44 protein-coding genes and 1 tRNA gene (1 of these 45 running past the window's edge) are annotated in these 57,671 nt (G+C 63.8%); 25 read left to right on the top strand and 20 right to left on the bottom strand.

The features are described 5' to 3' along the window. From LB529_RS17835 to LB529_RS17860, 6 genes are all read right to left on the bottom strand, one after another. Positions 1-1,145, bottom strand: a 1,145-nt coding sequence (locus tag LB529_RS17835; RefSeq protein WP_318012570.1) for a glycogen debranching N-terminal domain-containing protein, incomplete at its 3' end; no start/stop codon positions are given. Between the two features lie 223 nt (positions 1,146-1,368). Continuing rightward, entirely contained in the window at positions 1,369-2,463 is a 1,095-nt protein-coding gene (locus LB529_RS17840; protein ID WP_224711833.1) for a glycosyltransferase family 4 protein, read from the bottom strand. A gap of 466 nt (positions 2,464-2,929) precedes the next feature. After that, positions 2,930-4,072: a DegT/DnrJ/EryC1/StrS family aminotransferase gene (locus tag LB529_RS17845; RefSeq protein WP_224711834.1), complete on the bottom strand. Its 1,143-nt coding sequence runs from the start codon at positions 4,070-4,072 to the stop codon at positions 2,930-2,932. 253 nt (positions 4,073-4,325) lie between these two features. Next, positions 4,326-5,249 carry a carbohydrate kinase family protein gene (locus tag LB529_RS17850; RefSeq protein WP_224711835.1) on the bottom strand — a complete coding sequence of 308 codons (924 nt, stop codon included), beginning with the start codon at positions 5,247-5,249 and terminating at the stop codon, positions 4,326-4,328. After that, complete coding sequence (locus LB529_RS17855; protein WP_095766828.1) at positions 5,246-5,692, bottom strand: RbsD/FucU family protein; 447 nt, start codon at positions 5,690-5,692, stop codon at positions 5,246-5,248. Before LB529_RS17855 ends, LB529_RS17850 begins: the two co-directional genes overlap by 4 nt. 1 nt (position 5,693) lies before the next feature. Next, a complete protein-coding gene (locus LB529_RS17860) occupies positions 5,694-6,917 on the bottom strand; it encodes an ROK family transcriptional regulator (RefSeq protein ID WP_140845712.1) in 1,224 nt (407 codons plus the stop codon). 212 nt (positions 6,918-7,129) lie between these two features. Here LB529_RS17860 and LB529_RS17865 point away from each other — a divergent pair, with 212 nt between their 5' ends. The 10 genes from LB529_RS17865 (at position 7,130) to LB529_RS17910 (ending at position 23,573) form a co-directional block, all read left to right on the top strand. Continuing rightward, positions 7,130-8,164: a sugar ABC transporter substrate-binding protein gene (locus LB529_RS17865; protein ID WP_095767162.1), complete on the top strand. Its 1,035-nt coding sequence runs from the start codon at positions 7,130-7,132 to the stop codon at positions 8,162-8,164. Between the two features lie 162 nt (positions 8,165-8,326). Next, complete coding sequence (locus LB529_RS17870) at positions 8,327-9,388, top strand: ABC transporter permease (RefSeq protein ID WP_095766830.1); 1,062 nt, start codon at positions 8,327-8,329, stop codon at positions 9,386-9,388. A gap of 2 nt (positions 9,389-9,390) precedes the next feature. Then, entirely contained in the window at positions 9,391-10,173 is a 783-nt protein-coding gene (locus tag LB529_RS17875; RefSeq protein WP_176477005.1) for an ATP-binding cassette domain-containing protein, read from the top strand. Between the two features lie 142 nt (positions 10,174-10,315). After that, entirely contained in the window at positions 10,316-12,778 is a 2,463-nt protein-coding gene (locus tag LB529_RS17880; protein WP_224530019.1) for a glycogen/starch/alpha-glucan phosphorylase, read from the top strand. A 154-nt stretch (positions 12,779-12,932) separates the two neighbouring features. After that, positions 12,933-15,146, top strand: a complete 2,214-nt coding sequence (glgB, locus tag LB529_RS17885) for a 1,4-alpha-glucan branching protein GlgB (RefSeq protein ID WP_224711924.1) — start codon at positions 12,933-12,935, stop codon at positions 15,144-15,146. Between the two features lie 63 nt (positions 15,147-15,209). Further along, positions 15,210-16,478, top strand: coding sequence for a glucose-1-phosphate adenylyltransferase (glgC, locus tag LB529_RS17890; RefSeq protein WP_140635175.1), 1,269 nt, complete (start codon positions 15,210-15,212; stop codon positions 16,476-16,478). Positions 16,479-16,646: 168 nt separating this feature from the next. Beyond that, entirely contained in the window at positions 16,647-18,092 is a 1,446-nt protein-coding gene (gene glgA / locus LB529_RS17895; RefSeq protein ID WP_224711836.1) for a glycogen synthase GlgA, read from the top strand. 3 nt (positions 18,093-18,095) lie between these two features. Beyond that, positions 18,096-19,724: an alpha-D-glucose phosphate-specific phosphoglucomutase gene (locus tag LB529_RS17900; protein ID WP_224711837.1), complete on the top strand. Its 1,629-nt coding sequence runs from the start codon at positions 18,096-18,098 to the stop codon at positions 19,722-19,724. A 196-nt stretch (positions 19,725-19,920) separates the two neighbouring features. Then, a complete protein-coding gene (gene glgX / locus LB529_RS17905) occupies positions 19,921-21,918 on the top strand; it encodes a glycogen debranching protein GlgX (protein WP_224711838.1) in 1,998 nt (665 codons plus the stop codon). After that, a complete protein-coding gene (locus LB529_RS17910) occupies positions 21,918-23,573 on the top strand; it encodes an alpha-glucosidase family protein (protein ID WP_224711839.1) in 1,656 nt (551 codons plus the stop codon). Before glgX ends, LB529_RS17910 begins: the two co-directional genes overlap by 1 nt. 7 nt (positions 23,574-23,580) lie before the next feature. Here LB529_RS17910 and LB529_RS17915 read toward each other — a convergent pair whose 3' ends face one another. Both LB529_RS17915 and LB529_RS17920 read right to left on the bottom strand, forming a co-directional pair. Beyond that, entirely contained in the window at positions 23,581-25,311 is a 1,731-nt protein-coding gene (locus LB529_RS17915; protein WP_224711840.1) for a TadG family pilus assembly protein, read from the bottom strand. A 146-nt stretch (positions 25,312-25,457) separates the two neighbouring features. Continuing rightward, the gene (locus tag LB529_RS17920; RefSeq protein ID WP_245340453.1) at positions 25,458-25,823 is read right to left on the bottom strand and encodes a TadE family protein; all 366 of its coding nucleotides are present in this window, start codon (positions 25,821-25,823) and stop codon (positions 25,458-25,460) included. A 375-nt stretch (positions 25,824-26,198) separates the two neighbouring features. Between LB529_RS17920 and LB529_RS17925 the strand changes: the two genes are divergently transcribed. The 4 genes from LB529_RS17925 (at position 26,199) to LB529_RS17940 (ending at position 31,630) form a co-directional block, all read left to right on the top strand. Further along, positions 26,199-27,791 carry a peptide ABC transporter substrate-binding protein gene (locus LB529_RS17925; RefSeq protein ID WP_224711841.1) on the top strand — a complete coding sequence of 531 codons (1,593 nt, stop codon included), beginning with the start codon at positions 26,199-26,201 and terminating at the stop codon, positions 27,789-27,791. A gap of 177 nt (positions 27,792-27,968) precedes the next feature. Next, positions 27,969-28,892 carry an ABC transporter permease subunit gene (locus LB529_RS17930; protein WP_224711842.1) on the top strand — a complete coding sequence of 308 codons (924 nt, stop codon included), beginning with the start codon at positions 27,969-27,971 and terminating at the stop codon, positions 28,890-28,892. Next, complete coding sequence (locus tag LB529_RS17935; RefSeq protein WP_224711843.1) at positions 28,885-30,009, top strand: ABC transporter permease; 1,125 nt, start codon at positions 28,885-28,887, stop codon at positions 30,007-30,009. Before LB529_RS17930 ends, LB529_RS17935 begins: the two co-directional genes overlap by 8 nt. 1 nt (position 30,010) lies before the next feature. After that, positions 30,011-31,630: an ABC transporter ATP-binding protein gene (locus tag LB529_RS17940; protein WP_140845722.1), complete on the top strand. Its 1,620-nt coding sequence runs from the start codon at positions 30,011-30,013 to the stop codon at positions 31,628-31,630. Between the two features lie 28 nt (positions 31,631-31,658). On the opposite strand, the gene LB529_RS17945 is transcribed toward LB529_RS17940, so the two are convergent. Beyond that, the gene (locus LB529_RS17945) at positions 31,659-31,994 is read right to left on the bottom strand and encodes a hypothetical protein (protein ID WP_140845723.1); all 336 of its coding nucleotides are present in this window, start codon (positions 31,992-31,994) and stop codon (positions 31,659-31,661) included. 199 nt (positions 31,995-32,193) lie between these two features. Here LB529_RS17945 and LB529_RS17950 point away from each other — a divergent pair, with 199 nt between their 5' ends. Both LB529_RS17950 and LB529_RS17955 read left to right on the top strand, forming a co-directional pair. After that, a complete protein-coding gene (locus tag LB529_RS17950) occupies positions 32,194-32,487 on the top strand; it encodes a type II toxin-antitoxin system ParD family antitoxin (protein WP_224711844.1) in 294 nt (97 codons plus the stop codon). Between the two features lie 107 nt (positions 32,488-32,594). Further along, positions 32,595-32,849, top strand: coding sequence for a hypothetical protein (locus LB529_RS17955; RefSeq protein ID WP_224711845.1), 255 nt, complete (start codon positions 32,595-32,597; stop codon positions 32,847-32,849). A 59-nt stretch (positions 32,850-32,908) separates the two neighbouring features. Here LB529_RS17955 and LB529_RS17960 read toward each other — a convergent pair. Further along, positions 32,909-32,985, bottom strand: a tRNA-Pro gene (locus LB529_RS17960). A gap of 191 nt (positions 32,986-33,176) precedes the next feature. Here LB529_RS17960 and LB529_RS17965 point away from each other — a divergent pair. After that, entirely contained in the window at positions 33,177-35,417 is a 2,241-nt protein-coding gene (locus LB529_RS17965; protein ID WP_224711846.1) for an AGE family epimerase/isomerase, read from the top strand. Here LB529_RS17965 and betB read toward each other — a convergent pair. The 5 genes from betB to betI are packed head-to-tail and all read right to left on the bottom strand — an operon-like array spanning position 35,411 to position 41,686. After that, complete coding sequence (gene betB, locus LB529_RS17970) at positions 35,411-36,874, bottom strand: betaine-aldehyde dehydrogenase (protein ID WP_224711847.1); 1,464 nt, start codon at positions 36,872-36,874, stop codon at positions 35,411-35,413. The two genes, LB529_RS17965 and betB, sit on opposite strands and share 7 nt — an antisense overlap. 49 nt (positions 36,875-36,923) lie before the next feature. Then, entirely contained in the window at positions 36,924-38,576 is a 1,653-nt protein-coding gene (gene betA, locus LB529_RS17975; protein WP_224711848.1) for a choline dehydrogenase, read from the bottom strand. Beyond that, on the bottom strand, positions 38,569-39,570 hold the full coding sequence (locus tag LB529_RS17980) for a threonine/serine dehydratase (RefSeq protein WP_224711849.1): 1,002 nt from the start codon (positions 39,568-39,570) through the stop codon (positions 38,569-38,571). The genes betA and LB529_RS17980 overlap by 8 nt, the downstream gene beginning before the upstream one ends. Further along, positions 39,570-41,099 (bottom strand): choline-sulfatase, encoded by a 1,530-nt coding sequence (gene betC / locus LB529_RS17985; protein ID WP_224711850.1) that lies wholly within the window; start codon positions 41,097-41,099, stop codon positions 39,570-39,572. The genes LB529_RS17980 and betC overlap by 1 nt, the downstream gene beginning before the upstream one ends. Beyond that, positions 41,096-41,686: a transcriptional regulator BetI gene (gene betI, locus LB529_RS17990; RefSeq protein ID WP_224711851.1), complete on the bottom strand. Its 591-nt coding sequence runs from the start codon at positions 41,684-41,686 to the stop codon at positions 41,096-41,098. The genes betC and betI overlap by 4 nt, the downstream gene beginning before the upstream one ends. Positions 41,687-41,872: 186 nt before the next feature. Here betI and LB529_RS17995 point away from each other — a divergent pair, with 186 nt between their 5' ends. Further along, the gene (locus tag LB529_RS17995) at positions 41,873-43,039 is read left to right on the top strand and encodes an acetyl-CoA acetyltransferase (protein WP_224711852.1); all 1,167 of its coding nucleotides are present in this window, start codon (positions 41,873-41,875) and stop codon (positions 43,037-43,039) included. Positions 43,040-43,093: 54 nt separating this feature from the next. Then, a complete protein-coding gene (locus LB529_RS18000; RefSeq protein WP_224711853.1) occupies positions 43,094-44,098 on the top strand; it encodes an asparaginase in 1,005 nt (334 codons plus the stop codon). On the opposite strand, the gene LB529_RS18005 is transcribed toward LB529_RS18000, so the two are convergent. Further along, a complete protein-coding gene (locus LB529_RS18005) occupies positions 44,091-44,570 on the bottom strand; it encodes a GNAT family N-acetyltransferase (protein WP_224711854.1) in 480 nt (159 codons plus the stop codon). The genes LB529_RS18000 and LB529_RS18005 overlap by 8 nt on opposite strands. Continuing rightward, entirely contained in the window at positions 44,570-44,851 is a 282-nt protein-coding gene (locus LB529_RS18010) for a DUF1778 domain-containing protein (protein WP_140845735.1), read from the bottom strand. The genes LB529_RS18005 and LB529_RS18010 overlap by 1 nt, the downstream gene beginning before the upstream one ends. 179 nt (positions 44,852-45,030) lie before the next feature. On the opposite strand from LB529_RS18010, the gene LB529_RS18015 reads away from it, so the two are divergent. Then, positions 45,031-45,843, top strand: a complete 813-nt coding sequence (locus tag LB529_RS18015) for a class I SAM-dependent methyltransferase (RefSeq protein ID WP_224628703.1) — start codon at positions 45,031-45,033, stop codon at positions 45,841-45,843. Here the strand turns inward: LB529_RS18015 and LB529_RS18020 are convergent. Then, positions 45,840-47,216: a TIGR03808 family TAT-translocated repetitive protein gene (locus tag LB529_RS18020; protein WP_224711855.1), complete on the bottom strand. Its 1,377-nt coding sequence runs from the start codon at positions 47,214-47,216 to the stop codon at positions 45,840-45,842. The two genes, LB529_RS18015 and LB529_RS18020, sit on opposite strands and share 4 nt — an antisense overlap. Positions 47,217-47,322: 106 nt before the next feature. Here LB529_RS18020 and greA point away from each other — a divergent pair, with 106 nt between their 5' ends. Next, complete coding sequence (gene greA, locus LB529_RS18025) at positions 47,323-47,805, top strand: transcription elongation factor GreA (RefSeq protein ID WP_140845738.1); 483 nt, start codon at positions 47,323-47,325, stop codon at positions 47,803-47,805. 304 nt (positions 47,806-48,109) lie between these two features. Here greA and scpA read toward each other — a convergent pair whose 3' ends face one another. After that, entirely contained in the window at positions 48,110-50,230 is a 2,121-nt protein-coding gene (scpA, locus tag LB529_RS18030) for a methylmalonyl-CoA mutase (RefSeq protein WP_224711856.1), read from the bottom strand. Then, positions 50,227-51,669, bottom strand: a complete 1,443-nt coding sequence (locus LB529_RS18035) for a methylmalonyl-CoA mutase subunit beta (protein ID WP_224711857.1) — start codon at positions 51,667-51,669, stop codon at positions 50,227-50,229. Before LB529_RS18035 ends, scpA begins: the two co-directional genes overlap by 4 nt. Positions 51,670-51,914: 245 nt before the next feature. On the opposite strand from LB529_RS18035, the gene LB529_RS18040 reads away from it, so the two are divergent. The 4 genes from LB529_RS18040 to LB529_RS18055 all read left to right on the top strand — a co-directional run. Beyond that, positions 51,915-53,438, top strand: a complete 1,524-nt coding sequence (locus LB529_RS18040; protein WP_224711858.1) for a helicase HerA-like C-terminal domain-containing protein — start codon at positions 51,915-51,917, stop codon at positions 53,436-53,438. 394 nt (positions 53,439-53,832) lie between these two features. Then, entirely contained in the window at positions 53,833-54,261 is a 429-nt protein-coding gene (locus tag LB529_RS18045) for an AraC family transcriptional regulator (protein WP_224545686.1), read from the top strand. Between the two features lie 181 nt (positions 54,262-54,442). Further along, entirely contained in the window at positions 54,443-54,898 is a 456-nt protein-coding gene (locus tag LB529_RS18050; protein ID WP_224545685.1) for a hypothetical protein, read from the top strand. Next, positions 54,895-57,671 carry the 5' portion of a YadA-like family protein gene (locus tag LB529_RS18055; protein ID WP_224711859.1) on the top strand. 1,609 nt of this gene lie beyond the right edge of the window, so only the first 2,777 of its 4,386 coding nucleotides appear in the window; it begins with the start codon at positions 54,895-54,897; its stop codon lies off the right edge, out of view. The genes LB529_RS18050 and LB529_RS18055 overlap by 4 nt, the downstream gene beginning before the upstream one ends.

Below are 57,671 nucleotides of genomic sequence, written 5' to 3' on the forward strand. Positions count from 1 at the left end.
TAGGACCAAGCCAGGTAGACATAGAGCGGAGTGGTGTCGACGCCGCCATAATAGCGGCCGAACGGCAGCTCGCGCAGTATAGCCATTTCCCCTTTGCGCGTTTCATGCATGATCTTGCCGGGCTCGGCATCGTCGAACACAGAGGTCTCCGTCGATTGATAGCGGCCAAGGAACGCCAGCACGCCGCGGGCAAGCTCGGGGTTAAGCCACAGCATTTGCAAGGCGGAAATGACGCCGTCGCGGCCGAAGGCAGTCGAAAACCAGGGAATACCGGCATACGGATATGGCCCGGTCTCCAGATCGGTGGTCAGCAGGGCGATGTCGGCACGTGTGCGCGTGAGCCAGTCATTGAACACGCGGCCGGAGCTGAAAACAGTGGCGCCCTGTCGACGCTTTGAGCGCATTGCAAATCGCGCGCGCGCCGCGGCGGCGCGGAACCGATCACTGGACGGGATTTCTTCGTTCTGACCGACTTCCAGATACAGCGCCTTTCTGTCGTGCCTCCCCACCAGAATGAGAAACTCTGCATGATGGGGATGGATCTGGTCGGGCCTCATCGAAAACGCGATGACGGATTGGCGCGCCACATTATCGAGGCCCTCGTAGCAAAATGTCACGCCTGACTCGCCGACCAAGGCGTCATGTGCGCGACCGCGCCGGCTGCGCGTAGTGCCGCGCACCTCGAACATGTCACGGAAATCGGCATCGAAGTCGAACCGGACCGGCAGCAACACCTCACGCGCGGAGTAATTCGTGAAAGTGACTCGCTCGTACATGCGGTCGTGCCAGATGAATCTGGTCCGCTCGATGTGCACGACCCCAGGCAGCGTTTCACTGCCGTCGGGCCCGATGGTAGCCAAATTTGTGAGATTGGCGGTGAATAGGATGTTGTCCTGCGACAGCGACGCTCCGAGCAGCGACGGCATGCGGCCGCCTATGAACAGCCGGAAACGCGACAGCACTCGCGTATCATCGCGGAAAAGCCCGTCGCCGCTGCCGCGTATGTCGCCATAGCTGTCCGCGACGACGAAGCAGTCCTCATGCTTCAGCGCAAATTGCCTATGCGGCTCGCGCGGGGCCGATTCATCGAGTGCGGGGAGAGCGACCGCTGGATTAAGCTTGCGTTCTTCGACTTCGATGCTCATCTCAACCCTCCTGTTCAGACGGCCGATGCTGGCGCTCATCGCATATGCCTGCGCCCGACCATCTCCTATCAACAGTATCTCGCATCAATGCTGCGATGCCCATGATCCCGAGAGCGTCATTGAAATCTTGGCGGATATTCGGCGAAGCTTCCGCTGTTCGAGTCCGATCGAATGCGGCGGGAACCCGGCGATTCTAACCGCCAACTCGTCTCAAGCGGTGCTGTTAAAAAGTGCTGGCTATTTCAGCCGCGTTTTCGGCGAACCCGTTTCGCGAGCCGAGTGGAAATTGCTCGTCGCGCGCCAGCAGGCGGTAGATCCCCAAATAGTCGCTGCACATGCGCCCGACCGTGAATCGCCTTTCAAAAGTTTTCCGCACACGTGCGCGATCGAGACTGCCTATCCGCCGCACAGCTTCGACGCCTTCGTCAATGCTTTCCACTATCAGTCCGGACACGCCATGATCGATGACCTCCGGAACGGCTCCGCGGTTGAACGCAACCACCGGGGTACCGCAGGCCATCGCCTCGATCGTCACGAGGCCGAACGGCTCCGGCCAATCGATCGGAAACAGCAGCGCCGTCGCATTGCCCAAAAATTCCGCCTTCGCACGCTCATCAATTTCGCCGATGAACTCGACATTCGAATGCCGAAGCACCTGTGGTTCGACCCTGTCGCTCCAAAATGATTGGTCCACTGCGTCGATTTTGGCTGCGATCTTCAGCGGCATTCCGGCGCGCGCGGCGATTTCTATCGCGGCCTCCGGTCCCTTTTCGGGTGAGATGCGGCCGAGGAACGCGAGGTATCCAGCGGCTTTCGGCCGGAATGGCAGGAGATTGTTCGGCAGGCCGTGATAGATCGTTCCAAGCCAGTTGACCGGCGGCATGGGCCGGCGCTGGTCGTCCGAAATCGAGACCAGTGGAATGTCGTTGAACATCGCGTAAAGCTGCGCCAGGTCCGGAAGGTCGAGTCGGCCATGAAGCGTGGTAACGGTTCGCTGCGCGAACTCTCGAATTATCGGGAAATGGAGAACGTCGACGTGGAAATGCAGCACGTCGAATTCATTCGCCCGTCTGCGAACCTCTTCAAGCATCATGACATGGTAAGGAATGGGATTCTGTGCTTTCGGATTCAGGCGCAGTGCAACGTCGCAACATGCCACCAGTTCGGCCGAAGTACGTGAATCGCCGCTGGCGAACAAGGTCACGTCATGGCCCCTTCGAACCAACTCTTCCGTTAAATAGGAAACGATGCGCTCGGTCCCGCCATAGAACTTGGGTGGCACGGACTCAGTCAGGGGTGCGATCTGGGCAATCTTCATGTGCAGGGCATCCTGGAACGAAAGTCGGCCTTCAAGAACCGGGGACGGCAGTGGTTACTCCTTCTCCCGGTTCGCCGTTCTCGCGAACTTTCGGACTGCTAATTTGTTCCCGGCATCAATCACTTCGCCGTGGCATCGTATGCAAAAGGGAAAGGGCGGAATGTAAACTGCCGGACGGGCAAGCCCGTTGGCGAACATGGCGGCGATCGAGGCGCCGGTCAGGCTGACAAAGAAAGACCGCAGAGCATGTACGCTGCGGCTGATGCAGTGCGGCCGCATTCAGGCTTGGCCGTGCTAATCAATGAGGAACATCCGCCCGCTTGATCCGCGAGCATCCCCGATTCTGATAGCGCCACATTCGCATCCCGAGATATGCACCGGTACCCACATCTGAGCGTGAAGAAACCGCGGCTGTGAGTCCTATGCGATGGCGACCCTCTGTCGTCTTGAGCGACACTGAGGGAGATCAGGCCGCCGCTACATGCGCCGAGTTCGAGCCGATGTAATTCCTGATCGTCTCGATAATCCGATTCTGATCGGCCTCGCTCAGATAGGCATGCATCGGCAGGCAGAGAATCTGCTTCGGCAATTCCTCCGAGACCGCAAGGCCGGTCGGTGTCCGCGGATAGTGCTTGTAGGCGACCTGCTCGTGCAGCGGCTTCACATAATAGATCACCGACGGGATGCCCTTTTCGCCGAGATGGGCCTTGAGCCCGTCGCGCTTCGGCGTCTCGATGGCGTACTGCGCCCAGGCCGAGCGGCCGTGGCCGAGATTGCGTGAGGCCTTGACGATGTCGCCAAGGCCCTTGGCATAGCGGTCCGCGACCACCTGCCTGGCCACCATCTCATCCTCGAGGATGGCGAGCTTTTCGATCAGGATCGCCGCCTGCAGCGTGTCGAGGCGCGAATTGATGCCGACGCGGACATTGTCATATTGCGTCTCGCCCTTGCCGTGGAAGGCGAAGGAACGCAGCTTGTCGGCCAGCGCAGCATCATTGGTGAACATCGCGCCGCCATCGCCGTAGCAGCCAAGCGGCTTCGCCGGATAAAAGCTGGTCGAGCCGACATGGCCGAAGGCGCCGCACATGGTGCCGTCGGCGGAACCGCCCATCGACTGCGCAGCGTCCTCGATCACCAACAGGTTCTCGCGCTTGGCGATCGCCATGATCGCCTCGTAATTCGCGGAGAGCCCGAACAGGTCGACCGGGATGATCGCCTTCGGCTTCAGCCTTCCTTCCTTCTTGATCATCTCGATCGCCGCCTCGAGGCTGGCGATGTCGATGTTGTAGGTGTGGCGGTCGACGTCGACGAAGAGCGGCTCGGCCTTGGCGAGCGCCACCACCTCGGCGGTGGCTGCGAAGGTGAAGCTCGGCACGAACACGGCATCGCCCGGGCCGATGCCGGCGGCAAACAGCGGCAGGAGCAGCGCGTCGGTGCCGTTGGCGCAGGCGACCACATGCTTGACGCCGATATAGGCGGCGAGCTTGTTCTCGAATTCCGTGACCTGCGGCCCGAGGATATAACGGCCGTCCTCGACGACGTGGTCGATCGCGGCCTTCAGCCGGTCGCGGATACGTTCGCGCTGCGCGCCAAGATCGATGAACTGCATGTCGCCCTCGAAACTGCCTGTAAAACCGGCCCGCTGGTAACAGACTTGAACCGGCTGAGAAAGCCGGTGGCGGCCGGCGCAAATTGCTCAGGTGTCGCAGCCTGTTGCCGATTTTGCCGGCGCAATGCCTGAAAAAGCCGGAAATCCGAGCCGCGAGAGGCGTTTTCCGGCCCCTCTTATCGCGTCGTTCCACCGGTGGGAAACATAAAGTGATCGGCCGCGAAGGGCGGATTCGCATCCGCTCCACGCTGGATCAGGCGATTTCGTGCCGCCAGGGCGGGTTGGCGCCGGCCCGCGAAACCGTCACCGCCGCCGCCTTGGCGCCGAGCTCCAGCGCCTTGCGGATCGCATCTTCCGGCAGGTCGCCGATCGCCGCCTTGGTGAGCAGGCCCTGCTCGTGCAGGGAGGCGAGAATGCCGGCGTTGAAGGTGTCGCCCGCGCCGACCGTGTCGATGACCTTCACTTTCTGTGGCATGACGGTGACCTTGTGCGTCTTGCTGTAGCCGACGGCGCCTTCGCTGCCATGGGTGACGACGATCAGCTTCGGCCCGCGCTCCAGCCAGTTCCGCACCACATCCTCATGCGAGCCGGCCTCGTCGAACCATTTGAGATCCTCGTCGGACAGTTTAACGATGTCGGCCATCGCCATCATCTCGCGGATACGCCTCAGATGCTTCGCCTTGTCGGGGATGAAATTCGGCCGGATGTTGGGGTCGAGCATCATCACCCGACTCCGGTGCTCGCGCCGCATAAATTCCTCATAGGCCGATCCCGCCGGCTCGGAGATCAGGCTGATGGCGCCGAACAGCATCGCCTCGATCTCGGACCCGAGCTTCGGCAGGTCCTCGATGGTCAGCATGCGCCCGGCGGTGTTCTCGTCATAAAAGGTGTAGGTCGCCTGGCCGTTGGTGAGCCGCACGAAGGCGAGTGTCGTGGGACGCGGCGAGGTGTGCGCATAGGTGGAGCTCACCTTGCTTGCGCCGAGCGCCTCGCGGAACTGGCCGCCGAACAGGTCGGAGGAGAGGCCGGAGAAGAAGCCGGCCGGAGCGCCGAGCCGGCCGAGCGCGATCGCCGAGTTGAACACCGCGCCGCCGACATAGGGCGCGAAGGCCGCTTCGCCTTGCGTCGTGGTGCGCGGCAGCATGTCGATCAGGGCTTCGCCACAGCAAAGGATCATGTCGTCTTGGTCTCCGGCGGATGGATCACGCCCTTGCGAATGATGATGTTGGCAAAGAGCCTGGGTTCGCTGGTCGCAACGATGGCGTGCGCCGCCTTGACGCGTGCATAGAAGTCGGGCCCGGCCAGAGCAACCACCTTGTGGCCCGGCGCACGCCTGGCGCAAACCGATTCCATCTCATGATGCACGGCGTCGGCCAGCGCCGGGTCGCCCTTCACCGAGGCACGAAACAATGCCTCCGGCACAGCCTCGTCCACCGGCAGCACGCTGAGCACGGCGTCGAGGACGGCTATGACGTGGTGGCCGTCGGCGCGAATCAGCCGTCGCGCCTGTTCCTCGGCCGGATAATTGCCATCGACGATCGCGATCTCGTCGCCATGGCCCATTGCCCTGAGCGTCGCCAGGAACTGGGGCCCGAGCAGCGACGGGATGCCGATCAGCATGTCAGGCGCCTCCGGACGTGTGAGGCCCGATCAGGAAGCGCTCGGAGAGCGGCAGGCTGGCGCCGCCCATGGCGCGTGCGTGAATGCCGACCGTTCCCTCGCGCACGACAGGCAGTTTCAATCCTTCGGCATCGACCCGGGCGATCGCTTCCGTCACGGCATCGACCAGCCGGCGCCGCACATCGAGCGGCATCCAGCCGTCGATAACCGCCGCTTCGAAATCGATGACCGACGAGGCAGCGACAATGGCATAGGCCAGCGCCCGCGAGGCGCTGGCGATCCACTCGTCGAGATCGGCGCCGATCTCGCCCCATTCCTGCGGCGAGGTCCACAGATAGGAGCCGTCGATCCCCTTGGCCGAGAGCGCCTTTTCCAGCATCGCGATCGAGGCGACGTCGATGAGCTGCGTCGGCTTGCCGTCCGGTCCGGGCACCGGCATCGAGCCCAGCGCGCCGGCGTTGCCGTTCGGCCCGCTGTAGAGGCGGCCATTGAGCACGATGCCGCCGCCGGCGAAGGCGCCGATGTAGAAATAGACGAAATCGCGCGCTGCGCCCGCTCGTCCGAAGACGAGCTCCGCGCCGCAAGCCGAAGTCGCGTCGTTCTGCAGATAAACCGGGAACTCGCACTGCCCCTGGATGTCGGCGCGGATGTCGCGATGGCGCCATTCGTCCATGATCTCGCGCGGCGCGCCGGCGGTATCTGCCCAGTTCCATAGCTCGAACGGCATGGCGATGCCGAGCCCGGCAATGCGCTTGTCCTGCGCCGGCGTCAGTTCGCCGCGCATCGTCTTGATGCCGGCAGTGACGAATTCGACGGTCTCGCGCGGTGCGGGATAGCGGTAGGAATGCTGCAGCATGGCGCGCACATTGCCGAGGAAGTCGATCAGCACGAGCTCGGCCGAGCGCCTGCCGATCTTGAGGCCGATAAAAAAAGCGCCTTCCGGATTGAGCGCCATCGGAATCGACGGTTGGCCGATCTTGCCGCGCAGCGGCGCTTGGCGCACAAGCAGCTTGTCTTCCTCGAGCTCGCGCATGATCACCGACACCGTCTGGGCCGACAGCCCGGTCATGCGCGCAATGTCGGATTTGGCCAGGCTGCCATGCTGGCGCACCAGGGACAGCACGAGCCGCTCATTGTGGTCGCGCATGCCGCTCTGGTTGGTGCCACGGTGCAGCCGGCTCTCCAAAGCCTCGGGCGAACCGTGCCTCGCAATGCCGGTCTCCACCCTGTTTCCTCCCGTCTGTTTCCCCTCGCTGCTTTTCGTTCAGAATGGGTGAACAGCGCAAGGCTGTCAATAATAAATAAGAGTGATTTAATTATTGACAGCCGTTGCGGACTGGTGTCTTTTGATCTGGCGTCCACGCTGGGAGAAATGGTTGGATGCGTTTGAGGCGCCGGGTTGGCCGGCGTCCGGAATGGTTCCACTGGGAGGAAATCGTGACCAAGAAATCGCTGCTGAAATCCACCGTATTCGCGGCGGCCGGGCTGGGCCTGCTCGCGTTCGCCTCGTCCGCGTCGGCCGCGGGCGTCGGCGCCTGCCTGATCACCAAGACCGACACAAATCCCTTCTTCGTCAAGATGAAGGAGGGTGCGACCGCCAAGGCCAAGGAACTCGGCGTTGACCTCAAGACCTATGCCGGCAAGATCGACGGCGACAGCGAGAGCCAGGTCGCGGCGATCGAAAGCTGCATCGCCGACGGCGCCAAGGGTATCCTGATCACGGCTTCCGATACCAAGGGCATCGTGCCGACGGTGAAGAAGGCGCGTGACGCCGGCCTGCTGGTGATCGCTCTCGACACGCCGCTCGATCCGATCGACGCCGCCGACGCCACTTTCGCAACGGACAATCTCGAAGCCGGCAAGCTGATCGGCGCCTGGGCCGCCGCTACGCTCGGCGACAAGGCCAAGGACGCCAAGATCGGCTTCCTCGACCTAACCCCCTCGCAGCCGACCGTCGACGTCCTGCGCGACCAGGGCTTCATGATGGGCTACGGCATCGACGTGAAAGACCCCAACAAGATCGGAGACGAAACCGATCCGCGCATCGTCGGCCATGACGTGACGAACGGCAACGAAGAGGGCGGCCGCAAGGCGATGGAGAACCTTCTGCAGAAGGACAACACCATCAACGTCATCCACACCATCAACGAGCCGGCCGCTGTCGGCGCCTATCAGGCGCTCAAGGCCGTCGGCCTTGAGAAGCAGGTGCTGATCGTCTCGGTCGACGGTGGCTGCCCGGGCGTGAAGTCGGTCACCGAAGGCGTCATCGGCGCCACCTCGCAGCAATATCCGCTGCAGATGGCGGCGCTCGGCATCGAGGCGATCGCCGCCTTCGCCAAGGACGGCACCAAGCCCAAGCCGACCGAAGGCAAGAACTTCTTCGACACTGGCGTCAACCTTGTCACCGACAAGCCGGCCAATGGCGTCAAGTCGATCGACACCAAGGAAGGCCTGGCCAAGTGCTGGGGCTGATGCTCTGAGAGGTCCACGAACCGTGCGGCTGGGGGCTTGATCCCCGGCCGCATCGGGTGGACGATGCGCTTTCGTCAAAGCGCGACAATCCTGGCGACAAGACCGGAATAGGCGTTGACGGCGTGTGCGGCAATGAGAGGCCGTATGCAGACGGGAGGACATATGTCTCAGATACAGGAATTCGAGAAAGTACTTACGGGAAGCGACACCAGCGTCGCCGCCTTCGACGAGCACAAATCGGCCGTCAAGCGCGCCCAGCACTTCCTGCACTCCACGCCGGCGGCGGTGCCGCTAATCGTGCTGGTTCTGTCGGTCATCATCTTCGGCATCGCCATCGGCGGACGTTTCTTTTCGTCCTACACGCTGACGCTGATCCTGCAGCAGATCGCCATCGTCGGCATTCTCGGTGCCGCGCAGACATTGGTCATCCTGACCGCTGGCATCGATCTCTCGATCGGCGTCATCATGGTGATTTCGGCGGTGATCATGGGCAATTGCGCGGTGACCTATGGCATGCCGGCCATACTCGCCGTGGCGATTGGGCTTGCCGCCGGCGGCGCCTGCGGACTGCTCAATGGCCTCCTGGTCGCCTACATGAAGCTGCCGCCCTTCATCGTCACGCTCGGCACCTGGAACATCGTCATGGCCACGAATTTCATCTATTCGGCCAATGAGACGATCCGCGACACCGACGTCGACGTCCAGGCGCCGCTGCTGCATCTGTTCGCGGTGAGCTTCAGGGTCGGCTCTGCCGTGCTGACGCTTGGCGTCATTGCCATGGTCCTGCTGGTGATCCTGCTGTGGTATGTCCTCAACCACACCGCATGGGGCCGCCATGTCTACGCCGTCGGCGACGATCAGGAAGCTGCGAAACTGTCGGGCATTCAGACCAAGAAAGTGCTGATGATGGTCTATGCCCTTGCCGGGCTGATCGCCGCTTTCGCGGCTTGGGTCTCGATCGGCCGCAACGGCTCGGTCTCGCCGTCGGCCGCTGTCACCGACTACAATCTGCAGGCCATCACCGCGACGGTGATCGGCGGCATCTCGCTGTTCGGCGGGCGCGGCTCGATCCTCGGCACGCTGTTCGGCGCCATGATCGTCGGCGTCGTCTCGATGGGCCTCAACATGCTGGGCGCCGATCCGCAATGGAAGGTGCTGCTCACCGGCGTGCTGATCATCGGCGCCGTGGCGATCGATCAATGGATCAGAAAGGTTTCGGCATAGTCATGACCCAGGAGCCCATTCTCACAGCGCGCGGCCTGATCAAGCGCTATGGCCGCGTTACCGCCCTCGACAATGCCGATTTCGACCTCTATCCGGGCGAAATCCTCGCCGTCATCGGTGACAACGGCGCGGGCAAATCATCGCTGATCAAGGCGATCTCCGGCGCGGCCGTGCCCGACGAAGGCGAAATCCGGCTTGAGGGCAAGCCAGTTGCCTTCAAGTCGCCGATGGAGGCCCGGGAAGCCGGCATCGAAACCGTCTACCAGAACCTCGCCCTGTCGCCGGCGCTGTCGATCGCCGACAACATGTTTCTCGGTCGCGAGATCCGCAAGCCAGGTCCGCTTGGCAGCTGGCTGCGTATGCTCGACCGTCCGGCGATGGAGAAGCGTGCTCGCGACAAGCTCACGGAGCTCGGCCTGATGACCATCCAGAACATCAGCCAGGCGGTGGAAACGCTTTCGGGCGGCCAGCGCCAGGGCGTGGCGGTGGCGCGTGCTGCCGCTTTCGGCTCGAAAGTGGTGATCATGGACGAGCCGACGGCCGCCCTTGGCGTGAAGGAAAGCCGCCGCGTGCTTGAGCTGATCCTGGACGTCAAGAAGCGCGGCCTGCCGATCGTTTTGATCTCGCACAACATGCCGCATGTCTTCGAGGTGGCGGACCGAATCCACATCCACCGGCTTGGAAGGCGTCTCTGCGTCGTCGATCCTAAGCAGATTTCCATGTCGGATGCGGTGGCGCTGATGACCGGCGCCAAGAAGCCGCCGGAGGACGCGCTGGCGGCTTGATCCCCACGACATGTCCCTGTTGCCGCAGGCGGGCTGATGGGTCGGTTGGGTAAATCGATTGAACCTATGCTGCAACGCACTAAGATGGGCTGGGAGGAACGGTGAAAGCCGCTATGATCAGGCCAGTTGAACGAGAGGCAGCATGACATCCGCCATGACGATCGAAGTCCCTGTTCTCGACAATCCCGACCCCAAGACGCTCGCCGAAGAAGTCTTGATGTCGCTCAAATACCGGGTCGGCAAGGACACAACCGTCGCCACGCCCTATGACTGGCTGACCGCTTCGATCAAGGTGGTGCGCGACCGCATCGTCGATCAATGGATGCAGGCGACCAAGGAGGCTTACGACCAGCAGGAAAAGCGCGTCTATTACCTTTCGCTCGAATTCCTGATCGGGCGCCTGATGCGCGACGCCTTCTCCAATCTCGGCCTGATGGAGAACATGCGCGAAGCGCTGTCCTCGCTCGGCGTCGACCTCGACCTGATCGCGGGGCTCGAGCCGGACGCTGCACTCGGCAATGGCGGCCTCGGCCGTCTCGCCGCCTGCTTCATGGAAAGCATGGCGACCGTCGACATCCCCGCCCATGGCTACGGCATCCGCTACGCCAACGGCATGTTCCGCCAGGAAATCCATGGCGGCTGGCAGGTCGAGCTGCCGGAGACCTGGCTCGATCACGGCAATCCCTGGGAGTTCGAACGGCGCGAGCGTTCCTTCGAGGTCGGCTTCGGCGGCTCGGTGGAATCGATCACCTCGAAGGATGGCCGGCTCGAACGCCATGTCTGGAAGCCGACCGAGCATGTGTTGGCCGTCGCCTATGACACGCCGGTGGCCGGCTGGCGCGCCAGGCGCGTCAACACGCTGAGACTCTGGTCCGGCATGCCGATCGACCCGATCCTGCTCGACAAGTTCAATGCGGGCGACCACATCGGCGCGCTGGCCGAGAGCAACAAGGCCGACGCGCTGTCGCGCGTGCTTTATCCTGCCGATTCCCATATGGCCGGCCAGGAGCTCAGGCTGCGGCAGGAATATTTCTTCTCCACCGCCTCGCTGCAGGACATCGTGCAGCGGCATTTGAGCCAGTATGGCGACCTGAAATCGCTGCCCGACAAGGCGGCGATCCACTTGAACGACACCCATCCCGCGGTCGCCGTGCCGGAGCTGATGCGGCTCCTGATGGACGTCCACGGCATGGACTTCGACCAGGCCTGGGACATCACCAAGCGCACGTTCGGCTACACCAACCACACGTTGCTGCCCGAGGCGCTTGAAAGCTGGCCGGTGCCGCTGTTCGAGCGTCTGCTGCCTCGCCACATGCAGATCGTCTACGCCATTAATGCGCAGGTGCTGCTCGAGGCCCGCGCCACCAACCAGTTCTCGGGCGATCAGATCGCCCGCATCTCGCTGATCCAGGAAAATGGCGACCGCCGCGTGCGCATGGGCAATCTGGCCTTTGTCGGCTCGCATTCGATCAACGGCGTCTCGGCGCTGCACACCGAGCTGATGAAGGAGACGGTGTTCGCCGATCTCCACAAGCTCTATCCCGATCGCATCAACAACAAGACCAACGGCATCACGCCCAGGCGCTGGCTGATCCAGTGCAATCCCGGCCTGACCTCGCTTGCCCGCGAGGCGATCGGCGACCGCTTCATGGACGACATCGAGGCGATCAAGGATCTCGATCCGCTCGCCGATGATGCGGCTTTCCGTGAGAAATTCGCCGGTGTGAAGCGGCAGAACAAGGCGCGGCTCGCCAATCTCGTCGCCGACCGGCTCGGCATCAGGATCGATCCGTCGGCGCTGTTCGACATCCAGGTCAAGCGCATCCACGAATACAAGCGCCAGCTGCTCAACATACTGGAAGCGATCGCGCTGTACGATCAGATCCGCTCGCATCCGGAACGGGACTGGATGCCGCGCGTCAAGATCTTCGGCGGCAAGGCGGCGCCCAGCTATCACAACGCCAAGCTGATCATCAAGCTGGCCAACGACGTCGCGAAGGTCATCAATGGCGACCCGTCGGTGCGCGGCCTGCTGAAGGTGGTGTTCGTGCCGAACTACAATGTCAGCCTGGCCGAGGTGCTGATGCCGGCCGCCGATCTCTCCGAGCAGATTTCGACCGCCGGCATGGAAGCTTCGGGCACCGGCAACATGAAGTTCGCGCTGAACGGCGCCTTGACCATCGGCACACTCGACGGCGCCAATGTCGAGATCAAGGAACATGTCGGCGACGACAACATATTCATCTTCGGCCTCACCACCGCGGAGGTCGCCGAGCGGCGCAACAATGGCTACAATCCGCGCGGCGTGATCGAGACCTCGTCCGAGCTGTCGCAGGCGGTATCGGCCATTTCCTCCGGCGTCTTCTCACCCGACGATCCCGACCGCTATCGCGACCTGATGAACGGGCTCTACCAAAGCGACTGGTTCATGGTGGCGGCCGACTTCGATTCCTACGCCGCCTGCCAGCGCGAGGTCGACGCCGTGTGGCGCAACAGCCCCGACTGGTACGCGCGCGCCATCCGCAACGTCGCCCGCGTCGGCTGGTTCTCGTCCGATCGCACAATCCGCCAATATGCGAAAGACATCTGGAACGTGCCCGTCTGATATGATTGCATGAGCCACAAAGAATGTGGCCAGATGCATGTCGCCCAAAAGTGCGTAGCGGTTTTGGGACCACGACATGCACCAAGACAAAGAACAGCGCATGCCGGAGCGAGGCATGCGCCAGAACAAGGTGCCCGGGGAGGGCGACCGTTTGATGAGGAAGCCGCGCGCGACCGCTGCGACAAGCGGGCCGGACGGACTGGCGCCAGCCGGCGATGTCGCGGCGATTGTCGCCGGAACGCATGGCGATCCTTTCGCGGTCCTGGGCGTGCATGAAGCCGGCAAGGGCTTCATTGCCCGCTGCTTCGTGCCCAATGCCGAATTCGTCACCGCCTACACGCTGACCGGCAAGGAGGTCGGCGAGCTTTCCTGCAGCGACGATGCCGGCTTCTTCGAGGGCAAGGTCTCGATCCGCAAGCGCCAGCCACTGCGCTATCACGCCAGGAATACCGGCGGCGATTGGTGGCTGACCGATCCCTATTCCTTCGGCCCTGTGCTCGGTCCGATGGACGACTATTACATGGCCGAGGGTTCGCACTTACGGCTGTTCGACAAGCTCGGCGCCCACATCATCGATCATGAGGGCGCCACCGGCGTCCATTTCGCCGTCTGGGCGCCCAATGCGCGGCGCGTCTCCGTGGTCGGCGCCTTCAACGAATGGGACGGCCGCCGACATACCATGCGCGACCGCAAGGACACGGGCATCTGGGAGCTATTCATTCCCGATATCGGCGCTGGCAAGCCCTACAAATTCGAGATCATCGGGCCCGACGGCGTGCGCCTGCCGCTGAAAGCCGACCCGTTCGCCTTCGAATCGGAATTGCGGCCGGCGACCGCCTCGGTGACGGCGCCGCCCATGGCGCATCAATGGGGCGACGAGGCGCATCGCGGCTATTGGCGCAAGGCCGATCCCCGGCGCGAGGCGATCTCGATCTACGAGGTCCATGCCGGCTCCTGGCAGCGCCGCGACGACGGTACGTTTCTCTCCTGGGACGAACTCGCCGCGCGGCTGATCCCCTACGTGGTCGACACCGGCTTCACCCATATCGAGTTCCTGCCGATCTCGGAGCACCCCTACGACCCGTCCTGGGGCTACCAGACCACCGGGCTTTATGCGCCGACAGCCCGCTTCGGCGACCCCGACGGCTTCGCCCGTTTCGTCGATGGCGCGCATCGCGCCGGCGTCGGCGTCATCCTCGACTGGGTGCCGGCGCATTTCCCGGTCGACGAGCACGGGCTGGTGAAATTCGACGGCACCGCGCTCTACGAGCATGCCGACCCGCGCCAGGGTTTCCACCCGGACTGGAACACGGCCATCTACAATTTCGGCCGCCGCGAGGTGGTGTCGTTCCTGGTCAACAACGCGCTGTTCTGGGCCGAGAAATACCATGTCGACGGCTTGCGCGTCGACGCGGTCGCCTCGATGCTCTACCTCGATTATTCCCGCAAGGCCGGCGAGTGGATCCCCAACGAGAAGGGCGGGCGCGAGAACCTGCAGGCCGTCAGCTTCCTGCAGAAGATGAACAAGGAGGTCTACGGCCACCACCCCGGCGTGATGACGATCGCCGAGGAATCGACCTCATGGCCGAAAGTGTCGCATCCCGTGCATGAAGGCGGCCTCGGCTTCGGCTTCAAGTGGAACATGGGCTTCATGCACGACACGCTGGAGTATCTCTCCAAGGAGCCGATCTTCCGCAAGCACCATCACAACGACATCACCTTCGGCCTGGTCTACGCCTTCTCGGAAAATTTCGTGCTGCCGCTGTCGCATGACGAGGTCGTGCACGGCAAAGGCACGCTGCTCCACAAGATGGCAGGCGACGACTGGCAGAAGTTCGCCACGCTGCGCGCCTATTACGCCTTCATGTGGGGCTATCCCGGCAAGAAGCTCCTGTTCATGGGCCAGGAATTCGCCCAGCGCCGCGAGTGGAGCGAGGAACGCGCGCTCGACTGGGATCTGCTGGAATTCGCGCCGCATCGCGGCGTCTGGCAGACGGTGCGCGACCTGAACTATCTCTACCGTTCGCGCCCGGCGCTGCATGCGCGCGATTGCGAGCCGGAGGGCTTCTCCTGGCTGATCGTCGACGACCGCGACAATTCGGTCTTCGCCTGGCTGCGCAGCGCGCCGGACGGCAATTCGATAGCCGTCATCTCCAATTTCACGCCGGTGCCGCGCGAGAACTATCGCGTGCCGCTGCCAAAGGCAGGAAAATGGCGCGAGATCATCAATACCGACGCCGAGGTCTATGGCGGCTCCGGCATGGGCAATAGCGGCATGGTCGAGGCAAGCGGGGAAGGAGGCGGCGTATCGGCGACGATGCTTTTGCCGCCGCTGTCGACGATCATGCTGGAATTCGTCACGGATTGAAGCAGATGATGTCTCATCCTGCTCTTGCAACAGTCCGGGCAGCTTGTTTGGGAGGGTAACAGAATGGCAGAGATCAGAAGAACCCAGCCGCTGGCACGCGATGCCATGGCCTATGTGCTGGCCGGCGGCCGCGGCAGCCGCCTCAGGGAGCTGACCGACCGGCGCGCCAAGCCGGCGGTCTATTTCGGCGGCAAGACGCGCATCATCGATTTCGCCCTCTCCAATGCGCTCAACTCCGGCATCCGCCGCCTCGGCGTCGCCACCCAGTACAAGGCGCACTCGCTGATCCGCCACCTGCAGCGCGGCTGGAACTTCCTGCGGCCCGAGCGAAACGAAAGCTTCGACATCCTGCCTGCATCGCAGCGCGTCTCGGAAACGCAGTGGTATGAAGGCACGGCCGACGCCGTCTACCAGAACATCGACATCATCGAGGCCTACGGCCCCGAATACATGGTCATCCTCGCCGGCGACCACATCTACAAGATGGATTACGAGCTGATGCTGCGCCAGCATGTCGACGCCGGCGCCGACGTCACCGTGGGCTGCCTGGAAGTGCCGCGCATGGAGGCGACCGGCTTCGGCGTCATGCATGTCGACAAGAAGGACAATATCATCGCTTTCGTCGAAAAGCCGGCCGATCCGCCCGGCATCCCGGACAAGCCGGAATTCGCCCTGGCGTCGATGGGCATCTATGTCTTCAAGACCAAGTTCCTGATGGAACAACTGCGCCGCGACGCCGCCGAGCCCGGCTCCAGCCGGGACTTCGGCAAGGACATCATCCCTTACATCGTCCAGCACGGCAAGGCGATCGCCCACCGCTTCGCAAAGTCCTGCGTACGTTCCTCGCACGAGGCCGAACCCTATTGGCGCGACGTCGGAACGGTGGACGCCTATTGGGAAGCCAATATCGACCTCACCGACATCACGCCCGAGCTCGACCTCTACGACCGCGATTGGCCGATCTGGACCTATGCCGAGTTGAAGCCGCCGGCAAAGTTCGTGCATGACGAGGACGGCCGCCGCGGCGAGGCGATCTCCTCGCTGGTCTCCGGCGACTGCATCGTCTCCGGCGCCTCGCTGCGCCGCAGCCTGATCTTCACCGGCGCGCGCATCAATTCCTATTCCAAGCTCGAGGAAGTGGTGATGCTGCCCGACGTCCAGGTCGGCCGCAACGCGAGCCTCAAGCGCGTCGTCATCGATCACGGCGTCCACATCCCGGAAGGACTGGTTGTCGGCGAGGACCCGGCACTCGACGCCAAGCGTTTTCGCGTATCGGAGAAGGGCATCTGCCTGATCACGCAGGACATGATCAACAAGCTGTCGACCCCGTAGGGTCGGTCAACAAGTTGTCGGCCCGACAAGGTCGATCAGCAGACTGTCGGGTCTATCAGCGAGCTGACAGGGACGATCAGCGAGCTGACAGGGACGATCAGCAAGCTGACGACTGGATCAACAGGTTGTCACTTTGACCTGTCATCTTGAGATCGGAATGTGGAGCGTATGCAGGTTCTGTCGGTCACGCCCGAAATCTTCCCGCTGATCAAGACCGGCGGGCTTGCCGACGTCGCCGGCGCCTTGCCGATCGCGCTTGCCCGCAAGGGCGTGGCGATGCGCACGCTGGTTCCCGGCTATCCAGTGGTGATGGCGGCCTTTGCCAAGAAGAAGGCGGTCTACCAATATCCGCTGCTGCAGGGCGCCAAGGCTTCGATCCATGCCGCCAAGATCGGCGATCTCGATCTCTTCGTTTTGGACGCGCCGCATCTCTTCGATCGCCAGGGCGGCCCTTACGGCACCGCCTCCGGCGCCGACTGGCCGGACAACTGGCGCCGCTTCGCCGCGCTCAGCCAGGCCGGCGGCGACATTGCCGGTGGCGCGATCTCCGGTTACCAGCCCGACATCGTGCATGCCCATGACTGGCAGTCGGCGATGACGCTTGCCTATATGCGCTACGGCAAGGCGGTCGGCGTGCCGTCGCTGATCACCGTGCACAACCTCGCCTTCCAGGGTCAGTTCGGCGCCGGCATCTTCGGCGAGCTCGGCCTGCCGAGCGTGGCGATGCAGCTCGACGGCGTCGAATATTATGGCGGCGTCGGCTTTCTCAAGGCCGGCCTGCAAGCCGCCTGGGCCATCACTACGGTCAGCCCGACCTATGCGCAGGAAATCCGCTTGCCCGAATTCGGCATGGGTCTCGACGGGCTGATCAACATGCGCTCCACCGATCTCTACGGCATCGTCAACGGCATCGACGTCGACATCTGGAACCCGCAGACCGACAAGCATCTGGTCGCCAATTATTCGGCCGAGACGCTTGCGGCGCGCGGCAAGAACCGCAAGGCGGTCGAAGAGCGCTTCGGCCTGGAAGCGGATGGCAGCCCGATCGTCTGCGTCATCAGCCGGCTGACCTGGCAGAAGGGCATGGACATCCTGGCCGCGGTCGTCGACGGCATCGTCGCCGCCGGCGCGCGGCTGGCGATCCTCGGCTCCGGCGACGCCGGCCTCGAAGGCACGCTGCTTGCCGCCGCCGCCCGCCATCGCGGCCGCGTCGGCGTCGTCGTCGGTTACGACGAAGACCTTTCGCACGTCATGCAAGGCGGCTGCGACGCCATCATCATCCCCTCGCGCTTCGAGCCCTGCGGGCTGACCCAGCTCTATGGCCTGCGCTATGGCTGCGTGCCGGTCGTCGCCAGGACAGGCGGTCTGGCCGACACCATCATCGACGCCAACGAGGCCGCCTTGTCGGCCGGCGTCGCCACCGGCTTCCAGTTCGCGCCCAACAATGGTGCCGCGATGCTCCATGCCATCCAGCGGCTGGTCGAGCAGCATGCGCGGCCCGCGACCTGGGCCTCGATCCAGCGCCAGGGCATGAAGGCCGATGTCTCCTGGGACAAGAGCGCCGAAAAATACGTCGAACTCTATCGCTTGCTGCTTTCAAAAAGGGCTGCCTGAGGCATGATCAAAACCGTCCCCACCAAACCCTATACCGACCAGAAGCCAGGCACCTCCGGCCTGCGGAAAAAGGTGCCGGTGTTCCAGCAGGAGCACTACGCCGAGAACTTCATCCAGTCGATCTTCGATGCGCTGGACGGTTTTCAGGGCAAGACGCTGGTGATCGGCGGCGACGGCCGCTTCTACAATCGCGAGGTCATCCAGAAGGCCATCGCCATCGCCGCCGGCAACGGCTTCGGCAAGGTGATGGTCGGGCAGGGCGGGATTCTGTCGACGCCGGCAGCCTCCAACATCATCCGCAAATACAAGACCTTCGGCGGCATCATCCTGTCGGCCAGCCACAATCCGGGCGGCCCGCACGAGGATTTCGGCATCAAGTACAATGCCGGCAATGGCGGCCCGGCGCCGGAAAAGATCACCGACGCGATCTTTGCCAAGTCGAAGGAGATCAAGAGCTTCAAGATCGCCGATATCGGCGCCATCGACATCGACACCATCGGCACCGTCAAGGCCGGCGACATGACGGTCGAGATCTGCGACCCGGTCAAGGACTATGCCGAACTGATGGAAAGCCTGTTCGACTTCAACGCGCTGAGGAAGCTCTTCAAGTCGGGCTTCCGCATGCGCTTCGACGCCATGCATGCGGTAACCGGCCCCTATGCCAAGGAGATCCTCGAACGCCGGCTCGGCGCGCCGGACGGCACCTGCCGCAACTTCAAGCCGCTGCCCGATTTCGGCGGCCACCACCCGGACCCGAACCTGGTGCACGCAAAGCACCTCTATGACGAGATGATGGGGCCCGACGCGCCGGATTTCGGCGCGGCTTCCGATGGCGACGGCGACCGCAACCTGATCATCGGCAGAGGCATCTTCGTCACGCCGTCGGACTCGGTGGCGATGCTTGCCGCCAATGCCAAGCTGGCTCCGGGCTACAAGGACGGCCTTAAGGGCATCGCCCGCTCGATGCCGACCAGCGGCGCCGCCGACCGCGTCGCCGAAAAGCTCGGCATCGGCATTTACGAGACGCCGACCGGCTGGAAGTTCTTCGGCAACCTGCTCGATGCCGGCATGGCGACCATCTGCGGCGAGGAAAGCGCCGGCACAGGCTCCAGCCATGTGCGCGAGAAGGATGGGCTGTGGGCCGTGCTTCTGTGGCTCAACATCCTCGCTGCGCGCGGCGAGAGCTGCAAGGACATCGTGACCGGACACTGGGAGACCTATGGGCGCAACTATTATTCGCGCCACGACTATGAGGAGGTCGAGAGCGATCGCGCCAACGCGCTGGTCGACGAGCTACGCGCCAAGCTCGGCTCGCTGCCCGGCACGACCGTGCGCGGCCTCAAGATCGCCAAGGCCGACGATTTTGCCTATCGCGATCCGGTCGACGGCTCGGTGAGCGAGCACCAGGGCATCCGCATCCTGTTCGAGGGCGGCTCGCGCGTCGTGCTGCGCCTCTCCGGCACCGGCACCTCGGGTGCGACGCTGCGCGTCTATATCGAGCGCTACGAGCCGGACAAGGCAAGGCACGACCTCGACACGCAAGAAGCGCTCGCCGATTTGATCGCCGCCGCCGACGAAATCGCCGGCATCAAGAGCCACACCGGCCGCAACAAGCCGAGCGTGATTACTTGAGGGTGGCGTGGCGCGACTCCCCCTTCTCCCCTTGTGGGAGAAGGTGTCGCCGAAGGCGACGGATGAGGGGTGCTCCAGCTTGGCGCAAACCGGCGCTCGCATCGCCGGCGCCTCATTTCTTCCAACACCCCTCATCCGTCTCGGCGCTGCGCGCCGATCCACCTTCTCCCACAAGGGGAGAAGGGGAGGCGCTCGCATGACCCTCGGCGCCACCATCACCCCCGAAGGCATCCGCTTCGCCGCCTGGTCCTCATCCGCGAGACGTCTTTGGGTCTCGATCTTCGACGACACCGGCGCGCTTGAAACCGACCGGCTGGAGCTCAACCCCGAAGGCGGGGGCGGGCACGCGCTCCTTGTCTCCGGCCTTGGCGACGGCGCGCGTTACGGCTTCCGCGCCGACGGCGACTATGCTCCGGAGCGCGGCCTGTGGTTCGATCCGAACAAGCTTCTCGCCGACCCCTATGCCGTCGAGGTCGATCGTCCATACCAATATCATTGGCGGCTTGCCGCCAAACGCAACGAAGGCGCCGACACCGCTCCGCTGATGCCGAAGGCGATCGCGCGTTCGCTGCCCAAACCGGTGCCGCCCCAGCCGCCGCTGTTCCGGCCTGGCGGGCTGATCTACGAGCTCAATGTCCGCTCCTTCACCAAGCTGCATCCGGACGTGCCGGAAGCGCAGCGCGGCACCATCGCGGCACTCGCCCATCCGGCCATCGTCGAGCACCTGAAGCGTCTCGGTGTGTCGGCCGTCGAATTGATGCCGGTCACCGCGTCGATCGACGAGCGGCATCTGCCGCCATTGGGGCTGAGCAACGCCTGGGGCTACAATCCCGTCACCTTCATGGCGCTCGATCCGCGCCTCGCGCCCGGCGGTCTCAAGGAGTTGCGCAACACCATCGCCACGCTGCGCAAGGCCGGCATCGGCACCATCCTCGACCTCGTCTTCAACCACACCGGCGAGAGCGACCGGCTTGGGCCGACGCTGTCGCTGCGCGGCCTCGACGCGCTGGCTTACTACCGGCATCAGGCGGACGGCAGGCTGGTCAACGACACCGGCACCGGCAACACCGTCGCCTGCGACCATCCGGTTGTGCGCGAGATGGTGCTCGACACGCTGCGCCACTTCGTCCGCTTCGCCGGTGTCGACGGCTTCCGCTTCGATCTGGCGCCGGTGCTCGGCCGCGTCGACGGCGCCTTCGATCCGGAAGCGCCGCTGCTTCGGGCCATTGCCGGCGATCCCGTGCTCTGCGACCGCGTGCTGATCGCCGAGCCTTGGGATATCGGTCCGAGCGGCTACCAGCTCGGAAATTTCCGGCCGCCATATCTGGAATGGAACGATCGTTATCGCGATGATGTCAGGCGCTTCTGGCGCGGCGATGCCGACGCGGTAGGCGTCTTGGCCACAAGGCTTGCAGGTTCCTCCGACGTCTTCAGCAGGGAAGGCCAACCGGCGAGCCGTGCGGTCAATTTCATCGCTGCACATGACGGCATGACGCTGGCCGACATCGTCGCCTATGAGCGCAAGCACAACGACGCCAACGGCGAGCACAATCACGACGGCTACAACGAAAATTTGTCATGGAACAACGGCGCCGAGGGCGAGACGGACGACGCGGCGATTGTCAAGGCGCGCTTCGACGACCAGCGCGCGCTGCTGGCGACACTTTTCGCCTCGCGCGGCACCATCATGCTGACCGCCGGCGACGAGTTCGGCCGCACGCAAAAAGGCAACAACAACGCCTATGCACAGGACAACGCCATCACCTGGCTCGACTGGGCCGGCCGCGATCAGGCGTTGGAGCGATATGCCTCATCGCTCGCCACGCTGCGCCGGGCCTTTCCTGCGCTAACGGATACGCATTTCCTGACCGGAAAGCCGGCTGATGCTTCGGCCATTCCGGATGTCGAGTGGCTGATGGAGACGGGCGCGCCACTCAGCGAGACGGAGTGGAACGATCGCGATCGACATCGCCTTGTCATGATGCTCGGCGATAGCGGAGGCAGTCGCCTTGCCGTCATGGTCAATGGCGACCGCCGCCAATGCGTCTTCACGTTGCCGGTCCGGGACGGCTACGAGTGGGGCCCGGCGATCGAGGCGCAGCCGGTCGATCTTGCGCGGCCGCTGCCCAGCCGCAGCGTCAATTTCATGATCGAGCGGCGTGCCGCTCAATCGCGCAACGGGAAGGGCTTGTGATGGCTGCCGAAAATTTCGGGCAAGGGAGCGAATGGTGGCGGGGCTGCGTCATCTATCAGGTCTATCCGCGCTCCTTCCAGGACACGACCGGCGACGGCAGCGGCGACCTCAAGGGCATCACCGCGCGGCTCGCCCATGTCGCGTCGCTCGGCGTCGATGCCGTCTGGCTCTCGCCCTTCTTCAAGTCGCCGATGGCCGACATGGGCTACGATGTATCCGACTATCGCGACGTCGATCCGATGTTCGGCACATTGGAAGATTTCGACGCGCTGGTCGCCGAGGCTCACCGGCTCGGCCTGAAACTCATCATCGACCAGGTGATCTCGCATTCTTCCGACAAGCATGAATGGTTCATCGAGAGCCGCGCCAGCCGCGACAATGCCAAGGCGAACTGGTATGTCTGGGCTGACGCCAGGCCGGATGGCAGCGTGCCCAACAACTGGCAATCGCTGTTCGGCGGGCCGGCCTGGGAATGGGACGCCACCCGCCGGCAATACTACATGCACAATTTCCTCGCCGCTCAGCCGGATCTGAACTTCCACAATCCGGACGTTCAGGACGCGCTTTTGGACACCCTGCGCTTCTGGCTGGAGCGCGGCGTCGACGGCTTCCGGCTGGACACCGTCAACTACTATGTCCACGACCGCTGGCTGCGCGACAACCCGCCCTTGGCCGCGAGCGTCGCCGGCACCAATGGCGCCACCAGCACCTACGCCTTCCAGGAGCATCTTTTCGACAAGACGCGGCCCGAAAACCTCGACTTCTTGAAACGTTTCCGCGCGCTGCTCGACGAATATCCAGACCGCGCCGCGGTCGGCGAGGTGGGTGACGAGGAGCGCTCCTTGCAGACGCTCGCCGCCTACGTATCGGGCGGCGACAAATTGCAGATGTGCTACACATTCGACTTGCTCAGCCCGCAATTTTCCGCCGCCCATGTGCGCGGCTGCGTGGAGGCGTTCGAGACGACCGCCCCGGACGGCTGGGTCTGCTGGGCCTTTTCCAACCATGATGTCGTGCGCCATGTCAGCCGCTGGACGCGGCAAGGCGAGAGCCCGGACGCGGTGGCGAAGTTCTCGATCGCGCTGCTTGCCTGCCTGCGCGGTTCGATCTGCCTCTATCAGGGCGAGGAACTGGGGCTGCAGGAGGCGGAGCTAGCCTATGAGGATCTGCGCGATCCCGTCGGCATCCGCTTCTGGCCCGGCGTGAAGGGCAGGGACGGTTGCCGCACCCCGATGGTCTGGCAGGCGGAGGCGGACAATGCCGGCTTCTCCACGGCCAAGCCCTGGCTGCCGGTGCCACAAGCGCATCGCGCCCGGGCAGTCGACGTCCAGAATGGCGAGGAACGGTCGGTGCTTGCCGCCTATCGCTCGATCCTTGCCTTGCGCAAGAGCCATCCGGCACTGATCCAAGGCTCGATCCGCTTTCTCGAGGCCGAGGGCGATGTGCTTGCTTTCCTCCGTGAGCGCGACGGCGAAAGGCTGCTTTGCGTTTTCAATTTCTCGACCGAGGCAACAGGCTGGGCGCTGCCCACCGAGATCGGCGAGGCCGAGATAGCGGCATTTGACGTTGACGCCGCCGGCGTTCTTACAGGTGTTGTCGAGGACAGCGTGCTGGCGCTGCCGCCTCTGGGCAGTTTCGTCGGCAGGATTGGCTGACGGTTTCTTACTGAACCAGCACCGAGCGTCCGCAGGTCGCGCCGGTCACGCGCACGTCGGCCTCGCCGACATGGACGCCCAGAGCTCCAAGGACATTGTAGAGGAGGTCGTCGACCGGCGCGGTCACGCCGTTGAGCAGCGTCGTCACCGCCGGCTTCACCGTGCCGAGCAGGGCTGTCACGTCGAGGCCGAGCCCCAGCGCGTTGACCGAGAGCGACAGGTTATTGATCAGCGATGTCGTCAGCGATTGCGTCAGGTTCTTGGTCGACACCGTCTTGATCGCCTTGTTTGCGATGTCGGTCGCGTTGTAGATCAGGTTGGTCGGCGTCATGTTGGTGACCGAGAAGGCCGACGAGCCTGTCACCTGCAGCAGCGGGACGAGCAACAGCTTCAGGTCCGCGATATCGGCGTCGGAGAAGGACTGCGGCTTGGTGAAATCCGCGAAGCCGCTGGCGCTGCTCTTGGCCAGATGAGCCTCGACGACACCCGGCTGTGCGGCGATCGAAACCTTGATGCTGGAGGGACCGGTCGGGCAAGTGATGTCGGTCAGCTTGGCTTCCGCATAGGCGACTTCGACATTGAGCGGCAGGTTGACCGCGAGCAGATTGACGCCGCCGCCGAGATTGGAATTGCCAAGCGTGACGCTGGCATTGAGCTTGATGCGGGTCTGCGCCGTGCGCACCACGGTGCCCGCCTCGCCCACCGCCAGCCAGGCCGAGTTCTGCATCGGCTCGCCGATGGCGATCGCAAGCGTCGTCGATGCCAGCCCCGGTATGGTGGCGCCGAGATTGACCGCGACCTGATTCGTGCCATTGGCCAGAGCGGCAGCCGCGGTGAACATGCTGAGCGCGCTGGCTGTCACGTTAAGGCCGGCCGGCTTTTGCCCGATGCCGAGATCGCCGACCGAGCCGAGATCGATGAGGGTGCTGAGCGGAATCCTGACCGTATTGGTGGCGCTGGAGGCCATAGTCTGCAGAGCGAGTTTGGCTGTGCGGTCGAGCCCCGGCACATTGGCCATTGCCGTGGCGATCTGGCCGATCGTTGCTTTGGAAGCGAGCACGTCGCTGTAGGAGACGCCGGTCAGATGCAATTGCGTCGCCAGCGCATCGGTGAACGAAAGAACGTCGACATCGGCCGACACCAGTGAATTGTAGTCCATCACGCTGAGCGAGATGTTGCCGCCGAGAAGGCCGCCGAGAAGCGCGTTGAGAATGCCGCCATTGAGGCTGGCGAGCCGCGAGCCGACCGAAAAAGCCGCTTGCGGCTGCGCGCTGGCGATAGCGGTCGTGCCGAGAGTGGGCGGCGCCATGATTGAGCCGGCGAAATAAAGCGTACCCTGCTTCTTGAGCGTCACCTGGACCGCATTGTAGGGCAGCTTGCCCGCCTCGAACCGGCTGCCGGCGGCAATGGTGCTGACGCCCGTGTAGCGCCCTGGCACGACCTGGACGACCGCCTTGCTGGCAGTCGGCGCCACGGTCGCGCCCTGTTGCTGCACGGCGACCGAGGTGATGCCGTTGTCGCTGAGCGCGGTCAGCACCGCCTGCTGGGCGTTGGTGATGTTCGAGGCCGCGGTGATTGCGGCAAGGTCGACGATCGACTGCGCGGCGCGGCGCTCGTTGTAAAGGGAACCTTCGTCGATCGCGAAGGCGGTCAGCGCCAGCGCCACCGGCGTGCACAGCGCGGTCATGACGGCGAAATTCGCGCTCCGGTCGGCGAGCAGCCGTCGCGTCGCCGCCATGAAAGCAATTCCAGGAAAAGTGCGAGGCGGTTGAGTTCGGCGACCTCGCCGTAGCCTTCCGTCCGGAATTGCGTCACTGAAAACAGATGGAGCGGTCTGGCCATTTCGGGAAACGATAAGCCGCTCCAGCCCCCCCTTGATGGGCATCATATACCTCCGACGCGGATCGTCGATTGACGTTGGATCGTCGTGCCCGGCAGCGGCAGCGTCCGGAACAGGTTCCAGATCGGCAGGTTGCGCGCATCGTAGGTGACCGAGACGACGAACTGGCTGCCGTCGACGGCGCTGTCCTGCGCGTTGACGGTCAGCTTGTTGGCGTCGACGAACGGATAGCCCGAGACATCGTGAGTGATGAAATCGGTAACCAGCGCCTGCCGCTCGGTCTGGTTGAGGCCGGCAATCGCGGTGCGCGCCGCGTCGGCGGCGATCTGCTGCACCGAATGGCTGGCGCCGAAATAAATCCCATATGCAACCATGCCGAGCAGAAGCAGGATGAAGACCGGCGCCAGCATGGCAAATTCGATTGCCGACGTGCCCGTGGCGTCAGCCCGGAAACGACACCACGGAACAAGCAATTTTCGGTTCTTCAGCATGGCGCGGAGAATGCCAAAGGCCGCCTGCAAAAACAGAAAACAGCTGGAACAACCGGCAGGTGTGCCAAGTTGAAAGCAAGCTCTAAGCTTTAGGTTTCGCTGTTTTAGCGTTATCGCGCTCACTTTGCGTCAAGCAGGCAATGGTTGAAATAAGATTTCGCTCTGTCTAGTCTCCTGCCACCAGCCGCCGGAAGGAACCGGCGGCACGCCTGAAACGGGGCCGTTTCAACGGTTCCGAGGTGTCAAAACTTAAGAAGGCGCGGCTGAGGGGCTGCGCCGACAGGGAGAAACTTCATGCTGAAAGACATGCTGAAGGCGACGGTGTTCGCCACCACATTGGCCTTGGCCAGCGGCACATTCTACACGCCTGCCTTCGCCGAAACCGTCTACAACCGCGGCGCCGCCGCCGAGGCGGAGACGGTCGATCCGCACAAGACGTCGACTGTCTACGAAGCCGATATCATACGCGACCTGTTCCAGGGCCTCGTCATGCATGATCAGAAGACCAATCTCATTCCGGGCGCCGCCGAAAGCTGGACGGTATCGGATGACGGCACCGTCTACACCTTCAAGCTGCGCAAGGACGGGCTCTGGTCGGACGGCACCCCGGTGACGGCGGACGACTTCGTCTATTCGTTCCATCGACTGGAAGATCCGGCCACCGCTGCAGAATACGCCTCGATGCTCTATCCGGTGAAGGGCGCCGAGGACTTCAACACCAAGAAAGGCAAGGCCGAGGATATGGGCGTGAAGGCGATCGACGCCAACACGCTTGAAGTCACGCTCAAGGCTCCGACGCCCTACTTCCTGGAGATGCTGACCCACCAAGCGACCTATCCGGTCAACAAGGCTTCCATGGACAAGCTCGGCGCCGACTGGATCAAGCCGGGCAAGCTGGTCTCCAATGGCGCCTATACGCTGGCGGAGTGGGTTCCCAACGACCATATGAAATTGGTCAAGAACCCGAAATTCTGGGACGCCGCGAGCGTCAAGCTCGACGTGGTCAACTACATCCCGACCGAGGATCGCTCGTCGGCGATGAAGCGTTTCGAGGCGGGCGAGCTCGACAGCTATGGCGACCTGCCGACCGAGCAGCTCGCCGATCTCAAAACCAAATTCGGCGACCAGGTCCGTGTCGGGCCGTATCTCGGCACTTATTATTACGCGGTCAAGACCGACAAGGCGCCTTGGGACAATGTCGAGTTGCGCAACGCCATCTCGATGGCGATCGACCGCGACTTCCTCGCCGAGAAGGTCTGGCAGAACTCGATGCTGCCTGGATATTCGATGGTGCCCCCGGGCATCGAGGGCTACACGCCGGCACTGGCCAAATACGCCGACATGCCGCAGATCGACCGCGAGGATGCGGCCAAGAAAATCCTGGAAAAGCTAGGCTATACACCGGAGCATCCGTTGAAGATGGAGATCCGCTACAACACCTCGGAAAACCATAAGAACACGGCGGTCGCCATCCAGGAACAGCTGAAGCCGCTCGGCGTCGAGGTGACGCTGCTCAACACCGACACCAAGACCCATTACAGCTTCCTCGAGCAGAAGGGCAACTACGACGTCGCCCGAGCCGCCTGGATCGCCGACTACAAGGATCCCGAGACCTTCCTCGGCATCTCGCGCAAGGCGAGCGGCAACAACTACTCGAACTACAACAGTCCTGCCTATGAAGCCGCCATGGACAAGGCGGCTGCCGCAGGCGGCAAGCCCGAGGAGCGCATGAAGGACCTCGCCGCAGCCGAGCGTATCCTCGTCGACGACGTCGGCGAGATCCCGCTTCTCTACTACAGCTACCACGACATCGTTTCCTCGAAGCTGCATGGCTTCGACGACAATGTGATGGACATCCATCCGTCCCGCTTCATCTCCAAGGACTGACAAGAAACCTTGGCCGTGCCGCCGCTCTCTTTTTGGGAGCGGCGGTCGCGGTCTGTCGTCGTGCCGGGCCGAAAGTCGGATTGGATTTTCGGGCTGCCCGGTGCGAAGATCAGAGATGCCGGCGCGCCACGGATCTTCGACTGGAGAGCCTGTCGCCCTGGCTGAAGCGGGGCGCCGATGCTGCGTTATGTCTTCCGGCGGCTGTTGACCGCCATCCCGACGCTGTTCGTCATCGTGACGGTGGCGTTTTTCCTGATCCGCGTCGCGCCAGGCGGCCCGTTCAACCAGGAGCGGGGCCTGAGCCCCGAGATCAGGGCCAATCTCGAAGCCCAGTTCGGCCTCAACGATCCGCTCTGGCTGCAATATGTCCACTATCTCGGCAATCTTTTGCGCGGCAGTTTCGGCCCGAGCTACAATTTGCCGGATTTCACCGTCACCGAACTCTTCGCCAAGGGCCTGCCGATCTCGGTGCAGATCGGCACCTCGGCGCTGGTGCTGGCGCTGCTGTTGGGCTCGATTCTCGGCACCATCGCCGCGCTCAACCAGAACAAAATAGGCGATTATTCGGTAATCGCCTTAGCCACTGCCGGCAGCACCATCCCCACCTTCGTCACCGCGCCGGTGATCCAGCTCGTCTTCGGGTTGTCCTGGAAGCTGCTGCCGATCGGCGGCTGGGGCGACGGCGCCTTGATCAACAAGGTCGGTCCGGTGCTGACGCTGGCTCTTCCGCAGATCGCCATCGTCGCCCGCCTGATGCGCGGCTCCATGATCGAGAGCCTGCGTTCGCACCATATCCGCACCGCCCGCGCGCTCGGCCTGTCCGACTGGTCGGTGGTGGTCAAGCACGCGCTGCGCGGCGCCGTGCTGCCGATCGTCTCTTTCACCGGCCCGGCGGCGGCGGCGCTGTTGACCGGCTCGATCATCGTCGAGACGATTTTCTCCATACCCGGGGTCGGCCGCTACTTCGTCGATGCCGCCCTCAACCGGGACTACACGCTTGTCATGGGAACCGTGGTGGTGATCGCGCTCTTCACCATCGTCTTCAACCTGATCGTCGACCTGCTCTATGCGGTCGTCGATCCGAGGGTGCGCTATGACTGACCTCGCCGTCACCGTGCCCGAGCCGATTGTCGGCCGCTCGCTCTGGGGCAATGCTTGGGCGCGGCTCAAACGCAACCGCGCCGCGATGCTCAGCCTCTATTACCTGGCCTTCATCGCCGTCATCAGCATTTGCGGTCCGTGGGTCGTGCCGCATGCATACACCACCATCTATGGCGACTATGTGCGCATGCCGCCGAGCTTTTCGGCCTATCCGAAACCCGACATGATCCAGGGTGCGCTGGGCGACGCCATCAAGCGCATGCGCGCCGACATCAAGGAATGGCATCAGGACGGCAATCGCGTCATCGTCACCGTCACCTCGACCAAGCCGATCGACGACCGCAACATCCGCTATCTCGACCGCTCCGACGCCTTCGACGACACCAGGATCGAGAACAAGTCGCCCGACGGCCTCGAGGTGACGATGAGCTCGGCCGTGAAGCAGCAATATTTCTTCTTCGGCACCGACAACACCGGCCGCGACCTGCTTTCGCGCACGCTGATGGCCGGACGCATCTCTTTGGCCATCGGCCTGCTCGCCGGCGTCGTCGCCGGCGTAATCGGGGTCATCTACGGCGCGACCGCGGGCTTCTCCGGCGGCAAGGTCGACGAGGTGATGATGCGCATTGTCGACGTGCTCTATTCGCTGCCGTTCATCTTCTTCGTCATTATGCTGGTGGTGTTTTTCGGCCGCAACTTCGTGCTGATGTTCCTGGCCGTCGGCGCTGTGTTGTGGCTCGACATGGCGCGCATCGTGCGCGGCCAGGCGCTGTCGATCCGCAGGCAGGAATATGTCCAGGCGGCGGAGGCCATGGGCGTCGGCCAGCGCGGCATCCTGTTGCGCCATGTCATCCCCAACCTGCTTGGCCCGGTGGTCATCTACATGACGCTCTTGGTGCCGCAGGTCATCATCCTGGAGAGCTTCCTGTCCTTCCTCGGTCTAGGCGTGCAGGAACCGATGACCAGTTGGGGCGTGCTGATCTCGGTCGGCGCCAAGAACATCGGCTACGCCAACTGGCTGCTTTTGTTCCCGGCCTTCTTCCTCGTCTCGACGCTGTTTGCCCTGAATTTCGTCGGCGACGGCCTGCGCGACGCGCTCGATCCCAAGGACCGCTGAGATGACTGGTTCCGAAACGATCCTCAGCGTCAAGGACCTGCGCGTCCGCTTCCAGACCCTCGACGGCACGGTCGAGGCCGTGAAGGGCATCAACATCAAGGTCAACGCCGGCGAGACGGTCGCCGTCGTCGGGGAATCCGGATCCGGCAAAAGCCAGACGATGATGGCGGCGATGAGCCTGCTTTCTTCCAATGGCGAGGCGACCGGCCAGGTCGACTACCGCGGTCGCAATCTCCTGACGATGTCAAAGAGCGAGCTGAACCAGGTGCGCGGCCGCAAGATCAGCATGATCTTCCAGGAGCCGATGACCTCTCTCGATCCGCTCTACACCATCGGCAACCAGCTGATGGAACCGATCAGCCGACACCGCGGGCTGAACGCGGCCGCGGCGCGGGAAGAGGCGCTGAAATTGCTCAGGCTGGTGCACATTCCCGATCCCGAACGGCGGATGAAATCCTATCCGCACGAGATGTCGGGCGGCCAGCGCCAGCGCGTCATGATCGCCATGGCCTTGGCCAACGATCCGGACATCCTCATCGCCGACGAACCGACGACGGCGCTCGACGTCACCATCCAGGCGCAGATTCTGATGCTGCTGGCCGAACTGCAGCGCAAGCTCGGCATGGCCATCGTCTTCATCACCCACGACCTCGGCATCGTGCGCCGTTTCGCCGACCGCGTCTATGTCATGCGCCTGGGCGAGGTGGTGGAGGAGGGCGATGCGGAAGCACTCTTCGCCAATCCGCAGCATGCCTACACCAAGATGCTGCTCGCGGCCGAGCCGACGGGCACCAAGGTGGCGCCGCCCGCCAGTGCGCCGGTGTTGCTCGAAGGCCGCAATGTCGAAGTCGTCTTCAAGATCGGCGGCGGCTTCCTTGGCGGCGAGCCATTGATGCTGCGCGCGGTGGACAGGATCTCGATCCGGCTGAAGCGCAACCAAACGATCGGCATCGTCGGCGAGTCCGGTTCAGGCAAGTCGACGCTGGGCCGCGCGTTGCTCAGGCTCTTGCCCAGCGACGGCGTGATCCGCTTTGGCGACCGCGACATTTCGGACGCGGACCGCCAGGCGATGCGGCCGCTCAGGCGCGAATTGCAGTTGGTCTTCCAGGATCCGTTCGGCTCGCTTTCGCCGCGCATGACCGTCGGCCAGGTGATCACCGAGGGCCTTTTGGTGCACGAGCCCTCGCTGACCGGCAAGCAGCGCGACCAGCGCGCCGTCGAGGCGCTGCGCGAGGTCGGCCTCGACCCCAATGCGCGCAACCGCTACCCGCATGAATTCTCCGGCGGTCAGCGCCAGCGCATCGCCATTGCCCGCGCCATGATCCTGAAGCCGAAAGTGGTGGTGCTCGACGAGCCGACCTCGGCCCTCGACCGTTCCGTGCAGAAGCAGATCGTCGAGCTGTTGCGCAAGCTTCAGGCCGACCATGAGCTGTCCTACCTCTTCATCAGCCACGACCTCGCGGTGGTCCGCGCGATGGCCGACTACATCATCGTCATGAAGCAGGGAAAGATTGTCGAGGAAGGGCCGACGCAAGAAATCTTCGACAATCCGCGCGAAGCCTACACCCAGACGCTGATGAACGCCGCGATCGATACGGCACGGTTCAGGATGAGTGCTTGAAGCCGGGGCAAGCTTAACCTCGCTCGGCTTACGGCGAGGACGGGCACCTCCGGTTCCGCGTCGCGACGATCACCTGCTGCTGTTGCTGCAGCCGTTCGATCCGGGCGGTTTCGCGATTGGCTATCGCAGTCTTCACGCGCTCGCCGCCCAGCAACCATGTCGGCACGCTGGTGTTGGCGACCTTGCCGCGAGCGATTGCGGTGCGTGAAATATCGGTCGCGGTGTCGCCGACCGCATTGTTGAGCTCGGGGCAGTTCATTTTGTCGTAGTTCGCCGGGCTGATCGACGCGGTGGTCGATGAGCAGCCCGCCGCGAACAAGAGGACCGCAATTGTCGGTAGAATGGCCGTCGGCGTGAACTTCATACTCTCAACCCTGGTTCGCCGTCCTGCGGTCCCGCGCATCCAGGAGCATGGCGGGTTGCCATTAGGCCAAAGTGAGAAACCGTTGTCGAGCGTTGTCGCACGATTCTGTTTTCGAAGATCAGACGTCGTTCGAGCGACGGTATTGGCATAATATGCTATCCCCCTATATCATGCCTGTTGAATTAGAGCTGATACCGCGATGCCGACCCGCAATGTTGTCCTGACGGAACACCTCGAAGGGGTGATCGATCGGCTGGTGAAAACCGGGCGTTATCAGAACGCCAGCGAGGTATTGCGTGACGGCTTGCGGCTGATCGAGCAGCGCGAGGCGAGGGAGTCGGCAAAGCTGGCTGCGCTCAGGGAGGCAGCCAGCATCGGTTTCCACGACATCGAGCAAGGCCGTTTCGAGGATATTGCTGGAGACAGTCTCGAAAAATTTATGAATGGCCTGGGGCGGCAGGCAAGCTTACGCGCGAAAAAACCAGGCTTGTAACGCCATGGTCCTGTACCGGCTTTCAGCAGCCGAAGGAAGACATCGTTCAAATACTCGCCTACACGGAAGTCAATTTCGGCGAGATCGCGCGTGTCCGTTACGAAGGGTTGCTGATTGCGGCGCTGCGCGACATTGCTGCCGATCCCGAACGGGTGGGCAGCATCGCCCGCGCGGACCTGGGAAACCGCAGCTATCACTTGCGCTATAGTCGGGATCGAGCACGGACCGAACACGGCATTGTTCTGCGACCACGCCATTTCCTGCTCTACCGGATGACGCTTGAGGTCGTCGGAATTGGCCGCGTTCTCCACGACGCGATGGAACTCCGGCGCCATCTGCCGGAGAGCTACGGCGACGATTGACGGCAGTCCGGATTTCAGACGGATGGTGATTTCGGGAAAGGCCAAGTGCTTGTTTTTTCTGGTCGGAGTGGCAGGATTTGAACCTGCGACCCCCTCGTCCCGAACGAGGTGCGCTACCAGACTGCGCTACACTCCGTGACCAGACCGCGGGCTTATAGCTGCCACGTTCCGATCCTGCAAGCGGCAATGGCAGTCCTTCTGTCGCATTTCCTTTCTTTCGCGGAGCTTGCCCGAGTGGCATAGGATTTGGCTATCGGGTAAAGGTGGGCTTAAAGGCTTTTGTCGTAAGTCCGACCCATGGGAGCCGGACTTTTGACAGGGTCGTTCATGAGCCAGCGCATCGTCAGTTTCGTCATGAGCGGCGGCGTCGGGTCGCGGCTGTGGCCGCTATCGCGCGAGGACAACCCCAAGCAGTTCCACGACTTCTCCGGCGATGGCTCGATGCTGGCCAAGACCGTGCGCCGGCTAGCGGCGCGCACGCAAGGCGAGACGCCGATTTTCCTGATCGCCTCGGAGCGTCACGCCGACCGCGTCCATGCCGACCTTGCCGGCATCGATCTGGCCGGCGGCGGACCGCTGTTCGAGCCGACAGGCCGCAACACGGCCGCCGCCGTGGCGCTGGCCAGCCTGCGCACGCTCTCCGACTATGGCGACGAGCTGGTGCTGGTGGTGCCGTCGGATCACGAGATATCGACGCCTGGCCAGTTCTGGCAAAGCATCGAGGCGGGCGCTGCCGCGGCAAATGCCGGCCGGCTCGTGGTGTTCGGCCTGAAACCGACACAGCCCGAGACCGGCTATGGCTATATCGAGGTCGGGGCAGGCCAGGACGGTGTCTTCGACGTCTCGCGCTTCGTCGAGAAGCCCGATCTTGCCACCGCGCAGACCTATGTCGACGCCGGCAGCTTCTACTGGAACACCGGCATCTTCCTGTTTCGCGCCGGCGCCATGCGCGACGCCTTCGCGGCCTATGAGCCGAAAATCTGGCGGACGACGGAAGCCGCCTACGAGGCTGCGACCAGCGATCTGTCCGGCCTCTACATGCCGCTGGAACTCTATTCCGCCATCCCGTCGACCTCGATCGATTACGCCATCATGGAACGCGCGAAAGACATCGCCATGGTGCCCGCCGGCTTCCGGTGGAACGATCTCGGCTCCTGGCAGTCGCTGCTCGATGTCGGCCCGTCCGACAAGGGCGGCAACGTCATCGTTGGAGACGTTGTCGCCATCGATTGCGAGAACTCCTATATCCGCAGCGAGGGTCGGCTGCTGTCGGCCATCGGCATGAAGGACGTGGCGATCGTCTCCACGGCCGATGCCACATTCGTCGCGCCGGTCAGCCACAGCCAGCACGTCAAGAAGATCGTCGAGCAACTGGAGAAATCCGGCCGGCTCGAAACAAGGTTCACGCCGGCGCATGACCGCGTCATCGAGAGCGGCGCCTGGCGGCGCCGCGTGCGCCACTGGCTGTTCGAGGAGACGCTGCCGCTATGGTCGACGCTCGGCGTCGACGAACGCCATGGCGGCTTCCACGAGGCGCTGGGCTTCGACGCCGCGCCGCTGATGAAACCCAAGCGCATGCGCACCCAGGCGCGTCAGGTCTATGCTTTCGCGGTCGCCAAGGAGCGCGGCTGGGACGGCCCGGCCGACCGGCTGATTGCGCACGGCATCGACTTCATGGCGGGGCAGGGCCGCACCGATCGCGGCGGCTGGGTGCGCACGCTCAACATCGACGGCTCGGTCGCCGATCCGGTCGAGGATGCCTACGACCATTCCTGCGTGCTTCTGGCGCTGGCGCATGCCCATATGTCGGGCCATCCCGACGCGTTGCGGCTCGCAGAGGAGACATTCGCCTTCCTCGACGCGCATCTGGAGGATGCCCGCCTGACCGGCTTTCTGGAAACCTCCGACGGCGCGGAGGAACGGCGCTCCAATCCGCACATGCATCTGCTCGAGGCCTTTCTCGCCTGGCACAAGGCGACGGGCGAGCGCGCCTATCTGCGCCGCGCGGCACGCATCATCGATCTTTTCCGCAGCCATTTCTTCGATGCCGAAAGCTGGACACTGGGTGAATATTTCGACGACGGCTGGAAGCCGGCGGCGGGCGAGAAGCGGAGCTGGACCGAGCCTGGCCATCACTTCGAATGGGCCTCGCTGCTGGTCGATTTCGCCGCTCGCAGCGGCCAGGGCGAACTCACCGCTTTCGCGCGCAAGCTCTATGCCTCGGCCGTTGCCAACGGCCTCAACCGCGCCACCGGCCTCGCCTATGGCGCCGTCTCGCGCCAGGGACTGCCGCTCGACACGGTCTCGCGAAGCTGGCCGCAGGCCGAGGCGATCAAAGCGGCAATCGCGCTCGACAGCTCGGGCGGGCCGGACCTCAAGCCCGAGATCGAGGCGCGCGTCGGCCGCCTGTTCCGCTGGCACATAGATCCGGCGCCGCTCGGCCTGTGGATCGACCGCATCGACGAACGCGGCCGTTCGCTGGCGACCGACGTGCCGGCCAGCATCTTCTACCACCTAGTCTGTGCGCTGACGCAGTATCTGGACGGAACGACGGAGAAGTCTCAGTAGGGCGCTGCCACGTCCCCCGTCTCGACATAAACCGCCTTCAGCTGCGAATAATGCGCCAGCGCGGCCAGCGAATTCTCGCGGCCGATCCCGGACTGCTTGACTCCGCCGAAAGGCATTTCCACCGGCGTGAGATTGTAGGCGTTGATCCAGCAGGTGCCGGCCTGCAGCTCGGCGATGACGCGATGCGCGCGCGGCAGGTCGCGCGTGAACACGCCCGCCGCCAGCCCGAATTCGGTATTGTTGGCGCGCTCGATCACCTCGTCCTCGCTGCCGAATTTGAGCACGCTCATCACCGGTCCGAAAATCTCCTCGCGCGCGATCCGCATGGTGTCGGCGACATCGGTGAACACCGTAGGTTCGACGAAAAAACCGCCTTCGAAACCCTGCAGTGACGGCAAATTGCCGCCACAGGCTAGGCTGGCGCCATCCTGCTTGCCGGCTTCGATATAGGACACGACCTTGTCCTGCTGCGCCTTGCTAACCAGCGGACCCATCTGCGTTTCCGGATCGAGCGGGTCGCCGATGCGGATTTTCTTGGTGCGCTCGACAAGCCGCTCGACGAAGCGGTCGTGCAGGCCCTTCTGCACGAAGACGCGCGTGCCGTTCGAGCAGATCTGGCCGGTGGAATAAAAGTTGCCGAGCATGGCGCCGCCGATGGCGTTCTCGAGATCGGCGTCGTCGAAGATGATCAGCGGCGACTTGCCGCCGAGCTCCATCGTCGCGTGCTTCATTTTCGAGCCGGCAAGCGACAGCACCTTGCGACCGGTCGGCACCGAGCCGGTCACCGAAACTTTTGCCACGACATCATGGCCGACGAGACCTGCGCCGACATCGCCGTAACCCTGCACGACGTTGAACAATCCGTCGGGCAGCCCCGCTTCGCTGTATATTTCGGCCAGCGCCAGAGCCGAAAGCGGCGTGTTCTCCGACGGCTTGAACACCATGGCATTGCCCATGGCCAAAGCCGGCGCCGACTTCCAGCCGGCAATCTGGATGGGATAGTTCCAGGCGCCGATGCCGACGCAAACGCCGAGCGGCTCGCGTCGCGTGTAGGCGAAGGGTCCGCCGAGATCGATCATCTCGCCATTGAAGGCGGCGACCGCTCCGGCGAAATATTCCAGGCAGTCGGCTGCCGAAGGGGCGTCGGCCACCAGCGTCTCTTGGATAGCCTTGCCGGTGTCCAGCGTCTCGATGCGGGCCAGATCGGCATTGCGTGCGCGCAGGATGTCGGCTGCGCGGCGCAGGATGCGGCCGCGTTCGACAGGCTTCAACCGTGCCCAGGCCGGCTGCGCGGCCCGGGCGGCTTCGATGGCGAGCTCCAGAACGTTCGGCGTCGCTGAATGCAGCGTTGCGATGGTCTCGCCCGTCGCCGGATAGATCACCGGCAGCGGCGCACCGCCTTCGTCCTCGATGTAGCGGCCGTTGACGTAGTGCGATGCCGTCGGTTGGGCGCGCATGGCTTTCTCCAGAACTGTTGGCCGATCGGGCGGTCTGCCCGACAATGCCCTATCGGTCCGCCACCTGCCAGCGCGGATTGATCCACGGTTCCTGGTTGGATGGCGCCAGCGGCGTTCGGCCAAGGATGTGGTCGGACGCCTTCTCGCCGGTCATGATCGAGGGCGCGTTGAGGTTGCCGTTGGTCACCCGCGGGAAGATCGAGGAGTCGGCGACGCGCAGCCCCTCGACGCCGATCACCCGGCATTCCGGATCGACGACACTGGTCAGGTCGTCGGCGCGGCCCATCCTGCAGGTGCCGCAAGGATGGTAGGCGCTCTCGGCATGGTCGCGGATGAAGGCGTCGAGCTCGTCGTCCGACTGCACATGGCTGCCCGGTGAAATCTCTTTGCCGCGAAAGCCATCGAAGGCTTTCTGGCCGAAAATCTCGCGCGTAAGCCGGATGCAGTGGCGGAACTCGCTCCAGTCGTCCGGATGCGACATATAGTTGAAGCGGATCACCGGCTTGGCCTTCGGATCGGGCGAGCGTAAGCTCACCGAGCCGCGGGACTTCGAGCGCATCGGGCCGACATGCGCCTGGAAGCCGTGCGACTTCGCCGCCGACTTCCCGTCGTAGCGCACGGCCGCCGGGATGAAGTGGTACTGGATATCGGGGTAGTCGACGCCGGCCTGCGAACGCACGAAGGCTGCCGCCTCGAAATGATTGGTGGCGCCGAGGCCGGTCTTGAAGAACAGCCATTGTGCGCCGATCAGCGCCTTGGAGAAGGGATTGAGCACCGAGTTCAGCGTGATCGGCTTGGTCGATTCCTGCTGGATATAAAGCTCCAGGTGGTCCTGCAGATTGGCGCCGACGCCCGGCCGGTCGGCAACCACCTGGATGCCGTTTTCCTGGAGATGCGCACCCGGGCCGATGCCTGACAGCATCAGGATCTTCGGCGAATTGATCGACGACGCCGCGACGATCACCTCACGCCGCGCCTTAACGACCTGAATCCTTTTATCAGCTTCGATCTCGACGCCGATCGCGCGTTGATTCTCGATCACCACGCGCCGGGCGAAACCCTTGAGCAGCCTGACATTTCCGCGTCTGAGAGCCGGCTTGAGATAGGCGTTCGCCGCCGACCAGCGGCGGCCGCCCAGAATGGTCTGTTCCATCGGCCCGAAACCTTCTTGCTTCGAGCCGTTATAGTCGTCGGTCAGCTCGAACCCGGCCTGGCGGCCTGCCTCGACAAAGGCGCCGTAGAGCGGATTTTTCCGCGTGCCGCGCTGCACATGCAGTGGTCCGCCTTTGCCCCGCCAGCCGTCCTCGCCGCCGTCGCAGTCCTCCATGCGCTTGAAATAGGGAAGCACGTCGGCGAACGCCCAGCCTGCGGCGCCCTGTTCGGCCCAGTGGTCGAAGTCATGCGCATGTCCGCGCACATAGACCATGCCGTTGATCGAGGACGAGCCGCCGATCACCTTGCCGCGTGGGGTGGCAAGCACGCGCCCGCCGAGATGCGGCTCCGGCTCGCTGGCGAAACCCCAGTCGTAAAGGCTCATATTGAGCGGGATCGACAGCGCGGACGGCATCTGGATCAGCGGCCCCATATCGGTGCCGCCGAACTCGATGACGATCACCGAGTGCTTGCCGTCTTCCGACAGCCGATAGGCCATGGCCGAGCCGGCGGAGCCGGAGCCGATGATGACGAAATCCGCTTCAAGCATTGTTCATGTGCGCCATAAAGTCGGCGAGCGAGACATTGCCGCCGGTTGCAACCACAAGGACGGTCTTGTCCTTCACATCCACCTTGCCGCCGAGCAGCGCTGCGAGCGATGCCGCGCCCGAAGGTTCGAGCACCAGCTTCATCCGCTCGAACGCGATCTTCATCGCCCGCCGCACCGAGGCGTCGTCGACGGTGACACCGCGCACCCCGGCAGCGCTCACCGCCGCGAAGGGCGCGTCGCCGGGCTTGCGCGCCATCAGCCCGTCGCAGATCGATTTCGGCCCGATCGGCATGGTCTCGATCGCGCCATGCGCCAGCGACGAGCCCATGCCGTTGAAACCTTCCGGCTCGACGGCGATGATCTCGGTCTTGGGCGACAGATAGTGGAAGGCCAGGGAAACACCGCCGATCAGTCCGCCGCCGCCGACCGAGCAGAACACCAGGTCGGCCTGCGCCTTCTTCATTGCCAGCTGATCGAGCGCTTCAAGCCCCGCGCCGGCCTGGCCGGCCACGATCTCAGGATCGTCGAAGGGATGCAGCAAGGTGAGGTGCTCGCTCTCGGCGATCTCGCGCGCCTTTGCAGCCGCAACTTCCTCGCGGGCGCGCTCGCCATGGTCGGTCAGCACCACGCGCGCGCCATAGCCGGCGGTCGCGTCGCGCTTGGCGGCGGGCGCGTCGATCGGCATGACAATGGTGACGGGAATGCCCAGCGCCTGGCCGGCCGCCGCCAGCCCTTGCGCGAAATTGCCGGAGGAATAGGCGATGACCCCCTTTTTCGCTTCATCCGGCGAAAGCCGGTTCAACCGCCAATAGGCGCCGCGCACCTTGAAGGAGCCGGCCCATTGCAGCGACTCCGGCTTGACGAAGATCCGCGCTGCACCTGTCTCTTTTGCGAGCGCCGCCGACTCCAGAAGCGGCGTCACCTGCGTGGCCGTCGAGGTGATGGCATAGGCCTGTTTCAGATGGTCGAGGGTGGGAACGAGAACGTCAGCCATTATTCGTCTCTCGGATAGCGTTTGCTCTCTTCGAGATTGTCGAGGTTCATGTGGTTGCGCATGTAGCGTTCCGACGCCTTCTGCAGCGGCTGGAAATCCCACGGGTAGTAGGCGCCGTTGCGCAGCGCCGGATAGACGACCCAGCGGCGCGCCTGGCTTTCGCGCACGGCGGCGTCGAAGGCAGCCATGTCCCAGCGGGCCCTGACCTTGTCCATGAACATCGCCACCAGGGCTGCGTTCGCCGGATCGTCGGCGAGGTTGTCACGCTCGAGTGGATCGGTATCGAGATCGAACAGTTGCGGCGCGTCGAGCTCGCAATGGACGAATTTGTATTTGCCGTCGCGCAACGCGACCAGCGGCGCGTAGGAGCCTTCGGCCGCATACTCCATCAGCACCGGCCCGCTTCGCGCTTTGCCGTCGAGCAGCGGCAGCAGCGACTGACCGTCGGTCCACGGTGCGATTGCGGCGGTGTCAATGCCGGCGAGGTCGCAGAGCGTCGGCGTCACGTCGAGATTGGAAACCGGTGCCTTGATCAGCCCGGCCGGAACGCCCTTGCCGGAGATCATCAGCGGCACGCGGGCAGATCCCTCGAAAAAGCTCATCTTGAACCACAGGCCGCGCTCGCCCAGCATGTCGCCGTGGTCCGAGCAGAACAGGACGGTGGTGTCGTCGAGCATGCGGGTACGCTTGAGGACGTCCAGAATCTCGCCGAGCTTGTCGTCGACATAGGAGATGTTGGCGAAGTAGCCGCGCCGCGAGCGGCGCACCTGTTCCGGCGTGATCTCGAAGGCCTGATAGTCGCTGGCCCGGTAGAGCCGTTGCGAATGCGTGTCCTGCTCGTCATGCGGTATGAACGGCGTTTCAGGATCGAGCGCCTGGCAGTTCTCGTAGAGATCCCAATATTGCTTGCGCGCCACATAGGGGTCGTGCGGATGTGACAGCGAAACGGTAAGGCACCAGGGGCGGTGACCCGCATCGTCCTGCTCGCGCGACAGCTGGTAGAGTTTTTGCGTGGCCAGGAACACGACCTCGTCGTCATACTCCATCTGGTTGGTGATCTCGGCGACGCCGGCGCCGGTGACCGAACCCAGATTGTGATACCACCAGTCGATCCGCTCGCCGGGCTTGCGGTAGTCCGGCGTCCAACCGAAATCGGCGGGATAGATGTCGGTGGTCAGCCGCTCCTCGAAACCGTGCAACTGGTCGGGCCCGACGAAGTGCATCTTGCCGGACAGGCAGGTATAATAGCCGGCGGCGCGCAGATGGTGGGCGAAGGTCGGAATGGAAGACGTGAACTCGGCGGCGTTGTCATAGACCCCGGTGCGCGACGGCAATTGCCCGCTCATGAATGACGCGCGGCCAGGCGCGCAGAGCGGCGAGGCAGTGTAATTGTTGGCAAAGCGCGCCGAGCGCGCGGCAAGCGCCTTCAGGTGGGGGGCATGCAGGAAGTCCGCCGGGCCGTCCGGAAAGAACGTGCCGTTGAGCTGATCGACCATGACGATCAGGAAATTGGGTCGCCGGGTGGTCAAGGCAGGCTCCGTCCGTTGAGCTTGGTTTCGAGATAGTCTTCCACGAGCGCGATCGCGGTCTGCGCGTCGGGCACGCCGTCCTTCAGCGCGCGGCGGATGTAGAGCCCGTCGATCAGTGCCGCGGTCGCTTCCGCCACGCGGTCGGCCTCGGTCCGAGGCAGGATGCCGGTCAGCCCGCTCATCAGGTTCGAATTGAGCCGCCGCGCATAGATGCGCAGCAGCCGCCGCAGCTCCATCGATTTCTGTGCCTCGACATAGAAGGCGAGCCAGGCAGCGATGATCTGAGGCTGGAACTGGTCGTCGGAAAAGCTGACGGCGACGACGGCCGAGACGCGCTGGCGCGGCGTCACGGCAATGCCGAACGCGCGCCTTGTGTCGGTGTTGAGCTCGGCGAGGATGTGCCGCATCGTCGCGAAGAGCAGTTCGTCCTTGGCGCCGAAATAGTGATGCGCCAGCGCCGACGATACCCCGGCGCGGCCGGCGATCTCCGACATTGTCACGTCCAGCGATCCGCGCTCGCCGATCGCCGAGATCGTCGCGTCGATCAGCGCCTTGCGGCGCACTGGCTCCATTCCGATTTTCGGCATTTTGGGATCCGGTTCTACGGTTAGATTATTTTTTATTGACGGATCAATCAATAAAAAATCGACGTGGGATCAACCTTTCATTTCGATCTGGCCCATGCCTGGGCTGGAAAACGGTTCATTATTGAACAATATTGAATCACGTGCCGCGCGCGATCGTGCTAGGCTGCGGCGCAAATGGAGGCTGCCATGACCGCATGCATCGTCGGCTGGGCGCATTCGCGCTTCGGCAAGCTCGAAGGCGAGACGCTGGAGGGCCTGATCACCAAGGTCGCCATCGAAGCGCTCGACCACGCCGGCATCGGCCCGGACGATGTCGACGAGATCGTGCTTGGCCATTTCAACGCCGGCTTCTCGCCGCAGGATTTCACCGCGAGCCTCGTGCTCCAGGCCGATGACCGGCTGCGCTTCAAGCCGGCGACGCGCGTCGAGAACGCCTGCGCCACTGGCTCCGCGGCCGTCCGGCAAGGCATCCGCGCCATCGACGCCAACGCCGCCCGTGTCGTGCTGGTGGTCGGCGCCGAGCAGATGACGACCACGCCCGGACCCGATATCGGCAAGAACCTGCTCAAGGCCTCCTATCTGCCGGAAGATGGCGACACGCCGGCAGGCTTTGCCGGCGTCTTCGGCAAGATCGCGCAGGCCTATTTCCAGCGCTATGGCGACCAATCGGACGCGCTTGCCATGATCGCCGCCAAGAACCACAAGAATGGCGTCGACAATCCCTACGCCCAGATGCGCAAGGATTTCGGCTACGAGTTCTGCCGCCAGGAAAGCGAGAAGAACCCGTTCGTCGCCGGTCCGCTGAAGCGCACCGATTGCTCGCTGGTCTCCGACGGCGCCGCGGCGCTCGTTCTCACCGACACGGCGACGGCGCTGAGGATGCGCCGCGCCGTAACTTTCCGCGCCAACGAACATGTCCAGGATTTCCTGCCGATGTCGAAGCGCGACATCCTCTCCTTCGAGGGTTGCGAGCGCGCCTGGGAGCAGGCACTGAAAAAGGCCGGCGTCACGCTCACCGACCTCTCCTTCGTCGAGACGCATGACTGCTTCACCATCGCCGAGCTGATCGAATACGAAGCGATGGGGCTCGCCAAGCCAGGCGAGGGCGCCAGGCTGGCGCTGGATGGCACGACCGCAAAGGACGGTCGGCTGCCGGTCAACCCGTCCGGCGGCCTGAAGGCCAAGGGCCACCCGATCGGCGCTACCGGTGTCTCGATGCATGTGCTGACAGCCATGCAGCTCACCGGCGAAGCCGGCGGCATCCAGGTGCCGGGCGCGAAACTCGGCGGCATCTTCAACATGGGTGGCGCGGCGGTCGCCAACTACGTTTCCATCCTCGACCGGATCAGGTAGAAGCGGCCCGCATCAAAGCGCGCCCTCCTTAGGGCGGCGCGTGCGGGAGGCAACATGACAAATCCGGTTCTGGTCGAAGTCACGCGCGGCGAGGTGGTCGAAAGCGCCCACCGCGGCGCGGTCTCCGTCTTCGACGCCGACGGCAAGGCCGTCTGGGAGATCGGCGATACGGACCGCCCGGTGTTCCCGCGCTCGGCGGTGAAAGCAATCCAGGCATTGCCGCTGGTCGAATCGGGTGCCGCCGATGCCTACGGCTTCGGCAACCGCGAGCTGGCGCTGGCCTGCGCCTCGCATTCGGGCGAGCCGGCCCATGTCGAATTGGCCAACGCGATGCTCGCCAGGGCAGGCCTCGACAGGACGGCGCTGGAATGCGGTGCGCACTGGCCCTCGAGCCACGACGCCACCATCGCGCTCGCTCGCGCCGGCAACGTGCCGAACGCCTTGCACAACAACTGCTCCGGCAAGCATTCCGGTTTCCTCTGCACCTGCGTGCATGCCGGCATTTCCCACGCCGGCTATGTCAAAGCCGGCCATGCGCTGCAGGAGATGGTGCGCGACGCCATGCAGTCCGTGACCGGCGCGGCGCATGACGTCGACCATTGCGGTATCGACGGCTGCTCGATCCCGACCTACGCCGTGCCGTTGAAGAATTTTGCTCAGGGCTTTGCCCGTATGGCGACGGGCAGGGGCCTTGCGCCCGCGCGCGCCAAGGCGGCGAAGCGGCTGCTTTCGGCCTGCATGGCCGAGCCGTTCCTGGTCGCGGGCACCGGCAGGGCCGACGTCGCGCTGATGCAGGCAGCACCCGGTCGCATCTTCGTCAAGACCGGCGCCGAAGGCGTCTATTGCGCGACATTGCCCGAACTTGGCCTCGGCATTGCCTTGAAATGCGATGACGGCGCGGGCAGGGGGGCCGAAGTGATGATCGCCGCAGTACTGGCGAAGTTGCTCCGCGACGATGAGGCGGTTGCGGCAAGGCTTACCGAACTCGCCCATCCCGCAATCGAAAGCCGCAAAGGTGCGAAGGTCGGCTTGCTGCGGCCGACGACGGCGCTCAACTAGCCGTCTTCAGCGACAGCACCAAAGTCATCGGATTTTTTGGGGAAGCCTGGAAGCCATAGCGCTCATAAAACGTCTTGGCTTCATCCGATATGGCATGAACCAGGAGACCGCGAATGCCGAGAATCGCTGCCGCTTGGCCCGTCCGCAGCACCGCGTCCTGCAGCAGAGCAACACCCAGACCCTTGCCTTGCCAGTTCGCATCGACAGCCAAACGGCCAAGCACAGCCATGGGTACGGGATCGGGCATATTGCGCCGGATCGAACCGGGCGCATCCGCCAGGTCAAGTCCGCCCGATGAAAGGCAGTAGTAACCGACGACGCGCGTACCTTCCGCAATCACATAGGTTCTGGACGCACCGCCGACTTGATTGGCGCGCGCACGCCGTCGAAGCCATTGATCCAGGCTGTCGGTCCCGCTTTGAAAAAGGTCGAGTTCATGCGTATCGGCTAAAAGGGCTGGAGCCGAAAGCATCAGTCCCGCCAAGGTTTGGGCGCATTCATCAGGCGGGCGAATCCCTCGCCGCTCGGCGGCTGGTCGAGGATATCGAGATAGTGCCGATAGCTCTCGGCATCGACCTTGACGAGCGTCTGGTCGAGCAGCGTGTCTTCGGCTGCGCGGTAGGCAGCGTCGATCATGAAGTCGGATCGGGTCTTCCCGCGGATCTTCGCGGCGCGGTCGATCAGGATGCGGACATCCTCGCGGATGCGCAGATTGACGGGCTTGGCGTGGGTATCTTGATTTTTGGTAGCCATGGCAAATCCTTTCGTTACCGGTTTAGCATTTTTGCATACACAATGTGTATCTAATTCTGAAATTGCCAATTTTCCTCGCTGGCGACCTGGACGGCGCCGGTTCTACGCAAAACCGAACAGCAGCGAGTTCATGTTTCTGCTAGTCTCCCTCACCACCAATCGGATGCTGGGCGCTGGCTATGCTGGAAGCGGACAAGGTATTTGCCGGGTCGATCCCGGAAAATTACGATCGTCATATGGTGCCGTTGATTTTCGAGGGCTATGCCGCGGAGGCCGCGCAACGGGCGGCATCCTTCTCACCCTTGGCCATTTTGGAAACCGCCGCGGGCACCGGAGCCGTCACCCGTGCCTTGGCGCCGAAACTCTCTCCTGGTGCCAGCTACACCGTAACCGACCTCAACCAGCCGATGCTCGATTATGCGGCTTCGCGCCAGGGGCCTGACAGCCGCATTACCTGGCGCCAGGCGGATGCCCTGAAGCTGCCTTTCGAGGATGCGGCCTTCGACCTCGTCTGTTGTCAGTTCGGCGCCATGTTCTTTCCCGACCGTTCCGCTGCCTATCGCGAGGCAAAGCGGGTGCTGAAGCCCGGCGGACATTTCCTCTTCAGCGTCTGGGATCGCATCGAGGAGAATATATTCGCCGATGACGTGACGAATGCTCTCGCCAGGATATTTCCGCATGATCCGCCGCGCTTCCTGGCGCGCACGCCGCATGGCTATCACGACAAGGACCTGATCCGCAGCGACCTCGAAGCCGCGGGATTCTCTGATGTGACGATCGACACCAGGGCCGAGCAGAGCCGCGCATCCTCGCCACGCGTTCCCGCCATCGCCTACTGTCAGGGCACCGTGCTTCGCAATGAGATCGAGGCCAGGGAGGCCGGAAGATTGGAGTCGGCAACTGACTACGCCGAAGCCGCAATAGCCGACAGACATGGTAGCGGCGAAATTGCCGCCAAGATCCAGGCGCATATCATCGTGGCCGTGGCCTAACTCACCTTGTTGCGCTCCACGGTGAGATGCGCGTAGCCCGTATCGGTTGACTGCGTGAGGTCCCCGGTCATTGGATCGGCCCAGCGCTGGCCGACAATGGCGCCGTTTTTCGCGCCGTCGATGACATTGTCCGAGATAACGGCGCTGCCGGAACCTTCGACCACCGAAACGACGATGCCGGTGCCCGCCTTGCGGACGATGTTGCCTGTCGCCACGACATTGCGCAGATAAGGACCCCAGCCGAGCTGCATGCCATAGAGCGGCGCGTTCTCGACGACGTTGCCGGACACCGTCGTGTCGGCCTCGGCGCTGATGCCGACGCCGAAGCCGGGCGGGTCAGCGGTGTAGGGGCCGATGGTCGAGAGGTTGCGCACGATATTGTTCGAGCAGACGGCCATCCGCCCGCCTTCGTTGAAATTGACGATCGAGATGCCGTTGGCGGCGCCGTCGACCAGATTGTTGCTGATGATTGCGCCTTCGAAGGAGAATTCCGAATAGATCCCGGTTTCGCCCGAGCGCGAGCAGGTGTTGCCGGTGATCTGCAAATTGCTTGAGCTGTTGGCGCGGACCGCGGTGAAAGCACAGTCGGAGACGACGTTGCCGGAGATGATGACGTTGTCGGCGCGGAAGGCATTGATGCCGTTGCCGTTCTGCCCGGTGCCGCCGCTGCGCGCGCCGATCCTCTGCACGCGGTTGCAGCTGACGATGGTGCCGTCTTCCGCAGCCTGCCAGCGATGCACCAGTATGCCGCCATTAGCGCAGTCCGAAATGTTATTGCCCGAAATCTCCAGCCCGCCGGCCTCGACTGAATAGATGCCGGCATCTGCAGCACCCGAAATATCCGAGCGACCGACGCGACCGACGGCATGCTCGAGCGCCAGCCCGTTCTTGCCGCTGCCGGTCACCTGGCAATTGTCGATGACGAGATGGGCGACACGGCGCAGGTCGAGCAGCCCCTGCGTGTAGTCGGCTAGCCAGCGGTTGGCGCCGTCGAGCACCAGCCCGCTGAGCTCGATATGCTGGGCTTGTTCGGCCATCATCAGATGGCCGTTGCCGCCATAGACGATGCGAGTCGCGCCTGGCACACCCGACAGGCGCACGCGCGCGGGCAGCTTCAGGTTTGAGACGAGATAGCTGCCCGGCGGCAGGAATACCGGCTGGTCGCGGTCGCTGGCCTCGGCCAGCATCCTGGCAAAAACCTTGCTCTGGTCGTCGACCGCGCCCGGCTGCACGCCGATCTCCGTGGCGTTGATCGAGCCGCGCATCGCGGCCATCTCGATGCCCGGCAGCGACTTGGCCGATGCCTTGCCGGCAAAGACGCCGGCAACGGCGAAGCCGGCGGTCCGGGCAAGCAGCGTTCGTCTGTTCAACATCGGCACAGGTCCTGGCGTTTCGCCCTGTCTGTCGCAGGAATCGTGCCAAGGCGGGCTCATCGGCAAACCGCTTGTGCAGTCGCCTCGCCAAGCCTAAGTTCACCGCATGAGCAGAGCTTTCACGCGCGAAGAAGACAGCGAAAACGCCATTGCCGGCGTCGGCGAACGTCCGGTCAGCACGCACCGCAACCTGGTGACGGAGCGCGGCCTGGCGATGATCGAGGACAATCTCGCCGAGCTGCGCGACCTGATGGCCAAGGCTGAAAGGCGTGGCGACCGCGAGCGCCTCGCTGTCGTATCGCGCGACCTGCGCTACTGGACCGCGCGACGCGAAAGCGCGGAGCTTTCGGTGCCGGAGCCGGGCAGCGATGTGGTGCGCTTCGGCATGGGCGTCACCCTGGAAGGCGATGACGGCAGGAAGGTGCATTGGCGCATCGTCGGCGAGGACGAGGCCAATCCGTCGAAGGGCAGCATTTCCCATGTCTCGCCGATGGCCGTGGCTCTATTCGGCAAGAAGATCGGCGAGGTCGTGACCGTCAACGGCAAGGAATGGGAAATCGTCAAGCTCTCGGACAAGGTCGAGAACTAGCAGCCAAGCCTAATTGCCAGCTGCTGTAACAACCCAGCTTCGTATTTGTCCACGACATCGCGAGCAGCGTTCATTTCCCGTTTGTAGTTGTCGTGGCGGATTGGCCTTAGAATGACGCCGTCGTCGGTTTCGGCGATCTGGAGCTCATCGCCGACCTTGGAGGCTCAAGCTGTCAAGCATTTCGCGTGGCAGTAGCAAGGCCCCCGATCCGTCCTCAAGCCTCTGGACGACTGTCAGAACATCATCGCGCCATGGTTGCATCTATTTCCATAGAACAGCCTTTTGGCCAAATCAGCAGCCCTCGCTAGTCGACCAGCAACCGATCCATCAGCCGGTTGGCCGCTTCCGGGATGACGGTTCCCGGCGGGAAGATCTCCGCCGCGCCCGCCGCCAGCACCGCGTCGTAGTCTTGCGGCGGGATGACGCCGCCGGCGACGATCAGCATGTCGCCATGGCCGAGCTTTTTCAGCGCGTCCTTGAGCTCGGGGATCAGCGTCAGGTGCCCGGCGGCTAAGGAGGAGGCGCCGATGATGTCGACGTCGTGCTGCACCGCGAGCTTCGCGATCTCGTCCGGCGTCTGAAACATCGGCCCGACGGTCACGTCGAAGCCCAGATCGGCGAACGCGCTGGCGATCACCTTCTGGCCGCGGTCGTGCCCGTCTTGGCCCATCTTGGCGACCAGGATGCGCGGCTTGCCGCCGGATTTCTTTTCGAACGCTTCGATCTTCTCCTGCAGCCGCTCAAGCCCCGGGTTGTCGCCGAGCGCCTCGCGATAGACGCCGGAGATCGTCTGCACCGCCGCCGTGTGGCGGCCGAATACCTTTTCCAGCGCCAGCGAAATCTCGCCGACGGTAGCGTTGGCGCGCGCCGCGCGGATCGCGAATTCGAGCAGGTTCTCGTCGCCCTCGGCGGCACGGGTCAGCGCCGCCAGCGCATCCTCCAGCGCCGCGACGTCGCGTGTGCCTTTCAGCCGCTGCAGCTTCGCCAATTGCCTGGCCTTCACCTCGGCATTATCGATCTTCAGCACATCGACCTCGATATCCGCGTCAGGCCGGTGCGCGTTGACACCGACCAGAATTTGCTCGCCGGAATCGATTCGCGCCTGTGTTCGCGCCGCGGCTTCTTCGATGCGCAGCTTCGGAATGCCCTTTTCGATCGCCGCCGCCATGCCGCCGAGGCTTTCCACCTCCTCGATATGGGCGAGCGCGCGCTCCGCCAGATCATGCGTCAGCCGCTCGACATAGGCCGAGCCGCCCCAAGGATCGATCATGCGCGTGGTGCCGGATTCCTTCTGCAGGATGAGCTGCGTGTTGCGGGCGATCCGCGCCGAGTGGTCGGTCGGCAGCGCCATCGCCTCGTCGAAGGAATTGGTGTGCAGCGATTGCGTATGCCCCTGCGTCGCCGCCATCGCCTCGATCATCGTGCGGGTGATGTTGTTGTAGGGGTCCTGCGCCGTCAGCGACCAGCCCGAGGTCTGGCAATGGGTGCGCAGCGACAGCGAGCGCTCGTCCTTCGGCGCAAAATTCTTCTTCATCAGGTTCGACCACAGCAGCCTTGCGGCCCTGAGCTTGGCGACCTCCATGAAGAAGTTCATGCCGATCGCCCAGAAGAAGGACAGGCGCGGCGCGAAACGGTCGATGTCGAGGCCGGCGGCGACGCCGGCGCGGGCATATTCGATGCCGTCGGCGATGGTGTAGGCAAGCTCCAGATCGGCCGTCGCGCCGGCTTCCTGCATATGGTAGCCGGAGATCGAGATCGAGTTGAACTTCGGCATATGCCTGGAGGTGTAGGCGAAGATGTCCGACACGATCCGCATCGAAGGTTTCGGCGGATAGATGTAGGTGTTGCGGACCATGAACTCCTTCAGAATGTCGTTCTGAATGGTCCCGGCGAGATCGTTCTGGGCGACGCCCTGTTCCTCCGCCGCCACGATGTACAGCGCCATGATCGGCAGCACAGCGCCATTCATCGTCATCGACACCGTCATCTCGTTGAGCGGAATGCCGTCGAACAGCTGCCGCATGTCGAGGATGGAATCGATCGCCACGCCCGCCATGCCGACATCGCCGGCGACGCGCGGATGGTCGCTGTCATAGCCGCGATGCGTGGCGAGATCGAAGGCGACCGACAAGCCTTTCTGGCCGGCCGCAAGGTTGCGCCGGTAGAAGGCGTTGGATTCCTCGGCCGTCGAGAAGCCGGCATATTGACGGATCGTCCAGGGCTGCTGGACATACATGGTGGGGTAGGGGCCGCGCACGAAGGGCGGCAGGCCTGGATAGGTGTCGAGATTGGCAAGCCCCTTGAGGTCGCCTTCCGTGTAGAGATGTTTTACGGCGATGCCTTCCGGCGTCATCCGCTGGCCCTTGATCTCGACCGGCGCGCGACGCGGCTCCGACCAGCCGATCTGGCTGAAATCCGGGATCATGATCCGGCTCCGATCGACTGATCGATGCGCACCGGAAACAGCGGCTCGCAGGTCGCCACGCCTTCGGTCAGGGCTGGACGCCGTTCCCGCGGCAGCGTCTCGACCGGACGCTCCGCCGGCGCGCGGTAAAGCGTCGTGCCGACAATGCCGCGCTCGCCCGATCGGTAGGCGCCGTTGCGCTTGGCGGCGGCCGTCTGCACTCTGTTCTGGATATAGCCCTGCTGCAGGCTGGCGAGCACGCCGCCCTCGGCCTCGATGCGCTGGAATTCTTCCCAGGCCGCGGCGCAGAGATCGTTGGTCAGCGCCTCGACCGAACCGGAGCCGCAGGCCGGATCGGCGACACGGCCGATATGGCTCTCCTCGGACATGATGAGCTGCGCGTTGCGGGCGACGCGGCGGGCAAAGCCGGCCGGCAGCCCATGCGTGATGGTGTGCGGCAGGATCGAGATCGAATCTGCGCCGCCGGTTGCCGCCGCAAAGGCCGCGATCGCCGTGCGCAAGATGTTGGTCTCCGGGTCGGCCATCGTCATCATGCGATACGAGGTCTCGGCATGTATGCTGGCGGTCGAGGCCGGGATAGAGCAGGCTTCCTGGACGCGCGCCCAGAGCTTGCGCAATGCCCGCACCTTGGCCATCGACAGGAACTGGTCCTGGTCCACGCTGAGCGCGAAGCCGATATAGGGCGCCGCATAGACCAGCGGCTGGCGCGCCTTCTCGAACATTCTGAGATAGGACACGACCGATGCCATCATCGTGCCGAGCTCCTGCGCCTCGGTGGCGCCGGCATTGTGGAAGACGCGGCCGTCGGCCTCGAGCAGCACGCCCGGCACGCCCATCGAGAAGAAATGCGCCAGCGACTGCGGCATCGATTCCTGCAGCGCCTCGATCGAGGTGCGCAGCCGCCCGGTTCCGGCGAAGATCGCTGCCGGGTCGATGCCGAAGGAAAGGTTGAGCTTGGCCGGATCGGAGCGGCGGCGGCTCAGGAAAGCCAGCAGCCAGTCGGCCACGGCGCGACTCCAGGGGTGCGCGTCGATGCGCACCTGAACGCGGTTGAGCGGCACGCCGTCGAGCACCCTTTCCAGCGCCTCCGCGGTGCGCGGCAAGCCGTAGCCGAAGGCATTCGGCGCACCCTCGAAGACAAGCGACAGGCCGGTGGCGCCTTGGGCGATGTCTTCCAGGGCTTGCGCGCTGGCCCGGGCGACATCCGGGTCGTCGACGCGCTGACTGACGATCCAAGGCGCGGTCGGATTTGTGCGCGGCAACGGCTCGGCGGTCGTCGAGCGTTGGCTGAGCGGCTCGATGCGGATGCCGTCATCGGTGTGGGAGACGAGCTTTTCCTCGAAGGAACCGCCGGCAAGGGCCTTTTCCGCCAGCGCCAGCCAACGCTTGGCGTCCGGGTTCAGAAGGTCGACATCCCTGGTCAAGGCGCCGGCGCCCATCGCTCTCCTCGCTTCTTGGCCGCATCAGCCGGTCCAACCAATCTAAGGTCAGGAACCGGATATCACAATGCGCCATCCGGCCGGTTCTCGCGGCCAGGCAATCGATTGCCAAACATGCGCAAAATCCGCAAGCGCCAAAGGCCAAATTCGATGCACCCCAAAACGATACCGGGCATTGCCGCATGCGATTGGCGTTACTATACGTCGGGTGAGGCTTTGAGCGAAACAGATTGCGGAGACCGGATATGGTTGACGAGACCAGCATCTTCATCGGCGCCAGCCGCAAGCCCGACGATTCCTATCAGCGCGCCGAAGAGCTGCTGCTGCGCTACGGCAACCGCCACGGCCTCGTCACCGGGGCCACGGGCACTGGCAAGACCGTCAGCCTGCAGGTCCTGGCCGAGGGCTTTTCCAACGCCGGCGTGCCTGTCTTCTGCGCCGATATCAAGGGCGACCTTTCCGGCATATCCATGATGGGCGAGGCCAAGGATTTCCTGGTCAAGCGCGCCGAGCAGGTGAAGCTCGATCCTTATCAATTCCAGGAATTCCCTGTCATCTTCTGGGACCTGTTCGGCGAGCAGGGCCATCCGATCCGCGCTACCATTTCGGAGATGGGGCCGCTGCTTTTGTCGCGGCTGATGAACCTCACGGAAGCGCAGGAGGGCGTCATGAACATCGCCTTCCGCATCGCCGACGAAGAGGGTCTTCTCCTGCTCGATTTGAAGGACCTGCAGGCGCTGCTCGCCAACATCGCCGAGCGCGCCGACGAACTCAGCGCGCGCTACGGCAATGTCACCAAGCCTTCGGTCGGCGCCATCCAGCGCACGCTGCTCGTGCTGGAGAGCCAAGGCGCAGCGAACTTCTTCGGCGAGCCGGCGCTGCGCATTGCCGACATCATGCGCACCACGCGCGACGGCCGCGGCGCGATCAGCGTTCTGGCCGCCGACAAGCTAATGATGAATCCCAGGCTCTACGCCACCTTCCTGCTCTGGTTGATGTCGGAGCTGTTCGAGGAGTTGCCAGAGGTCGGCGATCTCGACCGGCCGAAGCTGGTGTTCTTCTTCGACGAGGCGCATCTTTTGTTCGAGGATGCGCCGAAGGTGCTGATCGACCGCGTCGAGCAGGTGGTGCGGCTGATCCGCTCCAAGGGCGTCGGCGTCTATTTCGTCACCCAGAACCCGCTGGACATTCCGGAAAAGGTGCTGGCCCAGCTCGGCAACCGCGTCCAGCATGCGCTGCGCGCCTATACGCCGCGCGAGCAGCAGGCGGTGCGCACCGCTGCCGAGACTTTCCGGCCCAATCCCGATTTCGACTGCGCCACCGCCATCACCCAGCTTGCCACCGGCGAGGCGCTGGTCTCGATGCTGGAGGACAAGGGCGTGCCGGCCATGGTCCAGCGCACGCTGATCCGGCCGCCGTCATCGCGGCTCGGCCCGATCACGCCCGAAGAGCGCCGCAAGATCATCGCCGAGAGCCCGGTCGCCGGCCAGTATGACGAGACCGTCGATCGCGAATCGGCCTTCGAAATGCTGCAGAAAAAGGCCAAGGAGGCGCAGGACGCCGAGGCCCAGGCACAGCAGCAGAACCGCGGCGGTTCGCGCTGGACCATTCCGGGCTTCGATGATGTCCTTGGGACAGGCAACCGGCGGTCCTCAAACCGCCAGACCGTTGCCGAAGCCGCCATCAAGTCGGTGGTGCGCTCGGTCGGCTCGTCCGTCGGCCGCGCCATCGTGCGCGGGATTTTGGGCAGCCTGGCGAGAGGCCGCTGAAGCGGAGAGGCGGTACCGCGCTCGGCGCGACGCGAATCATGCATCGCAACCTTTGATACCGGGTGAGATCCGCTTGCCGTCGCGCGAATCCGTCACGGAAATGCGCCCCCCTGAGAGCCGTCCTCGTTACCTAGCGACGATCAAATCTTACTCGTCGACGGATGAGCCCCATCCGTGGCAGCTAAAACTTTTCGCAAGGGAACTTTTCCCAACGGAACCGCAATTTCATGAAATACCGGACGCGCCAAATCATGGCCTTTGACGTGCTGTTGCCGGGGGGCAAACTGGATGGCGCCGACAGCACGTGCGATCACGAATCATTGTGGCCAGGGAACCGAAAGCGCCCGCTAAGGTTGGGCCAAGACTGCGGAGGGCTGAGCACCAGGAGTCCAAGTTGCGGCGCGATGACGATCTGCAAGCTTGGTATTCGGAAATTCCTCCTGAAAGGCGGCCGCTGCTGAACGCGAAAGGTGGGCTGTCGCTCGGCCACGCTCGCCTCGTGGCGCAATTCCTGAGCGAAAACTTTTCGCGCAAGCTTTCGCTCGCCGAGATGGCCGCTGTGTGCGGGCTGTCGCCTTACCATTTCGCCCGTGCTTTCTCCAAGACGTTCGGCGTGACGCCGCATCAATATGTTCTTGCCCTTCGCCTTGACTTTGCCGAGAAGCTGCTGGCCGACAGGCGCATGTCGATCACGGACATCGCCTATCTGAGCGGCTTCTCGAGCCAGAGCCATCTCACCACCACGATGAAGAAATACCGCGACGTGACGCCAATGCAGGTGCGAGAGAGGCTGGTTCAATCGGGGGCCGGCAGGCAGGGCTAATTCCCGCGCAGTTATCTATGGATCGGCTTATAAAAGGTATTACTAAAGTAATTTTGCGTTAACCCATGGAAGACCTACGGTATATTTTCAGATAAACAGCAATTTGTTGGAATACGAGCCCCGGAAAACCTGTCTTTCTGCAGCAAATCCGGTATTCGGATTCTAAGCTGGCCGAGGGGACATGAGCGACGACACGGCGGTTCGCCGGAGCCTTTCCGAGGAGATCGGTTACTGGCTGGAGTCGGCATCGAGGACGCTTGAGAAGCGCTATGGAGATGGCGTGCCCCTGGCCAAGCAGGACATGCTGCTGGCCCATTATCTCTACGGCCTCACGACCGTCGTTCACGCGCATGACGCGCCTGCCGTCCATCTGGCGGCGGTGCGGTCCTATCTCGAGCGGCTGATCCCGCCGGAGCGGGTTGCCGCGGCGCTTCAGGCTGTGCCCGAGGCGGGTGACGCCTGGCTTGAAAACACGCTCGATCGCGTCGAGGCGATCGGGGAAAAACAGGGCCACGCGCTGCTCGCGCGCGGCGCCGATGTGATCGTCCCATTTTCGAGCAGACACGCTTTGGCGGCAGGGTCGGCGGAACCTGCCGTTATCGAGCGCGACCCACCAAAGGAGGCATTCTCGCAATGAACTTCAGGCAAGAACGTATCAGTCAGCGCGGGCCGGCCCGATTTGCTGGAAACTGGGTCTCCGGCGCTCCCGAGAGCCGTTCGCTGCGCCGCCGCCTGATGGCGACGCTGCGCAACGCGCATCGCGTGCTCGGCATGCGACGCAAGGGATGTGGGCTCGGCAAACTCGGCGTCGGCGCAAGCCTTGGGTATATTGCATCGGCCGCCGCTTTGTTCCTGTTCGCGGCGCCGGCGCAAGCGCAATATGCCGCTGGCGGCGGGTCCGCGACCGCTCCCGAGACCATAGCGATCGGAAATGGCTCAACCGCCAGCCTCAACTGGGCCATAGCGCTCGGCTTCCAGGCTCAATCAACAGCGCAATACTCTGTCGCTATCGGCCGAACCGCGTCGGCCACCGGCCCTGGCGGCGCGGTGGCGCTGGGCTCCGGCACAATCTCGAACAACGTCAATACGGTAGCGATCGGCGTCAGCTCCAGTGCAACCGCCGCGGGTGCCAGCGCCCTGGGAACCTTCTCCGTTGCTTCGGGTGGCAACGCCACAGCCGTCGGCGTCAGTTCCTTGGCCAGCGGCGCCACCTCCTTTGCCGGCGGCTGGGGGACCCAAGCCACCGGGCTGCGCAGTACCGCGATTGGCAATTCATCTGTTGCGTCGGGAATAGATGCCTTTGCTCAAGGTACTTCCGCCACCGCAAGCAACCAGAATGCCATCGCAATCGGCTTCCAGTCGGTCGCTACACAGATCAACTCCATCAATATCGGCGGGCGCACTCTTGCGGGAGCGGGCGCTACTGCGCAGGGCGCCATCGCTCTTGGCACCGATGTGACGGCGTCTCAGCAAAACACCGTTGCCATAGGCATACTGACCAAGGCAACGGGAACGAGCGCCACGGCGATGGGTAACACGGCCAGCGCCTGGGGCAACCAGTCTATTGCGCTCGGCTTGGGGGCACAGGCAGGCCTTCAGGCCAACACGGCTTTGCCCAACAGCATCGCGATCGGCACCAATTCGCGCTCCTCCGGCGCTTTCGCCGTTGCGATGGGCACTACTTCAATTGCGAGCGGCTCCGCCAGCACTGCCGTAGGCAACACCGCCGTTGCCAGCGGCGCAAACGCCTCCTCATTCGGGTCTGGATCGAGCGCGGCAGGAGACAATTCTCTCGCTGCCGGCGTCAGCGCCAGCGCTGGTGGGATCGGCAGCACCGCACTCGGCGTCGGAGCCAATGCGACGGGAGCGGAATCCGCTTCGATTGGTGCCGCCTCCAAAGCCACCGGTGCCCGCGCGTTCGCGGGTGGCCGTTCGTCCACTGCCGGCGGTGACGATTCCATCGCCATCGGCACGTCGGCCGTCTCGACAGCGGCAGGCTCTACGGCAGTTGGAGCGGGCGCCGTGGCACAGGACGTAAACGCGGTCGCCATGGGCACCGCCGCCAGCGCGATCACCGCCGATTCTGTCGCGATCGGCACGGGCGCGGTGGCCGACGGCGGCAAGGCGGTCGCCATCGGTTACGGCAACGAAGCCTATGGTGACGGTGCGGTCGCCATCGGCGATCCAAGCTATGCCAGCGGTACCGGCGCCTTCACCGGCGGCGCCAACAACATCGCCAACAGCGACGGCACGGCCAGCGCCACCGCCGCAAATCAGGCCGCCGGCGCGGTGGCGATCGGCAACAACAATAAGGCGATCGGGCAAGGCTCCGTGGCGCTGGGCAATGGCTCCACCGCTGGCGCCGCCGGTCTCGCCGGCAATGTCGCGCTGGGCAATGGCGCGACTGCGGCGGCGAGTTCCGGCGACGTCGCCCTGGGCTCCGGCTCGGTGACCGTCGCTGCAGTCGGCACCAGCGGCACGACGATCGGCACCACGACCTACGCCTTCGCCGGCACGACGCCGACCTCGACCGTCAGCATCGGCGCTCCAGGCGCGGAGCGGACCCTCACCAATCTCGCCGCGGGCCGGCTCAGCAACGCCTCGACCGACGCCATCAACGGTTCGCAGCTTTTCGCCACCAATCAGCAGGTGACGCAGAACACGACCGATATCGCCAACATCGGGAATACGATCACCAACATCAACACCGGTGCCGGCATCAAGTATTTCCATGCCAATTCGACGCTGCCCGACTCCCAGGCTCTGGGGACGGATTCGGTCGCGATCGGCCCCAATGCCGTGGCCAACAACGCCGGCGATGTGGCAATCGGCCTGAACTCCGTATCCGGCGCCACGACGGTGGTCGGCGGCACAACGATAGGCGGTGTGAACTACGCCTTCGCCGGCGGAACTCCAGCGGGCGCATTCTCGGTCGGCTCCGTGGGCGCGGAGCGCCAGATCCAGAACGTCGCGGCCGGGCGGTTGAGCAACTCCTCGACCGACGCGGTCAATGGCTCGCAGCTGTTCGCGACCAATCAGCAGGTGACGCAGAACACCACTGACATCGCCGCCAACACCGCCGACATCACCACTCTCGGCAACACGATCAACAACATCAACACCGGCGGCGGCATCAAGTACTTCCACGCCAATTCGACGCTTGCCGATTCCCAGGCTCTGGGGACGGATTCGGTCGCGATTGGCCCGAATGCCGTCGCCACCAACACCGGCGACGTGTCGATCGGCCTGAATTCCGTTACCGGCGCCACGACCAATGTCGGCGGCACGACGATCGGCGGCGTCAACTACACCTTCGCCGGCGGAACCCCGGCGGGCGCGTTCTCGGTCGGTTCGGTGGGCGCGGAGCGCCAAATCCAGAACGTCGCGGCAGGGCGGTTAAGCAACTCCTC

The sequence above is a fragment of the Mesorhizobium sp. CA5 genome (assembly GCF_020165105.1).
GTDB lineage: Bacteria > Pseudomonadota > Alphaproteobacteria > Rhizobiales > Rhizobiaceae > Mesorhizobium.

Coding starts and splice junctions, on each gene's coding strand:
- glgA (WP_224711836.1), top strand. CDS start 16,647: ATGCAGGTTCTGTCGGTCACGCCCGAAATCTTCCCGCTGATCAAGACC.
- LB529_RS17965 (WP_224711846.1), top strand. CDS start 33,177: ATGAGCCAGCGCATCGTCAGTTTCGTCATGAGCGGCGGCGTCGGGTCG.
- greA (WP_140845738.1), top strand. CDS start 47,323: ATGAGCAGAGCTTTCACGCGCGAAGAAGACAGCGAAAACGCCATTGCC.
- LB529_RS17855 (WP_095766828.1), bottom strand. CDS start 5,692: ATGCTGATCGGCATCCCGTCGCTGCTCGGGCCCCAGTTCCTGGCGACG.
- glgC (WP_140635175.1), top strand. CDS start 15,210: ATGGCAGAGATCAGAAGAACCCAGCCGCTGGCACGCGATGCCATGGCC.
- LB529_RS17945 (WP_140845723.1), bottom strand. CDS start 31,994: ATGAAGTTCACGCCGACGGCCATTCTACCGACAATTGCGGTCCTCTTG.
- LB529_RS18020 (WP_224711855.1), bottom strand. CDS start 47,216: ATGTTGAACAGACGAACGCTGCTTGCCCGGACCGCCGGCTTCGCCGTT.
- LB529_RS18015 (WP_224628703.1), top strand. CDS start 45,031: ATGCTGGAAGCGGACAAGGTATTTGCCGGGTCGATCCCGGAAAATTAC.
- LB529_RS17900 (WP_224711837.1), top strand. CDS start 18,096: ATGATCAAAACCGTCCCCACCAAACCCTATACCGACCAGAAGCCAGGC.
- LB529_RS18000 (WP_224711853.1), top strand. CDS start 43,094: ATGACAAATCCGGTTCTGGTCGAAGTCACGCGCGGCGAGGTGGTCGAA.
- LB529_RS18035 (WP_224711857.1), bottom strand. CDS start 51,669: ATGGGCGCCGGCGCCTTGACCAGGGATGTCGACCTTCTGAACCCGGAC.
- scpA (WP_224711856.1), bottom strand. CDS start 50,230: ATGATCCCGGATTTCAGCCAGATCGGCTGGTCGGAGCCGCGTCGCGCG.
- betA (WP_224711848.1), bottom strand. CDS start 38,576: ATGCTTGAAGCGGATTTCGTCATCATCGGCTCCGGCTCCGCCGGCTCG.
- LB529_RS18050 (WP_224545685.1), top strand. CDS start 54,443: ATGAGCGACGACACGGCGGTTCGCCGGAGCCTTTCCGAGGAGATCGGT.
- betB (WP_224711847.1), bottom strand. CDS start 36,874: ATGCGCGCCCAACCGACGGCATCGCACTACGTCAACGGCCGCTACATC.
- LB529_RS17880 (WP_224530019.1), top strand. CDS start 10,316: ATGACATCCGCCATGACGATCGAAGTCCCTGTTCTCGACAATCCCGAC.
- LB529_RS17980 (WP_224711849.1), bottom strand. CDS start 39,570: ATGGCTGACGTTCTCGTTCCCACCCTCGACCATCTGAAACAGGCCTAT.
- LB529_RS17870 (WP_095766830.1), top strand. CDS start 8,327: ATGTCTCAGATACAGGAATTCGAGAAAGTACTTACGGGAAGCGACACC.
- LB529_RS17950 (WP_224711844.1), top strand. CDS start 32,194: ATGCCGACCCGCAATGTTGTCCTGACGGAACACCTCGAAGGGGTGATC.
- LB529_RS17935 (WP_224711843.1), top strand. CDS start 28,885: ATGACTGACCTCGCCGTCACCGTGCCCGAGCCGATTGTCGGCCGCTCG.
- LB529_RS17850 (WP_224711835.1), bottom strand. CDS start 5,249: ATGATCCTTTGCTGTGGCGAAGCCCTGATCGACATGCTGCCGCGCACC.
- LB529_RS17845 (WP_224711834.1), bottom strand. CDS start 4,072: ATGCAGTTCATCGATCTTGGCGCGCAGCGCGAACGTATCCGCGACCGG.
- glgB (WP_224711924.1), top strand. CDS start 12,933: ATGAGGAAGCCGCGCGCGACCGCTGCGACAAGCGGGCCGGACGGACTG.
- LB529_RS17930 (WP_224711842.1), top strand. CDS start 27,969: ATGCTGCGTTATGTCTTCCGGCGGCTGTTGACCGCCATCCCGACGCTG.
- LB529_RS17910 (WP_224711839.1), top strand. CDS start 21,918: ATGGCTGCCGAAAATTTCGGGCAAGGGAGCGAATGGTGGCGGGGCTGC.
- LB529_RS17995 (WP_224711852.1), top strand. CDS start 41,873: ATGACCGCATGCATCGTCGGCTGGGCGCATTCGCGCTTCGGCAAGCTC.
- LB529_RS18010 (WP_140845735.1), bottom strand. CDS start 44,851: ATGGCTACCAAAAATCAAGATACCCACGCCAAGCCCGTCAATCTGCGC.
- LB529_RS17925 (WP_224711841.1), top strand. CDS start 26,199: ATGCTGAAAGACATGCTGAAGGCGACGGTGTTCGCCACCACATTGGCC.
- glgX (WP_224711838.1), top strand. CDS start 19,921: ATGACCCTCGGCGCCACCATCACCCCCGAAGGCATCCGCTTCGCCGCC.
- LB529_RS17920 (WP_245340453.1), bottom strand. CDS start 25,823: ATGCTGGCGCCGGTCTTCATCCTGCTTCTGCTCGGCATGGTTGCATAT.
- LB529_RS17940 (WP_140845722.1), top strand. CDS start 30,011: ATGACTGGTTCCGAAACGATCCTCAGCGTCAAGGACCTGCGCGTCCGC.
- LB529_RS17875 (WP_176477005.1), top strand. CDS start 9,391: ATGACCCAGGAGCCCATTCTCACAGCGCGCGGCCTGATCAAGCGCTAT.
- betI (WP_224711851.1), bottom strand. CDS start 41,686: ATGCCGAAAATCGGAATGGAGCCAGTGCGCCGCAAGGCGCTGATCGAC.
- LB529_RS18040 (WP_224711858.1), top strand. CDS start 51,915: ATGGTTGACGAGACCAGCATCTTCATCGGCGCCAGCCGCAAGCCCGAC.
- LB529_RS17840 (WP_224711833.1), bottom strand. CDS start 2,463: ATGAAGATTGCCCAGATCGCACCCCTGACTGAGTCCGTGCCACCCAAG.
- LB529_RS18005 (WP_224711854.1), bottom strand. CDS start 44,570: ATGCTTTCGGCTCCAGCCCTTTTAGCCGATACGCATGAACTCGACCTT.
- LB529_RS17915 (WP_224711840.1), bottom strand. CDS start 25,311: ATGGCGGCGACGCGACGGCTGCTCGCCGACCGGAGCGCGAATTTCGCC.